Raw genomic sequence first — 57,671 nt, 5'->3', positions numbered from 1 at the left:
CTGGCGAGAGGATTGGGGGTCTTGGCGGCCCAGATCCGCGCATCTGCCAAGTGGGCCTTGGCATCATCGAAGTGCTGGTTCTCGATGTCGTAGCTGGTGCGTTGCAGGCGGCCATAAATCTGCAACTGGCTCTGCTTGAGAGTGGGGACGGCCAGCTGTTCGTCCAGTTGATCCATCAGGGCGCGGCTGGTGCTCTGGTTATCCGGTTTGAGGGCCTGACTGCGGATCTTGAGATAGAGGCCGTGGGCCTTGAGTTCCGGTTGTTGCTCTTTGTCTGCCAGCGCCATCGCCTTGTCGAGCGCTTGCTGGGTGGCCTGATATTGGCCCAGTTGCAGCAGACACTCCCCTTTGAGCAGGTGGGCGCCTATGGTCTGGGCCGCCGTGCTGTAGCTCAGGATGGGCTCGCGATAACCGAACTCCTGGCGATTGCTGATGATTTGCTGGGGATTATTGGCTGCGCGCGTCAGGAAGGCTGTGGTGATCTGGACGCATCTGGCAGGATCGGTCAGTACCATCGATTGCGCTTGTTGCAGATCGATAGAGAGTTGCTCCTTGTCGAGATCCAGATTCGGAGCTGACAGGGAGGACATCATCATGGCCAGAAAAAACAGTTGATTCATTGGATTAAGGACGGCGCAGAGGTGTTGGCATGTTATCCAAGCCCCCCCCTGCGAGTCCAGCGTTTACTGTGGTTTGCTGGTGGCCAGCAAGTGGGTTTCGTCTGGATTTTATTATCCAGCACCCTTATCCCAGCTGCGTAAAGCATCGATTGAAACCTTTTTGCCAGTCATGGAGGGCAGTGCGACTGCCCTCTCTGTCGCAACTCGACTTTATTGGCGGATCAGACGCAGGTTGGCGGGCACCGCTTCGAAATCGGAGCGGAACGGGTTGATGTCGAGGCCGCCACGGCGGGTATAGCGGGCATAGACGGTCAACTGCTCAGGCTGGCAATAGTGTTTGAGGTCGATAAAGATCCGCTCGATGCACTGCTCGTGGAACTCGTTGTGCTGGCGAAACGAGATGAGATAGCGCAGCAGCTTCTCCCGATCGAGTTTCGGCCCCTTGTAGCGGATCACCACGGAGCCCCAGTCCGGCTGGCTGGTGACCAGACAGTTGGATTTGAGCAGGTGGCTGTGCAGGGTCTCTTCTACCTGTTCGCTACCGGCCGCCCCTTGCAGCAGGGACGCATCAAACTCGTAATTGTCTACCTCGATATCCTGCTCGTCGATGCACTCGCCGGGCAGCAGGGCAATCTGGTGCGGCGCCTTGTCGAGGGGGAACAGGGTCACCTTGACGGTCTCACCGGCACAGGCACTCAGATCCTTGGTCAGCATGGCGGCGACTGCCTCGATAGAGTCGCAACGGGTCTGGTTGAAGGAGTTGAGGTAGAGCTTGAAGGATTTGGATTCGATCAGATTCGCACTGGTGGCCGGAATGGTCACTTCACCCACCGCCACCATCGGCTTGCCCTTACCGTTGAGCCAGGAGAGCTCATAGAGGGTCCAGACATCGCAACCGCTAAAGGGCAGGTCATCGCCCAGCTGGAGATCATCCCGGTTCAGGCTACGTGGAACCGGCTGCAGCAGGGAGGGGGTGTACTGGCTAATGTAATCGGATTGCTGGCCCAGGCTCAGGCCGGTCAGGGCGCTGGCCCCGGCGTATCTATCTTGTTTGCTCACAGGGTTGCTCACGTAATGTGCTCATGATGAGTGGAATGAAACAGGCCATTGCAGAGCCGGATGGTTGCAGCCGTTTGGCTTGGGCGTCGGCCTCTCTATATCCCGGGTTCTGTTTCCCGGGTCGCAAGGTCGGCTGGCAACCTTGTCTGTTACCGGGTTTGGTGGTGCAATAGCGGACTTTGCCAGCAATTGTGGGGATTTTCGATGTCGGATCAAGTTTTGTCTGCCTTGGAGCACTTTTTTGCCCGCTGGCAACGGGATGGCGAGGCCAGACGAGGCCTGCCCCTGTGCGAGTGGGAGGCGGACTGGCGTTCCCCCTGCCAGCTTGGTGAGCCCGCCGATGGTCGGGTGGCTTGGCGTCCTCACCATCGCTCCGAGCCCGCCGACTTTACAGCAATGGCCGATGCCCTCGAGCTGACGATTCATCCCAGCGCTATCGCCCTGTTCGGGCACTGGTTAAGCCGCCCCATCCCCTGCCTTTTCAAGGGGCTGCGCCTTGAACTGATCCTGCCGTGGAACGACGCGGATCTCGACCTGCTCAAGGAGAACCTCATCGGCCACCTGCTGATGCTGCGCAAGCTAAAACGAACCCCCTCCATCTTCATTGCCACCACCCGCAACGAGATGACGCTCATCTCCCTTGATAACGAGAGTGGTCAGGTGTGGCTGGAGTGGCTCGATTCCGGCCGCCGTCTGACGTTGGCGCCCTCCTTGCCGGCGTTTCTGGAACGGCTTGAGACGTTGCCGCAATAGCACCTGCTCGAGCCAAGGTTACCCATCGGAACGAAAAGAGCCTTGCCATGCGGCAAGGCTCTTTTTTATGGCATCGCGTACAGGGAACGCGCTTAATCCTTGAAATCCCAGGAGAGGTTGGAGACCAGACGGCAGCTGTCGCACTTGAAGTCGAAGATCTCGTGCAGCGGCTCTGTCAGCGCCCACTCACCGCCACAGCTGGGGCAGGGGCGCGCCTTCTCCTCGGCGGCGCTCAGCCCGCCCACCCGATAGAGGTAGTAGTAGGTGGGGATGCCGCTCAGCACTTCCAGCCGTTTGGCCAGATCGCTGCCGCGCCGGTAGAGGCGGCTGCCCACTTCGCCGATTTCGTGCAGCGCCGCATGTTCGGCGATGGAGCCGTTCATCTGCAGCTGATCGCACGCCTCCCAATCCTCCTGCCACTTGATGATCTGTTTCTGATCGCCGTTGGCGACTGCGGGCAGTTGGTAGAGCGGAATGGGGGCGAAGTGGTCGCCACAGCGCAGCGGCGAACAGGTATGCAAAAAGCTGGTGTAGAGCAGCATCCAGCTCGGCCGCTCGCCCTGCGTGCCGCAAGGATCTGTACTGTCGGAGAGCAGATCCGCCCCCTGCAGCTGGAGTTTGGGCGCCAGCAGTCCGGCCTGATTGAGCTGCTGTTCGGCCAGCTTGACCTGATCGCTCTGGTTGTCCGGATGCAAACTATCCTGCTCTGGGCAGACTACCCGACTGACGAAATAGCCGTCGTGCATGCTGGTGGGGAACTCCCGCCCGAGGATCTGGCCCTGATAACGCAGCATGTCGAGGTAGTTGACGATGGCCCGCTCGGCGTCGCCAAGGGAGGTATCGCGGTAACACTCAAAGCAGAGTTCGACGATATACATGGTTCAGCCTTGCCCCTGCTGGAGGAGCAGGTCGGTCAGGCGATCCACCTTCTGTTCGATGCGCGCGAGCTGTTCGGCGAGTTGCTGCAGGGTGAGCTCCGGTGCAGGCTGGGGGGCTGCCTCTTGCAGGAGCTCGCTCTCGGCTGTCGCAACTGGCTGCTGCTTCCACTGGCTCAGCACTTTCAGCAGCTCGGCCATCGGCACGGGCTGGGTGAGGCGGGCCTTGATCATGGCGGTGGTGGGCGTCAGGCCCTTGGCGGCCAGCTCGTTGGCAATTCGGATGATCTCGTGGGCGGACATAAGCATGCTCTGGGTGAGAAGGGGGGATCGATATCGGGGCGGGATCTTAACCAAAGCCGGCAGGGGAGGAAAGGGGCGGGCGGCTTAGCGGGGCTGGCGCAGCATCACATCGAGCTGGTCGATCGCCTCGCACCAGTCGGAGTCGTTCCACAGGGCATCGCGCAGAAAGCTGGCCTGGGCGGCGTTCCAGAAACCGGCCTCCGGCAACAGGGTTTCATTGTCGAGGTGATGGTCGTGCACAAAGCGGTGCAGGCTCAGCTCGTCGTTGGCCATCCCGAGCTGGGCAAACAGGGCTGGCAGATCGTGGACAAGGGGTTCCATCTCGTCTCTCCCTTTGTTTAATCCCTGAGATTATAGACAGGCACAGCCATCGGGCGCAGAGACGAGATTGGAGATCAGGCAGAGGGGATGCGATGGGGTGGCAGATCAACGCCCACGACGTGCAGCCCCTGCATCTTGAGGGTGCCTTGATAGTGGCTCTCGCCATCGCTGGAGAATTCAAACTGATAGTGGGTCAGCAGCCGCAGGGGATTATGCGCCAGCTCCCGCCGATGGCGAGCCAGTGACAGCAGTTGCAGATCATGGTGCTGGCAGTAGCGGCGCATGTATTGCCAGGCCACTTCTGCCTGTTGGCGTTGCAGCCAGAACAGGCCGGCTACGGCAATCAGCAACAAAATTCCGAGCATCTCTCCCATAGGCGGGCTTCCTTATCGTGATGTCGATAACCGGGAGTCCTGCTCGGCACTCCCGATCTCCTTTTCTATTTCCCGCCGTGTTACCTCGTGGCGTGAGGGGGAGGCGAGGGATCAGGCCGAGGCAAACAGACGGCCGATGGCCTTGCCCAGCGCATCGCTGCGCTCGGGGTCGCGCAGTCTGGCCAGCATATCATTGCGCAGGACCGGTAAAGTGACCAACTCGGCAAAAACCTGATTGAAGAACTGGGTCGGTTGTAGTGCCAGTTGTTCCAGATAGTGGCTGAGCAGATTGGCATCTTTCAGATCGGGCCAGAGCCGGCCGGCGATGGCGAGCAGCAGTGCCGGGCTCGGCTGGGTTTGCAGCAGGGTCAGCAGCTTGTTGGTGCGCAAAGTGCTGCCGGGGCAGGAGGCCATGGCGCGGCAGAGGTAGGCCAGGGTCTCAGGGTTGGGGGCGGCGCACTCCTGCTCCTTGCCGATCCGCTCAAGCAGGGCGCCTTGTACTGCAGGCGGCAGTGGGGCGTTTTCAAGGCTCTGGCAGAGGGCATAGAGCGGTTCCTGCGGCAGTTTGGGCAGCGCCTTGCAGATCAGCGCCAGATTGCGTTCATCATGCAGTCGCTCGGCCAGATCGGCAAAGCCCTGCAGCCCCAGCGTTTGCCAACCGGTGTCGTTGGGGGCGGCCAGATAGTGGCAGAGGGCATCGTAATAGGCGGAAGGGGCCTGCTCCAGCTGGCGCGCCAGCTTGGCGTGCAGACTGGCCATTTTTGCCTCCGCCGGGCGGAAGGTGTAGGGATTGTCGGCCAAGCGCTGGGCTTTCTCTTCATCCAGATCGCCGGTGAGCTTGTAGCCCAGGGTCTCCACCACCTGATCCATGAACAGCTTGGGGCCATTTGACATCAGCAGGCCGCGCTCATCGAGGGCAAACTTGAGGAACCAGAGGTAGTGGCGAGACTCGCTCGGCTGGAAGAAGTGCACACCGAGCCAGGCGTGCTGTTGCAGCGGCCAGGGATAGGGCTCTTGCTGCTGTTCGATGCGCACAAAAGTATCGCTTGCCAGTGGCCGCACCTGGCGGCCCATGTCAAACAGCTGGAACTGGGTGCCAGCCTGAGTCAGAAATTCGGTCAAGGTATTGATGGCAGTAGGCGTCGCAGACATGGTGAGATCCGGCTAATGGTGATGCGGGCCGATTATAAGGCCCTTGCCGAGGATAGCCAGTGGCAGCAGACGCGCGTTGCGGCAGATATCAACATGGCAGCCATGCGGGGGGAGGTGTATAGTATCGCCCTTTTTTAACGGCGGCAGGCCGCGCTGGCTGCCGTGTATGTCGATGACCCGGCTGAACCGCCGGTGCTGTGCGACCGAATTTATTTGCATCCTGGCTGACCCTGTCGGGTCAGCGGATCAATCTGTGGTTATGAGGAAGAGAGCGAGATGAATCAATATTTGCTGGTAGCTGGCCTGTTGGGGGAACTCACCGCCGAGTTGCAGCGCCTTGAGCGCTGGCAAGCTGACCATCCCGGTGACGAAGCCCTGGCAAGCACCCTGCCTTTTTGTGTCGATACCCTGAGCTTTGATCAGTGGCTGCAGTTCGTGCTGATCCCGCGCATGGAGCAGTTGGTGATGTTGCAGGCGCCGTTGCCGACCAGCGTCTCCCTCTATCCCATGGCCAGCGAAGTCTACAAAGAGGATCTGGCCGAGGCAGAAGCGTTGCTGCGCCTGATCGCCCGCTTCGATCTGCTGCTTTCCGGCAAAGTGATCGAACAATGATGCCTGCGCAAACTCGAGAAGAGAGTGACCTGAAGCTGACTCTGCTCTATCAGGATGAGTGGCTGGTGGCGGTCAACAAGCCGTCCGGTCTGCTGGTGCATCGCAGTTGGCTCGACAAGGGCGAGACCCGTTTTGCCATGCAGATGACCCGGGATCTCATCGGCGGTCGCCATGTCTATCCGGTGCATCGCCTCGACCGTCCCACCTCCGGCGTGCTGCTGTTTGCGCTCGATCCGGTGATTGCCCGCGCGCTGACCGAAGCCTTCACCCAACGTCAGGTACACAAGGAGTATCTGGCACTGGTGCGCGGCTGGGCACCCGAGCAGGGGGTGATCGACTATCCCCTCAAGGAGCAGCTGGACAAGATTGCCGATGCCATGAGCAACCCGGAGCGCCCGGCGCAGGATGCCGTCACCACCTTCCGTCGCCTGCATCAGGTCGAGCTGCCCCACGCGGTCTCCAAGAAGCACCCCACCAGTCGCTACAGTCTGGTCAGATTGTTCCCGAAGACCGGCCGCAAGCATCAGCTGCGCCGCCATATGGATCACCTGTTCCACCCCATTGTCGGGGATACCACCCACGGGGATGGTCGTCACAACCGTTTCTTTCGCGAGCACTTTGGCTGCGAACGGCTGCTGCTGGTGGCCCGCACCCTGAGCTTTACCCATCCGGTGCTCAAGGTGCCGATGCGGATCCAGGCGCCACTCGGTCAGGATGTGCTGCGCCTGTTTGCCGAGCTGGGCTGGCCCGCCAGCGAGAGCGACTACTAAGCGCCTGATCCTCAGCCCTGAACCGGTGGCATCTGACGCCAGCTTGCTGATAGAGTTGCTCAAAAGAGTGACTCAAGCAGGGAGAGGAGAATGGCGCAGATCGATATCGTGGTAGGAACTGTCTATGGCGCAGCCATGCTGGTGGCCGAGACCTTGGCAGATGAGCTGGAACGCAAGGGGCATCACTGTTCTCTGCACGAAGAAGCACGGCTGGTGGACATAGACCCCGGCCGTTTTTTATTGCTGGTCAGTGCCACTACAGGACAGGGGGATATTCCTCCCAATCTGCAGCCCTTTGCCAGCGAGCTGGCTGACAAGGCGCCCTGGCTCAAGGGGCTGCGGTATGCCCTGATTGCCATGGGTGACAGCAGCTATGACCATTTTTGTGGCGCGGGTCGTCGGCTGGACGGGTTGCTGCAAGAGCTGGGCGCCACGCGAGTGATGCCCCCGCTGGAGCTCGATGCCACCGTGCACGATGAACCCGAACAGGTGGCACTCAGCTGGCTGAAAAAGTGGGATATTCAGCCCTGAATATTCTCTGAAAAAGAGCCATATCAATCCCCTGATCGTTAACCAGCAGGGGATTGTTATTTGTGAACAGTCATTTCTCATATGTTCCCAGAAATTATCTCTGTTGTTGTTTTATTTTTTCTCTTTTGAGTCCTCTTTCGTGTGGAAATATGTACATAGTTCTTTCTAAATAGTTCAATCGCTGAAAGCGATTTCAATCATGTTTTTAAAGAATTGTGGAGCTAATGAGACATTTCTTGATGGCTTATATTTTTGTTGGTATCGCTTTCAAGTGGTTTCTTGTTGCTTTAAATTTGCCTTTTGGGGTTTTATTTCTGCTGGTTTGTTGTTTTTGAGGGGTTTTTATGTGCTTTTTGTTGTGGTTTGGCAATAGGCGTTCATTTTGTGAGTGTTGTCATATCACCCAGCTGGCATGCTCCATATAATCGCATCTGCTTGTCACTTGGATATATCTACTGGCTAAGCCTTGATTATTAGGACATCACTCATCCTCAGCGGGAAAAGGAAAATGACAATGAATGCAAAATGGCTTCCGATAGCTGCCGCAGTAAGTATGGCGCTCTCTTCCGGTGTTGTTGTTGCTGCTGACGCAGATAATGGTTGGGAAGTACATGGTTATGGTCGTCTGGGTGGTCAATGGAATGGCGATGGCGCCAGCAAAATGAACACCTTGGGGAAACAGGACTACCGTACTGTGACCTCTATGGATGAAAATGCCAACCAGGTCGAGTTGTCTGTAAAAAAGAAATTTGAAGGAAAAAATGGTGTAAAGGGTGAGTTTGTCACTCGTGCCGAATATGGTAACCAGAATGCAGGTGACACAGGCTATTTTGTTTCCTCAGAAGGCTCACTGCAGACAAAGCGTGATGATGCCCAATTTGAAATGAAAGAAGCCTATGTGGAGCTGGCTGGTTTTGATTTCCTTGATAAGGATACCAAGATTTGGGCAGGTCAACGTTATTTGAACCGTGAACAAGGGATCTTGACCAAAGAGTTCTGGAAACAATCTTCCGGTGTCGGTGCTGGTTTCCAGAATGGTGGTTTTGGTATGGCCGTGGTATCAGCTGATGATGCAGGCCAAGTTCGTAATAGCCATGACTTCGGCAAAACCGGTGAAAATCGCACCGCTACGTCACTGAATATTTATTATTATGGTCTGCAAGCTCTTGGTGGCACTTTCGACTTCGATTTGAAGGGGATGAAGCAATCTAATACCGATGCTGATGCCGCATCAAACAGAGATCCGGTGACCGGAAAATACACCATCAATGCTGATACCGGTGTTGGTGCCTCTATTGCCTATAACCGTGATTATTATGGTTTTAAAGGTTGGTCCAAAACGGCTATCGCTTATGGCGAAGGTATGGCCTCCAATCGTGGGGTTAACTTCGGTTCCTGGAACGGTGGCTTTGGTAAAGACTCCAAGGCGCTGTTTTTGACCTCTTACGGGGTGGCTGACGTGACTCCCCGCCTGCAAATCGGCACTGAGGTCACTTACTGGGCACCGCAACATGTCGGTTGGGATGGTGACTTAGACGTATCTCGTTTTGTTGCGGCAGTGCAACCATCTTATAAAATCAATGATAATTTGCGTGCTATCTTTACCGGCTCTTATTCTGTAGAGAAAAATGAGAAGGCCACCGGTGGTGCTGCCAATTGGTTTGGTTCTGACGTAGACAATAGCGATACTACTGCTAAGTATTACGCTCTGGAAGCCGCTGTAGCCTTTACCGTTGATGCTGACTACTGGGGTCGCCCGCAAATCAAGCCTTTCGTATCTTGGGTGAGCGCAGATGATGAACAATTTGCTGGTAACATTGGCATTGATAATAACAAGAAGAGCCAAGTGTTCTATGGTGTTGAAGCTGAAGTGTGGTTCTAAGCTGATTCTCAGCTAACAGTAAAAGAAGCGGCGCATGTTCATGCGTCGCTTCTTGATTTAAAGGAATAGCTATTATGAGACGTAACACGAAAGTGGCAGTGATCGTGGCTGGAGTTCTGCTGTTGGGTGGATGTGCCAGTCATAGCTCACAGTCAATTCCGGATTCTGGATTCGCTACCTTGATGGCGTCTCCCGCATGTTGCACGGATTTTGCTCAGATGCCCCTTGATGCATTGCCAGATGATGACAGCTCTCTGGAAGTAGTCTTGGATTCTTCTTCGCCTGTATTTGACTTCAATGATGGCAAGTCTTACTTCAAAGCCTTTCAGCTGCCCAAGCAGCGTAGCCAAATAGATATCACGCTTAAGTCTTATTTCACTGATAGCATTATGTTGCCAAGTGTGCTTTTTTTAGACAAAAATCTAAGAGTTATAAAAGAAGTCAATGCTGAGCAATTCCAGCTTGTTTATGGCAGCATCGGTCGTCGCATTTCCCTGGATAGCCATATTACCTTAGACCAAGCGTCATCTGGCCAGCAGGCTGAGTTTATGATTATCAAGGCGGACCCCAAAAGTCGTCAGGGTGAGACTAAGGTAATGTCTGCGGCAAGAAAATGGGCAAAGGAGACTGGCTTGGCCGAGCCGGTAGAAGCTGATCCTGTGTTCTCACACAGCATGTCTGGTAATTTAGCTCTGTCGGTGCGTTCATCTGGCCAGCTCTTGAGTTCAGGGCAGGTAATGTCATTAGGTGCAGTGCAAAACCAGTCCATCACTCCCTCACCTCAGCCTACCGTAGGCAATAGCAAAAGTGCCATCGTGTTACCAGCATCAACTTCAGCACCTGCCATGCTGAGTGAAACTGAAGCCTTCTATCAGAGCCAGATCGAAAAAGCAGTCAAGGCGGGGGATATCGACAAGGCGATGAAGCTGGTGAACGAGGCCGAGCGGGCCGGTTCAACCAAGGCAAAAAGCGTGTTTATTGATGCGGTCAAGCGGTCGCAAAAATAGAATAATACGCCCCTTTGCTGGTCAGATATATTTATTGAGGCCTCCCTTGTTGGAGGCCTTTTTAATCGGTAGACTGTAATAAATAAAAATCACGCCGTTACATTGAGTTACAATTGGTTGCCATTTGATGTAAATGGCATTATTAAAATACAAAGTGAAACTGCTATTTATATGTCTTTGTAATAGAGTGATAATGCGGATTGTTAACTTATATTAGATGCGTTTTTTAGCCGCTAAACAAGTTGTGATCTTCCCTCCAAATTCAATATTCCCCCGCCTTCGAAAGCAGCAATTTATGACCCGCTGGGTTATATTCTGATGGTCAAAATAAACAAGCCCGACTCGAAGATATCTGAATGAATCAGTCCTTATTTCATCCAGATAGATCGTTCAGGGACGACAATCCATTCAGGAGCGCACACAATGTTCAAAAATGCTTTCTCTAATCTGCAAAAGGTTGGTAAGGCGCTGATGCTGCCAGTATCAGTCTTGCCAGTCGCAGGTATTCTGCTGGGGGTGGGTGCTGCCCACTTCAGCTGGATGCCGGAAATTGTCTCCCAATTAATGGAGCAAGCCGGTGGTTCCGTATTTGGCCAGATGGCCCTGCTGTTCGCAGTGGGTGTTGCTCTGGGCTTTACCAATAACGACGGTGTATCCGGTCTGTCAGCCATCGTTGGCTACGGCATCATGGTCGCAACCCTGAAGGTCATGGCACCTGTGATGGGTGTTGAAACCATCGAAACCGGCGTGCTGGGTGGTATCCTGGCCGGTGGTATCGCTGCCTGGGCGTTCAACCGTTTCTACAAGATCCAGCTGCCAGAATACCTGGGCTTCTTCGCGGGCAAACGTGCCGTACCCATCATCACCGGTTTCCTCTCCATCGGTCTGGGTGTGATCCTGTCCGTGATTTGGCCGCCAGTGGGTGGTGCCATCGGTGCCTTCTCTGACTGGGCTGCCAACCAGAACCCGGTACTGGCCTTCGGTATCTACGGCGTGGTTGAGCGCTCCCTGATCCCGTTCGGTCTGCACCACATCTGGAACGTACCGTTCTTCTATCAGGCGGGTACCTGCGTCAACGGTGCCGGTGAAACTGTTCACGGTATCATGACCTGCTTCCTGACTGCTGATGACGCGTCCCGCGCTGCCGGTAACGGCTTCGGTCAGCTGGCTGGTGGCTATCTGTTCAAAATGTTCGGTCTGCCTGCTGCTGCGTTCGCCATCGCTCACGCTGCCAAGCCGGAAAACCGCGCCAAGATCGTTGGTATCATGGCCTCTGCAGCCCTGACCTCTTTCCTGACCGGTATCACCGAGCCGATTGAATTCTCCTTCCTGTTCATCGCTCCGGTTCTGTACGCAATCCACGCTGTACTGGCTGGTCTGGCTTATGTGCTGACCAACTCTCTGGGTATCGTACACGGTCACACCTTCTCCAACGGCTTCATCGACTTCGTGGTGCAATCACCGCGTGCCGACAACATGCTGCTGCTGGTAGGTCTGGGTCTGGTTTACGCGGCCATCTACTACGTCGTATTCAGCTTCGTTATCCGTGCCATGAACCTGAAAACCCCGGGTCGTGAAGACGAGACTGCTGAAGAGGCCGTTGGCCAAGGCAAAGACGAGATGTCTGCTGCTCTGGTTGCCGCCTTCGGTGGTAAAGAGAACATCGCTTCTCTGGATGCCTGCATCACCCGTCTGCGTGTTGGCGTGAAAGATGTTGCCAAAGTTGACCAGGCTGGTTTGAAGAAACTGGGTGCTGCCGGTGTGGTAGTGGCTGGTTCCGGCGTTCAAGCCATCTTCGGTACCAAGTCTGACAACCTGAAAACCGACATGGACATCTGGATGAAGAGCAACTAATTCTGTTGCCTGAATATCAGCGTGTTTGAAGAGGGAGGCGAAAGCCTCCCTCTTGCTATTTGTGGTTATGGATCGTGCGAGTCACAGCAGGTCGAGCTCGGCAGGAGTCTCTTTGCCCAAGGGGCGATATGTAACGGGATGCCCTCTGTCGGCGTTGTGCCTCGCTCGCCTTATCGCACACCATCACCAAATCAACCTTATAGCCAGATAAAGTCATCCAGTAATCAGCCAATAAAAAGAGCGCCACCATGGCGCTCTTTTTGTCGAGTCGGGGGGATTAGAGTTTCTCCAGATCCCGTTCGATTTCGCTGATCTTGTTTTGTACCACTTTTTCCAGATGGCGCAGGTCGCGCAGGATCTTTTGCTTGATGTCCGGGTCGGCTTGCTGATGGACGCCCTGGGTCAGGTTGTCCAGCTCATCCACCACATATTTGAGGTTGGCGTTGATCTCGGTGACATCCTTGTACTCATGGGTACCGGAATCGACCAGCATGGTCTTGCGCTGGCGGGGATACTTGAATTTGACACTCTTGGCGAAGAACTCGCCCTTCTGCTTCTTGAAGTAGATCTTGAGGATGTCGTGGTTGGCCTCCTGGCGCAGGGTATAGCTGTCGACGGAGGCGGGATCCTGGATCCCCAGGCTCTTCAGATTCTCGTACATCAGGCTTCCTCGGTTTGAAACGCTCCTGTCCCATCCATCTTAACCGATGCCTCATGGCTTGCCTGTGACAGGGGCGCCAAAATCAAAAGGGCGCCATCAGGCGCCCTTTTGGGTCACAGCAATGCTGATTACTCGTCGATGGAGCGCAGCAGGGCGTTGATGCCGACTTTGGCACGGGTTTTGGCATCGACCTTTTTGACGATCACCGCCGCGTAGAGGCTGTACTTGCCGCACTTGGAGGGCAGGGAGCCGGAGACGACCACTGAGCCAGCCGGTACGCGGCCGTAGTGGATTTCGCCGGTTTCACGGTCATAGATGCGGGTGGACTGGCCGATAAAGACGCCCATGGAGATGACGGAACCTTCCTCGACGATCACCCCTTCAACCACTTCGGAGCGGGCACCGATAAAGCAGTTGTCTTCGATGATGGTCGGGTTGGCCTGCAGCGGCTCCAGTACGCCGCCGATGCCGACGCCGCCGGAGAGGTGGACGTTCTTACCGATCTGGGCGCAAGAGCCGACAGTAGCCCAGGTATCGACCATGGTACCTTCATCAACGAAGGCGCCGATGTTGACATAGGAGGGCATCAGCACGGTATTGGGGGCGATAAAAGAGCCTTTGCGGGCGGTCGCCGGCGGCACCACGCGCACACCCGCTTCCTTGAACTGCTCGGCAGTGTAGTTGGAGAATTTGAGGGGAACCTTGTCGTAGTACTGGGCATCGTCGCCCTTGATGATGCCGTTGTCGTTGATGCGGAAGTAGAGCAGTACCGCTTTCTTCAACCACTGATGGACAACCCACTCACCGGCGATCTTCTCGGCAACCCGTGCCTTGCCAGAGTCCAGCAGGTCGATGGCTTGCAGGATGGCGGACTTGGTGGCGCTATCCACGGAGCCCGGAGTAATGGTGTCGCGGCGCTCGAAGGCCGCTTCAATGATCTGTTGCAACTCGGTCATGACAGGTTTCCTTTAAAAAATTCTGTTTGTTGTATCACACTTTTCCGACTGTTTTTAAGGGGTTGACCGGAATTCTTCCGGCCAGCGACCATTTCTTCATCCGGTGTGCGCCAACCAGTTGTTTGGTATGGCAAAAAACGCCCGACAATCAGCCTCTTTCGAATCACTCTTCGCTTAATCCAGTACCGACTGCTGGGGATTGAGCTGGTGTACCAGTCGCTCTTCCAGCTGCAGTTGCTGCTCCGCCGTCAGTGGCTCGCCATCGAGGCTGGTCAGGCTGAAAAAGTCCTCGACCCTCTCACCGAAAGTGGCAATTTTGGCGGCGTGCAGCGACAGTCCGCACTGCTGGAAAACGGCACCGATCCGCGCCAGCAGGCCGGGGGTATCGAGGGCAGTCAGCTCCATCAGGGTGTGACGGCTCTCCCCTTTATGAGGCAGGAAGACTACCCGGGTCGGTACGCTGAACTGGCGGTGGCGCCGTGACAACGGCTTGTTGCGCAGCACCAGCTTGCCCGGCTCCTGCAGCGCCTTCTCCAGCGCCTTCTTGATGGTGGCGGTACGGTTGGGGCTGATGGGTTCGCCGCTTGGCTCCAGTACCACGAAGGTATCGAGCACATAGTTGCTGCGCGAGTTCATGATCTGGGCGTCGTGGATGTTGAGGTTCTTCTGATCCAGTGCCGAGGCCACGGTGGCAAACAGATTCGGGGTATCGCGGCAGTAGATAAACACCTCGCTGCCGCCGCGGGTCGGGTGTTTGCCGATGATCACCAGCGGAGCCGGATTGTCGCCATGCTCGATGATGTGGCGGCAGTGCCAGGCGATCTGTTCCGGGCTGTGGCGCAGGAAGTAGTCGGCCTTGAAATCGGCCCAGAGCTGGTTGATCGCCTCTTCCGATACATCCCGTTGCGCCAGCAGTTGCTTGGCCTGACGCTGGTTTTCGCGAATGCGCAGCCGCATGTCGGGCGGGTTCTCCAGCCCCTGGCGCAGCGCCTTCTGGGTGGCGAAGTAGAGCTCCCGCAGCAGGGTGCCCTTCCAGTCGTTCCACAGGGTATCGTTGGTGGCGCAGATATCGGCCACTGTGAGGCAGTAGAGCAAGTCGAGATGCTGCTCGTCGCGCACCTTCTGGGCAAAGTCGGTGACCACGTCGGGATCGTAGATATCGCGGCGCTGGGCGGTGACCGACATCAACAGGTGGTGGCGCACCAGCCAGGCAACCAGCCGACTCTCGTAGCGATCGAGTCCGTGCAGCTGGCAGAACTCTAGCGCATCGACGGCGCCGAGTTCCGAGTGATCGCCGCGCCGCCCCTTGGCGATATCGTGAAACAGGGCGGCGATGCTGAGCAGCTCCGGTTTGCGCAGCCGGGTGAAGACCTCGTGGCAGAGCGGGTGGCTCTGGCGACTGGCCGGATTGGGAAACTGATGAATGTTCTTGAGCAGCCGATGGGTGTGCTCATCTACCGTGTAGGCGTGGAACATATCGAACTGCATCTGGCCGACGATCAGGTTCCATTGCGGCAGATAGGCCGCCAGAATGCCGTACTTGTGCATCAGGGTGAGCGGCAGGCCGATGCCGTTGGGGTGGCGCAGCAGCGCCATAAAGAGGCGACGGCAGTCGGGTAAGTCTTGCAACCAGCAGTTGAGTTTGCGGCGCGCCTCGCGCAGTTGGCGCAAGGTGGCCGAGTGGATACCCGCAATCTCGGGGTGTTGGGCCATCTGATAGAAGAGGCGCAGGATGGCGGCCGGTTCACGGCTAAACAACTCCGCATCCACCGCATCGATGAGGCGGCCACGGAGCTGGAACTCGTCGGAGAGGCGGCGCACATCCATGGCGGTGTTGCCGAGGATGGCTTCGTCAAACAGCTGCAGCAGCATCTCGTTGAGCTCGGAGACCCGCCGTACCGTCTGATAGAAGCGTTTCATCATCTGTTCGACCGGAGTGTTACCTTCCCCCTCGAACCCCAACATCTGGGCCACGGTGCGCTGGCGATCGAACAGCAGGCGGTTATCTCCCTTGTTTATGGCCATGTGCAGGGCGAAGCGCACCTTCCAGAGAAAATTCTGGCAGTCGAGCAGCTCGCGGTACTCGGCCCGATTGAGGAAGCCGTGGCTGGTCATCTCGAACAAGGTAGTGGCGCCGAAGTGGCGGCGGGCGACCCAGGCGAGGGTTTGAATATCCCGCAGGCCGCCCGGATTGCTCTTGAGATCCGGCTCCAGCTTGTAGGCGGTGCCGAGAAACTGCTGGTGCCGCTCCGCCTGCTCCTGGCGCTTGGCGCGAAAGAAGGCTTCGCTCGGCCAGAAGTGCTGGGGGCCGGTGGCCTCTTTTAGTTGCCGAAAGCCCTCCTGGCGACCTGTGATGTAGCGGGCCTCAATGAGGTTGGTGGCGACCGTGATATCGGCACGCCCCTGCTCGAGACACTCCGCCACGTTGCGCACCGCCTGACCCACCTCAAGCTTGAGGTCCCACAGCAAGGTGATGAACTCGCCGATGCGCAGTCCCAACACCTCGTCCAGCTCGTCGCCGTCATAGAGGATCAGCAGGTCGATATCGGAGTGTGGGTGCAGCTCGCCGCGGCCATAACCGCCTACCGCGATCAGGGTCAGATCGCTCTTGTCAAAGCCGAACTTCTGCCACAGGCGGCAGAGCAACTGATCCATATACTCGGAGCGGGTGGCGACCAGCTCGATGATGTTGTCGCCGGCATCAAAACGGGCGTGCAGCCAGCCGAGAAAGCGGCTCAGGTACTCTTTGCAGTTGTCGCGAGTGAGCTGGTCATCGGGTAACAAATGGGGGGAAAGCAGGCTGGCGTCCATGGCATCTCACACGCAAGTGGCAGGCAAACGGCTGAAACAGAAGTAAAAACCCCGGCGCTTTGGAAGTTCAGGGCCGGGGTTCGATGTTAGCTGTGTTTGATGAAGCGGTCGATAGTGTCATCGGGGCGCAGGGTGAGCACCTCGCAGCCATCATCGGTCACCAGCAGGGTGTGTTCCCACTGGGCGGAGTCGCCGCCATCCTTGGTGGTCACGGTCCAGCCATCCTTCGGATTGACCTTGCAGTGATACTTCTTGCTGTTGACCATGGGCTCGATGGTGAAGCACATGCCCGCTTTCAGCTCCAGCTTGCCGCTGTTGCGGTAGTGGAGGATCTGCGGCTCTTCGTGGAACTCGGCACCGATGCCGTGACCGCAGTAGTCACGCACCACGGAGAAACCGGCCTTCTCGACGATGGGCTGAATAACAGCGCCAATCTCGGTGATGCAGGCACCCGGACGCACCTTCTTGATGGCGGCGTAGAGGCTCTCTTGCGCAACCTTGCAGAGCTGGCGGCGCAGCGGGGTGGTCTCGCCCACGATGAACATGGCCGAGGTGTCACCGTGGTAACCATCCTTGATAACGGTGATATCCAGGTTGATGATGTCGCCATCGCGCAGCTTCTTGTGATTCGGGATACCGTGGCAGATCACATCGTTCACCGAGGTGCAGATGGATTTGGGGAAGCCGTGGTAGTTGAGCGGAGCTGGAACAGCCTGTTGTACGTCGACAATATAGTCGTGGCAGAGGGTGTTCAGTTCGTCAGTGGTGACGCCAGCTTTGACATGGGGCGCAATCATGACCAGCACATCGGCGGCCAATTGGCCGGCAACGCGCATCTTTTCAATCTCTTCCGGTGTCTTGATTTTAATGGACATGGGATCTCTCTTGCGGCCTGCCGCTGGGCCTGCGAGGGCAGACAGGACAGGTAATGAAAAATAGATGCGTTTGCAATCAGGGCAAAATTTTATCCGCAACCCCCGCGTACTTCCAGTGTGATTGTCATCACAACGTCAAATCGGCGTCGCAGCATCCTCTGGCGGGATCCATATTTACACCTGTTTAGGGTGTTGGCCGGTGGTGTCCTGAACAAAGTTATGGTATAAAGCGCGCCGGAATGGGGAACTTGCGTCCCGATTTCATCACCCTTACTTAAACAACACACACACATCGACACATATGCCGGGGTGCCTTAACGGGTCGGTTATATGGGATGTGTGGAGGCCTAACCCCAATACAGAGGTATAAAATGGCTAAAGTTTCTATGCGCGACATGCTGCAAGCCGGCGTTCACTTCGGTCACCAGACTCGTTACTGGAACCCGAAAATGAAATCCTACATCTTCGGTGCCCGCAGCAAAGTTCACATCATCAACCTGGAAAAAACCGTTCCGATGTTTGACGATGCCATGAACTTCATCAGCTCCGTAGCTGCCAAGAAAGGCAAGGTACTGTTCGTTGGTACCAAGCGTGCCGCGTCTGAAGCCGTAAAAGAAGCCGCTGAGCGTTGCGACCAGTTCTATGTAAACCACCGCTGGCTGGGCGGTATGCTGACCAACTGGAAAACCGTTCGTCAGTCTATCAAGCGCCTGAAAGATCTGGAAACCCAGAGCCAGGACGGTACCTTCGACAAGCTGACCAAGAAAGAGGCGCTGATGCGTACTCGCGAAATGGAAAAGCTGGAGAAGAGCCTGGGTGGTATCAAGAACATGGGCGGCCTGCCTGACGTTCTGTTCGTTGTCGATGCCGACCACGAGCATATCGCTATCAAAGAAGCCAATAACCTGGGTATCCCGGTAGTTTCCATCGTTGATACCAACTCCAACCCGGACGGCGTTGACTATGTCATCCCGGGTAACGACGACGCTATCCGTGCCGTACAGCTGTACCTGAATGCTGCTGCTGACACCGTACTGGAAGCTCGCGCTCAGGACATCGTTGTTCAAGCCGAACAAGATGGCTTCGTTGAAGCTGAGTAATTGATAAGGACTGTAAAGCCCTTATTAACCAAGCTGATGTAATTGGTTAGCAGGGGCCCTTGTGGCCCCTGTTTCTTGTCAATTCAAGACCGAGGATACTGGACATGGCTAACGTTACTGCCGCCCTGGTAAAAGAACTGCGCGAGCGCACTGCCGCTGGCATGATGGATTGCAAAAAAGCACTGGAAGAAGCTGCTGGTGATATCGAGCTGGCAATTGAGAACATGCGCAAATCCGGTCAGGCCAAAGCCGCCAAGAAAGCTGGCCGTATCGCCGCTGAAGGCGTTATCTTTGCTCGCACCGAAGGCAACGTTGCCGTCATGATCGAGCTGAACAGCGAAACCGACTTCGTCGCCAAAGATGCCAGCTTCATGGCAATGGGCCAGAAGATCGCTGACATCGCTGCGACCCAGAAAATTGCTGACGTTGACGCGCTGAAAGCCGCTGACTTCGGTAACGGCGAATCCGTCGAGCTGACCATCACCAACCTGATCGCCAAGATCGGTGAGAACATGAACCTGCGTCGCGTGATGCTGGTTGAAGGTGACAACCTGGGTACCTACGTTCACGGTTCCCGCATTGGTGTTATCACCAAGCTGACCGGTGGTTCTGCCGAGCTGGCCAAAGATCTGGCCATGCACGTTGCTGCCAACAGCCCGCAATTCGTCAAGCCTGAAGACGTGTCTGCTGAAGTCGTTGCCAAAGAGCGCGAAATCCAGATCGACATCGCCATCAACTCCGGCAAGCCGAAAGAGATCGCCGAGAAGATGGTTGAAGGCCGCATGAAGAAGTTCACCGGTGAGGTTTCCCTGACTGGTCAACCGTTCGTGAAAGATCCTTCCATGACCGTTGCCGAGCTGCTGAAGAAAGAAGGCGCTGACGTTGTTTCCTTCACCCGTTTCGAAGTGGGCGAAGGCATCGAGAAGCAAGAGACCGATTTCGCTGCTGAAGTTGCAGCCCAAATCGCGGCCGCTCAAAAGGCCTAATCGAACCGGTTTTTCCGTTTCCCCAGACCGCGACTTATGTCGCGGTCTTTATATGACCAGGAATCAGTGACATGAGTACCAATCCCAAACCTGCATACAGACGTGTTCTTCTGAAGTTGAGTGGTGAAGCCCTGCAAGGATCCGAGGGTTTCGGCATTGATCCGGCGGTGCTGGAGCGGATGGCCCAAGAGATCAAAGAACTGGTTGAGTTGGGTGTTCAGGTCGGTCTGGTCATCGGTGGCGGCAACCTGTTCCGTGGTGCCGGTCTTGCCAAAGCGGGCATGAACCGCGTGGTGGGCGACCACATGGGTATGCTGGCAACCGTGATGAACGGTCTGGCCATGCGTGATGCCCTGCATCGTGCTTATGTGAATGCCCGTCTGATGTCTGCCATCTCCCTGCAAGGCGTCTGCGACTCCTACAGCTGGGCCGAGGCAATCAGCCAGCTGCGTGCTGGCAAAGTCGTTATCTTCTCTGCCGGTACCGGCAACCCCTTCTTCACTACCGATTCTGCGGCTTGCCTGCGCGGGATCGAGATCGAAGCTGACGTGGTACTCAAAGCCACCAAGGTTGATGGTGTATACAACGAAGATCCGGTCAAGAATCCGGATGCCGTGCTGTATCATGAACTGAGTTATGATGAAGTTCTTGAAAAAGAGCTCAAGGTGATGGATCTTGCTGCCTTTACCCTGGCACGTGACCATGATCTGCCGATCCGCGTGTTCAACATGAACAAACCGGGTGCCCTGCGCCGGGTTGTCATGGGTGAACCGGAAGGCACTCTGATCCACCACGTTGGTAAATAAGATAAAAGTGAGCCACCTGGCGCTCTTATCCTATCCATCACGTCAGTAAATAAGATAGACACGGGCCGTGTAGCGGCTCGTTCGCCAAAAGGAAAACCACTGTGATCAACGAGATTAAAAACGACGCCAAGGACCGTATGGGCAAGAGCGTAGAAGCGCTCAAGACTCAAATGTCCAAGATCCGTACCGGCCGCGCTCATCCGAGCCTGCTCGACGGCATCCAGGTTGAGTATTACGGTGCTGCCACTCCGCTGAAACAGTTGGCCAACGTCGTGGCAGAAGATGCTCGCACCCTCTCCATCTCCATTTTTGACCGCTCCATGATCCAGGCGGTAGAGAAGGCGATCCTGACCTCCGATCTGGGCCTTAACCCGTCCAGCAATGGCCAGACCCTGCGCGTACCGCTGCCGCCGCTGACCGAAGAGCGCCGTCGTGACCTGACCAAGATCGTCCGTGCCGAAGCGGAAAACGCCCGTGTTGCCGTGCGCAACATCCGTCGTGACGCCAACGCCGATCTGAAAGCGCTGCTGAAGGACAAAGAGATCTCCGAAGACGACGACCGTCGCGCCCAGGAAGAGATCCAGAAACTGACCGACTCCTACATCAAGCTGGTCGATGAGGCCCTTGCCGTAAAGGAGAAGGAGCTAATGGAAATCTAACCGTCTGAAAGGTATATTACGAGCGCCGTGTAGTGCCCCTGCACGGCGCTTTTGTCTTTGTGGGAGAATTACATGTCGCTTTTGGCTGCGTTGGGTGATTGTGCCAACTCGTCTTTACCCCGTCACGTCGCCATCATCATGGATGGTAACGGTCGCTGGGCCCAGAACCGAGGCAAGATGCGGGTTTATGGCCACAAGGCGGGCGTCAAGTCAGTGCGCGAGGCCGTTACCTTTGCTGCGCGTGCCAAGATCGAGGCATTGACCCTGTTTGCATTCTCCAGCGAGAACTGGCGCCGCCCGGAAGGGGAGGTCAGTGCCTTGATGGAACTGTTCATCACAGTGCTGGGTCGTGAGGTGCAGAAACTGCACAACAACGGGATCCGGCTCAAGGTGATTGGCGATACAGCTCGCTTTAGTGAGCGGTTGCAGGCCAAAATCGCCAAGGCGGAAGCCTTGACCGCCAATAACAAGGGGTTGACCCTGAACATTGCGGCCAACTATGGCGGCCAGTGGGATATCGCCCAGGCGGCCCGCAAGCTGGCTAAAGCAGTGGCGGCCGGTGAACTGGCCGCTGACGACATTGATGAATCCATGTTGACCCGCGAGGTTTGCATGGCCGATCTGCCACCCGTGGACCTGTTGATCCGCACCGGTGGCGATCATCGCATCAGCAACTTTGTGTTATGGCAGCTCGCCTATGCCGAGCTCTATTTTACCCCGGTATTGTGGCCCGATTTCAACGAGGCCGAGTTCAGTGAGGCGGTCGCCTCTTTCGTTGCCCGCGAGCGTCGCTTCGGTTGCACGGGTGAACAGATACGGGAATTGATCGCCGAGCAGCAGACCGGCTAAACCCCGCTCCCAAGAGAGAGGTTTCTTTTGCTAAAACAACGAATTATTACTGCTTTGATGTTGATCCCCCTGGTGTTGGGGGCGCTCTTCTTTCTGCCATTGAAATTTTTTGCCCTGTTGGCTGCGCTGGTGTTTTTGTTGGCCAGTCGCGAATGGAGCGGGTTTGTCTCTGCTGCTCCGCAGCAATGGTTACCCATCGTATTTTGTCTGTTACTCGGTGCCAGCCTCTTTTGGCTGCCGGTGGAGCAACTCTGGACGCCCCACCTGCACCCCCTCGTGATGGGCGTGCTCTGGACAGCGGTAAGCTGGTGGCTGCTGGGTCTGCTGCTGGTGCTGCGCTATCCCCAAAGCGCCAAGCTGTGGAAAGAGTCTATCTGGCTCAAGTCGCTGTTTGGTCTGGTGACCCTGGTTCCCTTCTTCTGGTCGCTGGTCGCCATCCGTGGTTACAACTTTTACCATGACCCCATGATGGGCGCCTGGATCCTGTTGTTCGTGATGGGACTGGTCTGGGCGGCAGATTCTGGCGCGTATTTTTTCGGCAAGGCGTTCGGTAAGCACAAGCTGGCACCGGCTGTGAGTCCGGGCAAAACCATCGAAGGAATGTGTGGCGGCCTCTTTACCGCCAGCCTGCTGGCCATCGGTGTTACCTGGTCGATGGGATTTGTTCCTGCCAAGATGATCACCGTGCTGTTTTGCTCTCTGCTGGCGGTGCTTGCCTCCGTACTCGGCGATCTGACCGAGAGCATGTTCAAGCGTGAAGCAGGCATCAAGGACTCCGGCACCCTGTTGCCGGGTCATGGCGGCATTCTCGACCGGATCGACAGCCTGACCGCCGCCCTGCCGGTGTTTCTGCTCAGTTATCTGCTACTCAGTCAGGAGTTTTGATGCACAAGTCACTGGTTATTCTGGGGGCCTCCGGCTCCATTGGTCAGAGTACCTTGAAAGTGCTGCGCCATAACCCGGGCAGTTGGCAAGTGTTGGCGTTGACCGCGGCCCGCAACGTGGATGCCATGTTGCGGGACTGCCTCGAATTCTCTCCCCGTTTTGCCGTGATGGTCGATGAGGATGCCGCCCGTGAACTGGCTGCCCGTCTGAAAGCGCACGGCAGTGCGACCCGGGTCATGTCTGGTGCAGCAGCCCTTTGCGAGGTTGCCGCTCACCCCGATGCCCATAGCGTGATGGCCGCCATCGTCGGTGCGGCCGGACTGGCCCCGACCATGGCCGCGGTACGTGCCGGCAAGCGTATTTTGCTGGCCAACAAGGAGGCGCTGGTGATGTCCGGTGCTTTCTTCATGGAGGCCGTGCGCGAGCATGGTGCCGAGCTGCTGCCCATCGACAGCGAACACAATGCCATCTTCCAGTGTCTGCCGACTGCAGTGCAGCGCCATCCCGGTTTTTGCGATCTGGCGGCGGCGGGGATCAGCAAGATTTTGCTGACCGGTTCTGGCGGTCCGTTCCGTTACACCGAGATCAGCGAGCTGGCCAAGGTGACGCCGGCGCAGGCCATCGCTCATCCCAACTGGTCGATGGGGGCCAAGATTTCGGTCGACTCCGCCACCATGATCAACAAGGGGCTGGAGTACATCGAGGCGCGCTGGCTGTTCAATGCGGCGCCCGAGCAGATCCAGGTGGTGATCCACCCGCAGTCGGTGATCCACTCCATGGTGCAGTACAAGGATGGCTCCGTGCTGGCTCAGCTTGGCAATCCGGATATGTGTACCCCCATCGCCCATGCGCTGGCTTATCCCAATCGCATCTCCTCCAGTGTGGAACCTTTGGATTTCTTCAGTGTCGGAGAGTTCAGCTTTATCCGGCCTGATTACGATCGCTACCCCTGTCTGGCGCTGGCCATCAATGCCTGCCAGAAGGGACAAGCGGCGACTACTGCGCTTAATGCAGCCAACGAGGAGGCGGTTGCCGCCTTCCTGGCCGGGCGCATCGGTTTTATGGATATTGCCCGGATCAACGAGGCAGTGATGCTGGCGCTGGAGAGCAGCGCCGTCGGCTCGCTCGATGATCTGTTTGCCCTGGACGGTGCGGCAAGAGCCCGTGCTCACACTTTGATTGAGGAGCTTGGCTGATGGGCGGTGTGTTGTGGAATATCGGTGCCTTTGTTGTTGCGCTGGGCCTGCTGGTCGCAGTGCACGAGTTTGGTCACTTCTGGGTGGCCCGTCGTTGTGGCGTCAAGGTTGAGCGCTTCTCCATCGGTTTTGGCAAGGCGATCTGGCGCAGGATGGGTAAAGATGGCACCGAATATGTGCTGGCGCTGATCCCGCTCGGTGGTTACGTCAAGATGCTGGATGGTCGGGTCGACGAACTCAAACCCGGTGACGAGCAGTATGCCTTTAACCACAAGAGTGTCTGGGCGCGGATGGCGATTGTTGCCGCAGGTCCTATGGCCAACTTCGTCTTTGCCCTGTTTGCCCTCTGGCTGATGTTTATTATCGGGGTGCCGAGCGTCAAGCCGGTGATCGGTGAAGTGCGTCCGGCATCTATCGTTGCCGAGGCGGGTGTGCTGCCGGGGATGGAGATTGTCGGGGTCGGCGATGAGCAGACCGGCGACTGGGAGAGCGTCACCTACGCCCTTATCAGCCATCTGGGTGACGATGCTGTGACTCTCAAGGTGCAGGCACCCAATACCAGCTATGCCACCGATAAAACCTTGTCGCTGACCGGCTGGACCTTCGATCCGGATAAAGAGTCGCCCATCGGCAGCTTGGGAATTGTCCCCTTGAGTGGCAAAGTGCTGCCAGTCGTGGCTGCCGTGGTGGCCAAGAGTGCCAGTGAAAAGGCGGGGCTGCAGGTTGGTGACCGTATCAAACAGGTCGGCGATCAGCCTATTACCGCGTGGGCCCAGTTTGTCGAGCTGGTGCAGCAGGCTCCGGGCGAACCCCTTCAAGTGGTGGTTGAGCGCAACAACAGTGATCTCAACGTGACCCTGACCCCGGATAGCCGCAAGATGCAGGGCAAGCTGGTGGGATTCGTCGGTCTCTCACCGCAACTGGTTCCATTACCGGATGAATATCGAATTCTGTTACAGTATGGGCCTTTGCAGGCGCTGTGGCATGGCGCGGACAAAACCTGGAGCCTGATCACGCTCACCTTTGACATGATTGGCAAGTTGATCGGTGGCATCGTGTCGCTGGACAACCTGAGCGGCCCCATCTCCATTGCCAAGGGCGCCGGCAGCAGTGCCGACTATGGTCTGGTCTATTTCTTGAGTTTTCTGGCGCTCATCAGCGTCAACCTGGGGATTATCAATCTGTTCCCCCTGCCGGTGCTCGATGGTGGCCATCTGGTCTATTTCCTGATCGAAGCGGTCACCGGCAAGCCGGTATCAGAGAAAATACAGGAAGTGGGTTTCAGGATCGGCGCCGCCATTCTGATGTTATTGATGGGCATTGCGCTGTTTAACGATTTCGCTCGCCTCTGAGGCCAGAGCATCAACAAGGACACATAAGAACAAAATGGCTGTTAAAAAAGCATTGGTGTTGAGTTGCCTGCTGGGTGCCAGTTTCCTGGCCCAGGCGGCCCCTGCCTCTTTTGTGGTGCAAGATATCCAGGTCGAAGGTCTGCAACGGGTGACCCTGGGTGCCGCACTGTTGAACCTGCCGATCCGGGTCGGTGATACCGTCGACTCCGTGGCACTGGCCAGCGCCATCAAAAAGCTCTATGCCTCGGGTAACTTCGAGGATGTGAAGGTTTACCGTGACGGCCAAGTGCTGCAAGTGATGGTCAAGGAGCGTCCGACCATCTCCAGCATCGAGTTTGCCGGCAACAAGGATATCAAAGAGGAGCAACTGACCCAGAGTCTGGAGTCCTCCGGTATCCGTGTGGGCGATCCGCTGGATCGCACTGTGCTCACCTCCCTCGAGAAGGGACTGGAAGATTTCTACTATGGCGTGGGTAAATACTCCGCCAAGGTCAAGGCCATCGTCACCCCGTTGCCGCGCAACCGGGTCGATCTCAAGTTCACCTTCGTGGAAGGGGAGGCGGCCAAGATCCAGCAGATCAACATCGTCGGCAACAGCGTATTCCCTGAAGAGAAGCTGATTGCCCAGCTCTCCCTGCGCGACGAAGTGCCCTGGTGGAACTTTACCGCCGACCAGCGCTATCAGAAGCAGAAACTGGCCGGTGATATCGAGACCCTTCGCTCCTACTACATGGACCGCGGCTATATCCGCTTCCAGCAGGAGTCTACCCAGGTCTCCATGACCCCCGACAAGAAGGGCGTCTACGTTACCCTCAACATCAAGGAAGGGGATCAGTACAAGGTTTCCGGTGTCCAGCTCAAGGGTGACCTGATCGATCGCGGTGGCGAGATGAAGGGATTGATCCCGATCGCCATCGGCAGCACCTACTCCGCCAGCCAGGTGACTCATACCGAAGAGGTGCTCTCCAAGTTCCTCGGCCGCTACGGCTACGCCTATCCGAAAGTGGTCACCTTCCCGCAGATCAATGACAAAACCAAGGAAGTGGAGCTGATCGTCAACGTTGAGCCGGGCCCCCGTGTCTATGTGCGCAATATCAACTTCAGCGGTAATGCCACCACCGAAGATCAGGTGCTGCGTCGCGAGATGCGCCAGATGGAAGGCACCTGGCTCTCTTCCGACAATATCGAGCAGTCCAAGAGCCGTCTCAACCGCCTTGGCTACTTCGAGAGCGTCGAAGTGGACACCAAGCGGGTGCCTGGCAACGATGACCTGGTCGATCTCGACTTCAAGGTCAAGGAGCAGCCAGCAGGCTCCATCAACGCAGGTATTGGTTACGGCACCGAGTCAGGTCTGAGCCTGCAGGCAGGGATCTCCCAGGACAACTTTATGGGTACCGGTAAAAAGGTCTCCATCAACGCCAGCACCAACGACTACTCCAAGAACGTTGACCTGAGCTACAACGACCCCTACTTCACCGTGGATGGTGTCAGCCTGGGTGGTCGTGTCTACTACAACCAGTTCCGCGCCGATGATGCCGATATCGTTGATTACGAGAACGAAACCATCGGTTTCCGTCTCTCCAGCGGCTTCCCGGTCAATGAGTTCAACCGTCTCGACTTCAGTACCGGTATTGAAAGCTCCAAGTTGAGTCGGCCGACCTTTAGTAACGACAAATTCCAAGAGTGCATCAGGGACAATCCACCAACGTCCAGTAATACTTATTGCTACGACCAGTGGAATGATAATCGTCAGTCAGTACAGATGGATCAGTTCTGGGATCTCTATGCCAAGGGTGAGGATAGTGTTGATTTCGTGACTGTTGATCTCACCGCTGGTTGGACCCGTTCCACTCTGAACAAGGGGATGTTCCCGACCGCTGGTGACCGTCAGCGTGTCAACGGCAAAATCACTATTCCTGGCATGGATCTGCAGTATTACAAACTCTCTGCCGAAGATGCCCACTACTTCCCGCTCGATGCGGATCATAGCTGGGTGATGATCGGCAAGGGGCGCGTCTCCTACGGTAACGGCTATGGCGATAGCAGCATGCTGCCGTTCTTCGAAAACTACTATGCCGGTGGTTTCGATACGGTACGTGGCTTCAAGAGCAATACCATTGGTCCCAAGGCTATTTACGCGACCTATAAGCCGCCGGTCTGTGTTGGAACCTCTTGTCAAGCACCAGAACCTACTGGCAATTACGAAGGCTCGGATACTTCAGTCGGTGGTAATGCCTTGGCGGTTGCCTCCTTCGAGCTGGTCTTCCCGACCCCGTTCGTTTCCGAGACCTACCGTCCGCAGATCCGTACCACCGCATTTATTGATGCAGGTACAGTCTGGAGCACTGATTTTGCTAACAGTGCTTATACCTGCGATCCCAGCGGTAATGCCAACTGTAGCTATGTGAGTCAAGACTACTCCAGCCCGGGCAATATCCGGGTCTCTGCTGGTGTCTCCCTGCAGTGGCTCTCGCCGATGGGCCCGCTGGTGTTTGCCTTGGCCAAGCCGATCAAGAAATATGAAGGGGATCGCACCGAGTTCTTCTCCTTCAATATCGGTCGTACTTTCTAAGCAGAGTTTCACCCCCACCCATGCGGTGGGGGTCTTCAATGATGGGACGCGCGGTATGCGTGCCTCACCAGGTAACAAGACGGTCCTAACGCCGCTTGCATAATCGGGTAAATCAGGTAGCCCTCGCCATGAGGGAACAAGGAGTAAGTGTGAATAAAGCGTTGAAAGTAGCTGGTTTGAGCTTTGCACTGATGGCTGCCGGCATGGGTTCTGCCTTCGCTGAGACCAAGATCGCCGTGGTGGATATGGGCGAAGTCTTCCAAAAGCTGCCCCAGCGTGAAGCCGTTGCAGCCAAGCTGAAAAGCGAATTCGAGCCGCGCATGCGTGAGCTGCAGAAGCTGGAACAGGAAGGCCAGAAGCTGGTCGAGAAGTTCCGCAAGGATGAAGCCTTCATGAGCGCCGAGCAGAAGAAGCAAAATCAGGAGAAGCTGGCCAAGCTGCAGATGGAGTTCAACCAGAAGCGTCAAGCCTTTGAGCAGGACAACGGTCGCCGTCAGTCCGAAGAGCGCAACAAGATCCTGACCAAGGTGCAGGCTGCCATCGATTCCATCGCCAAGAGCAATGGTTACGATCTGGTGCTGGAGCGCAATGCCGCCCCGTATGCCGCCAGCAAGCTGGACATCTCCGGCCAGGTTATTTCTCAGGTAAGCAAGAGCAACTAATTGATGGCATTCACTCTCGCACAGCTGGCCCAGCAACTGGGGGCCCAGGTCCATGGCGACGGAACCCTGGAAATCCGCAAGGTAGCGACACTGGAAAAGGCCGGGGAGGGGGATATCACCTTCCTGTCCAACAAAAAGTACCGGCACTATCTGGAGCAGAGCAAGGCGACCGCCGTGCTCATTACAGAAGCGGATCTGCCATTTTGTCCCACCAATGCCCTGGTGCTCAAAGACCCCTATGTGGGCTTTGCCCGGGTAGCCCAACTGCTGGACACCACCCCGCAGCCGGCCACGGATATTCATCCGAGCGCCGTTATCGCGGCTGACGTGCAACTGGGCGAGAGAGTGGCTATCGGCGCCAATGCAGTGATCGAATCCGGCGTCGTGCTGGGTGACGATGTACGCATTGGCCCGGGCTGTTTTGTTGGCAAAAATACCCGGCTGGGAGCGCGCTCCCGGCTGTGGGCCAACGTCACCCTCTATCACAATGTGACCATGGGCACCGACTGTCTGGTTCAATCCGGCACAGTGATCGGCGCCGATGGTTTCGGTTATGCCAATGAGCGTGGTGAGTGGATCAAGATCCCCCAGCTCGGCGGTGTGACCATTGGCAACCGGGTCGAGATCGGTGCCTGTACCACCATTGACCGCGGTGCGCTGGAAGATACCCGCATCGCTGACAACGTCATCATCGACAACCAGTGCCAGATCGCCCACAACGTGGAGATCGGTTACGGCACCGCCGTGGCGGGCTCCACCGTGATGGCAGGTAGTCTCAAGGTCGGCAAATACTGTATCATTGGCGGCGCTTCCGTCTTTAACGGGCATATGGAGATCTGCGACCAGGCCACCGTTACCGGTATGGCCATGGTGATGCGACCCATTACCGAGCCCGGTGTCTACTCTTCCGGCATCCCTCTGCAAACCAATAAAGAGTGGCGCAAGACCGCCGCCCGGGTGATGCGTATCGAAGAGATGCACAAGCGGTTAAGCAAGCTTGAGAAGAAGCTGGATCAAGAATAATCACGATTGGTATAGGGTACTGTTTTGACTACTGAAAAGAAGAGCCTGGGTATCCAGGAAATCATGGATCTGCTGCCCCACCGTTATCCGTTTCTGATGGTGGATCGTGTAGACGACTACGAGATCAGCGATGAGCGCAAAACCCTGCGCGCCATCAAGAACGTCTCGTTCAACGAGCCGATCTTCCAGGGGCACTTCCCGGCCAAGCCGGTGTTCCCTGGCGTACTGATCCTGGAAGCGATGGCACAGGCCACCGGTATCCTGGCCTTTACCATGGTGGGCAAGCCGTCTCCCAACGAACTCTATTATTTTGCCTCAATCGACAACGCTCGCTTCAAGCGTCCGGTCGGCCCCGGTGACCAACTGGTGCTGGACGTGGAGTTCCTGAAAGAGCGTCGCGGTATTGCCAAGTTCACCGGTGTCGCCACCGTCGACGGTGAAGTGGTCTGTACCGCCGAGCTGATGTGCGCCAAACGCGAGGTTTAACACACGTGATCGACCAGACTGCCATCATTCACGATACTGCCATCGTCCATGAGTCTGCCGTGATCGGTAAAGGGGTTGAAATCGGCCCCTTTTCTGTCATCGGCGCCGAGGTGGAAATCGGTGACAACACCTGGGTAGGTTCCCATGTGGTGATCAAGGGCCCGACCAAGATTGGTCGCGGCAACAAGATCTTCCAGCACACCTCCATCGGTGAGGATTGCCAGGACAAGAAGTACGCCGGTGAGCGCACCTTCCTCGAGATTGGCGACAACAACGTCATTCGCGAGAACTGCACCTTCCACCGTGGCACCATTCAGGATCAGAGCCTGACCAAGGTGGGCAGCGGCAACCTGTTCATGGTCAACGTTCATGTTGCCCACGATTGCATCATCGGTGACAACTGCATCTTCGCCAACAACGCGACCCTGGCGGGCCACGTGGTGATCGGTGACTTCGTGATCTTTGGTGGTCTCTCCGCCATTCACCAGTTCGGTCGCGTCGGTTCCCACGCCTTTGTCGGTGGCTGCGCCGCCCTGAACAAAGACGTGCCGCCTTACGTGATGGCCGCCGGCAACTACGCCAAGCCGTTCGGGGTCAACTCCGAAGGTCTGCGTCGCCGCGGTTTCAGCGCCGAGGCCATCTCTGCCGTCAAGCGTGCCTACAAAGAGATCTTCCGCTCCGGCAAGACCATCGAAGAGGTGCTGCCGGTGCTGATCGAGATGGCGCAAGCCGAACCGGCCGTCCAGCTCTATGTGGACTTCCTCAAAGATAACGAGCGCGGGATCATCCGTGCCTGATCCGGTTCGTATCGGTATCGTCGCCGGAGAAGTCTCCGGCGACATCCTGGCTGCCGGTCTGGTGCGCGAGCTGCAAGCCCGCTACCCGGATGCGCAGTTCGAAGGGATCGCCGGGCCGCGGATGCAGGCCCTCGGTGTCAAGGCCTTGTTCGAGATGGAAGAGCTCTCCGTCATGGGGATCACCGAGGTGCTGGGCCGTCTGCCGCGCATCCTCAAGGTTCGTCGCGAACTGCTGCGCCACTTTATTGCCAATCCGCCCGATATCTTCATCGGCGTGGATGCACCGGATTTCAATATCGGAGTGGAGCTGAAACTGCGCCGCGCCGGTATCAAGACGGTTCACTATGTCAGCCCCTCTGTGTGGGCCTGGCGCCAGAACCGCATTCACAAGATCAAGGCCGCTACCGACATGGTGCTCGCCTTCCTGCCGTTCGAGAAAGCCTTCTACGACCGCTTCGACGCCCCTTGCCGTTTTGTCGGTCACACCATGGCGGACGATATTCCGCTGGTGCCGGATCAGGCCGCCGTGCGTCGCAATCTCGGTATCGATGCCAATCGCCGCTGGCTGGCGGTGCTGCCGGGCAGCCGCACCGCAGAAGTGGGCTTTATGTCTCCCCTGTTTCTCGAAGCGTGCAAACACCTGACGGTGCGCTATCCGGAGCTCGGCTTCATCGTACCGCTGGTCAACCAGAAACGGCGCGAGCAGTTTATGGCCATCAAGGCCGAGGTAGCGCCGGGTCTCGACATGGTGCTGCTGGAAGGGCAGGGCCGCGAGGCGATGATCGCCGCCGACGTGGTGATGCTGGCCTCTGGCACCGCGGCGCTCGAAGCCATGCTGGTGAAAAAGCCGATGGTGGTGGGCTACAAGCTCAAGCCCTTCAGCTATTGGCTGGCCCAGCGACTGGTAAAGACCGAATTTGTCTCTCTGCCCAACCTGCTTGCCGGTCGCATGCTGGTGCCGGAACTCATCCAGCACGAGTGCACCGCGGAGAATCTGGTGGAAGAGGTGAGCAAGTACTTCGAGCAAGACAACAGTGCGCTGGTCAACACCTTCACCGACCTGCACCAGCTGATCCGCTGCAATGCCGACTCGCAGGCCGCCGATGCGGTGGCGGATCTGCTCGGCAGATAACGCTATTTCGGACCGTCGATTGCGCCGCGCAGCCCGTTAATCCGTTTTCCGAGCGGTGATGCCGCGCCAGTCGACCCCTGTCAGGCCCCACGGGGCCTGTTTTGATTCAAGGCTACAAGATGATGATCGATATTCCTGACGACAAGCTGGTTGCCGGTGTGGACGAAGTGGGCCGTGGCCCCCTGGTGGGTGACGTGGTCACCGCTGCGGTCATTCTCGATCCCGCTAATCCGATCGCGGGGCTCAACGACTCCAAGAAGCTCTCCGAGAAGAAGCGCCTCGCCCTGTTTGACGAGATCAAAGAGAAGGCGCTCGCCTGGGCCATCGGTCGCGCCAGCCCGGAGGAGATCGACGAGCTCAACATCCTGCATGCCACCATGCTGGCGATGCAGCGAGCCGTGGCGGAGTTGAAGGTCACCCCTGAGCTGGTCTTTATCGATGGCAACCGTTGCCCTGCATTGCCGATGGAAGCGCGCGCCGTGGTCAAGGGCGATAGTCTGGTGGCCGCCATCAGTGCCGCTTCGATCCTCGCCAAGGTGACCCGCGACGGCGAGATGACCGAGCTGGACAGCCGTCATCCCGAATATGGTTTTGCCCGCCACAAGGGTTATCCGACCGCTGAGCACCTCGCCATTCTGGCCGAGCGTGGCCCGTTGCCCGAATATCGCAAGAGCTTCAAGCCGGTGCGCCGCGCACTGGGGATCGAGTAGACCATGCCATTTAGTTTGAGCAGCGAGAGGAGATGACGATGGCTGACCCCCGTTTTATCCACCTGCGAGTCCACTCCGACTTCTCCATGGTCGATGGCCTGCAGAAGATCAATCCCATAGTCGGGGCGGCGGCGGCCAACAACATGCCGGCGCTGGCGCTGACCGATCAGATGAACATGTGCGGTCTGGTGCGCTTCTATGGCGCAGCCCACGGCAAGGGGATCAAACCCATCGTCGGTGCCGACTTCTGGGTGCAGAGCGATGAGCTCGGCGACGAGCAGTTCCGTCTCACCCTGCTAGCCATGGATAACGACGGCTACCAGAACATCACCCTGCTTATTTCCCGCGGTTACCAGCGCGGCCACGTGCAAGGGCGGCCGGTTATCGACAAGAGCTGGCTCGCCGAGCATGCCAAGGGGGTGATCGTCCTCTCCGGCGGCCGCGAGGGGGATGTGGGCAAGTTCCTGCTCAAGGGCAACCGCCAGATGACCGAGCAGTGCGTCGCCTTCTATCAGACTCACTTCCCGGATGCCTATTACCTCGAGCTGCTGCGCACCGGTCGCTCCGACGAGGAGGTCTATCTGCACATGGCGGTGGCCATTGCCACCGAGTTCGAGCTGCCGGTAGTGGCCACCAACGAGGTGGTGTTCCTCAACGCCGATGACTTCGACGCCCACGAGATCCGGGTCGCCATCCACGATGGCTATACCCTGATGGACAAACGCCGTCCCCGTCGCTACAGCCCCCAGCAGTACCTGCGTAGTCAGGAGGAGATGGCGGAGCTGTTTGCCGACATTCCCGAAGCGCTGGAAAACACGGTGGAGATCGCCAAACGCTGCAACGTGACGGTGCGTCTCGGCGAGTACTTCCTGCCCAACTTCCCGACCGGTGACATGACTACCGAAGATTTTCTGGTGGCCAAGTCGAAAGAGGGTCTGGAGGAGCGTCTCGAGTTCCTGTTCCCGGATCCGCAAGTGCGCGCCGAGCGACGTCCCGAGTATGACGAGCGTCTCGATGTCGAGCTGAAAGTGATCAACCAGATGGGCTTCCCGGGTTACTTCCTCATCGTGATGGAGTTTATCCAGTGGTCCAAGGACAACGGCATCCCCGTTGGTCCGGGCCGGGGGTCGGGGGCAGGTTCTCTGGTGGCCTACGCCCTCAAGATTACTGACCTCGACCCGCTGGAATTTGACCTGCTGTTCGAACGTTTCCTTAACCCCGAGCGGGTATCCATGCCCGACTTCGACGTCGACTTCTGCATGGACAGGCGCGACGAGGTGATTGAACACGTCTCCGACATGTATGGTCGGGATGCGGTCTCCCAGATCATCACCTTCGGCAGCATGGCGGCCAAGGCGGTGGTGCGGGACGTGGGCCGGGTGCTGGGCCACGCCTACGGCTTTGTGGATCGCATCTCCAAGCTCATTCCGCCGGATCCGGGCATGACGCTCGCCAAGGCATTCGAGGCCGAGCCCAAGCTGCCCGAGCTCTACGAGCAGGATGAGGAGATCAAGGACCTCATCGACATGGCCCGCCGCTTGGAAGGGGTAGTGCGCAACGCCGGTAAACACGCCGGTGGCGTGGTGATCGCACCCACCAAGATCACCGACTTTGCGCCGCTCTACTGCGATGACGAAGGCCATCACCCGGTCACCCAGTTCGACAAGAACGACGTGGAATACGCCGGCCTGGTGAAGTTCGACTTCCTGGGTCTGCGCACCCTCACCATCATCGACTGGGCGCTCGGCATGATAAACCCGCGTCTTGCCAAAGAGGGCAAGCCGCCGGTCGATATCGCCGCCATCCCCATCGATGACAAGAAGTCGTTTGACCTGCTGCAGCGCTACGAGACCACCGCGGTATTCCAGCTGGAATCCCGCGGCATGAAGGATCTCATCAAGCGGCTGCGCCCCGACTGCTTCGAAGACATGATCGCACTGGTGGCCCTGTTCCGACCGGGCCCGCTCCAGTCAGGCATGGTGGATAACTTCATCGACCGCAAGCACGGTAATGAAGCGATCTCCTATCCGGACGAGAAGTGGCAGCACGAGAGCCTGAAACCGATTCTGGAACCGACCTACGGCATCATCCTCTATCAGGAGCAGGTGATGCAGATCGCCCAGACCCTGGCTGGCTACACGCTCGGTGGCGCAGACATGCTGCGCCGGGCGATGGGTAAGAAAAAGCCCGAGGAGATGGCCAAGCAGCGAGCCGGTTTCGAGGAGGGCGCCGTCAAAAATGGCGTCGACGGCGAACTGGCGATGAAGATCTTCGATCTGGTGGAGAAGTTTGCGGGCTACGGCTTCAACAAATCCCACTCCGCCGCCTATGCGTTGGTCTCCTACCAGACCCTCTGGCTCAAGACCCACTTCCCGGCCGAGTTCATGGCGGCGGTTATGACCGCCGATATGGACAACACCGACAAGATCGTGACTCTGGTGGACGAGTGTCAGCGGATGGGGCTCACCGTGATCCCGCCGGATGTGAACACTGGCCGCTATCGCTTCTCGGTCAACGAAGATGGCCATATCGTCTACGGGATCGGGGCGGTGAAAGGGGTGGGTGAAGGCCCCATCGATGCGATCTTGAGCGCACGGGATCAGGACGGCCCATTCCGCGATCTGTTCGACTTCTGCAACCGGGTCGACATCAAGAAGCTCAACAAGCGGGTGATGGAGAAGCTGATCCTCTCCGGCGCCATGGATCGGCTCGGCCCCCACCGCGCCGCCCTGATGGCGACCCTGGAGGAGGCGATGCGGGCCGCCGAGCAGCACGCCAAGGCGCAGGCAGTGGGGCAGGTCGACATGTTCGGCGTGCTCACCGAAGAGATTGACGACGTCAAAAAGGCGTTTGCCAACGTGCCGCACTGGCCTGACAAGGTCTGGCTGGAAGGGGAGCGCGAGACCCTCGGGCTCTATCTCACCGGCCACCCCATCAACCAGTACAGCAGCGAATTGCGTCGTTATACCTCGGGTCGCCTGTGCGATCTGCATCCCACCTCCCGCGATACCGTGACCACGGCGGCGGGGCTGGTGATCGCGGCTCGCAGCATGGTGACCAAGCGTGGCAACAAGATGGGGATCTTCACCCTGGACGACCGTTCTGGTCGCCTTGATGTGACCCTGTTCAGTGAAGCGCTGGAAAAATATGAAGAATTGATGCAAAAAGACCGCATTTTGGTGGTTTCTGGACAGGTCAGCTTTGATGACTTCTCCGGTGGCCTTAAAATGTCGGCTCGAGAATTACTGGATATCAACGATGCGAGGGAGCGTTTTGCCAGAGCAATCCGCATCTCCCTCGATGAACAGCGGATTGATGATCGCTTTTTCCCGCGTTTGTGCGAGATTTTGGAGCCCGCCCGTGCCGGAGTCTGTCCGGTTCAGGTAAACTATCGTCGCCCCGGCTCCCGGGTGCGATTGACGCTCGGTACCGAGTGGCGGGTGACGCCCACCGATCAACTGATAGATGACTTGCGAGTCCTGCTTGGACGAGAGCGGGTTGAATTGGTTTTTGATTAGAGGTTCTAAGGCCCTATGAGTCTTTTTCTGGATTTTGAACAGCCGATTGCCGAGTTGCAGGCGCAGATTGATGAACTCAAACATGTGAGTGAAGGCAATCACGCCGTGGATCTGAAAGACGAGATCCGCCGGCTGGAGAAGAAAAACGAAGAGCTGACCAAAAAGATCTTCGGTGATCTGGGTGCCTGGCAGGTATCCCAGATGGCGCGTCATCCCCAGCGCCCCTACACCTTTGACTATATCGAGCATATCTTCACCGATTTTGACGAGTTGGCTGGCGATCGCGCTTATGCCGATGACAAGGCTATCGTCGGCGGCATCGCCCGTCTCGACGGTGAGCCGGTGATGGTGATTGGTCACCAGAAGGGTCGCGAGACCAAAGAGAAGATCAAGCGCAACTTCGGTATGCCGCGTCCGGAAGGGTACCGCAAGGCCCTGCGTCTGATGGAGATGGCCGAGCGCTTCAAGATGCCGATCATCACCTTTATCGACACCCCGGGTGCTTACCCCGGCGTCGGTGCCGAAGAGCGTGGCCAGTCCGAAGCGATTGCCCGCAATCTGAAGGTGATGGCCGGTCTGACTGTGCCGGTCGTCTGCACCGTGATCGGTGAGGGTGGCTCCGGTGGTGCGCTGGCAATCGGCGTTGGTGACCGCGTCAACATGCTGCAGTACTCTACCTACTCCGTCATCTCGCCGGAAGGGTGTGCCTCCATCCTGTGGAAGAGTGCTGACAAAGCTTCTGTGGCTGCCGAAGCGATGGGGATCACTGCCCAGCGTCTGAAAGAGCTCAAGCTGATCGACCACGTGATCGACGAGCCCCTCGGCGGTGCCCACCGCGATGTGGAGAAGATGGCCAAAAACCTCAAGGCTCGCATCAAGCAGGATTTGGACGCTCTGCGTCCGCTCGATACCGAGCAACTGCTGGAGCAACGCTACCAGCGTCTGCTGGGCTACGGTTACTGCTAAGCGCAGCCGTCACCCCCGAGTATTCAGGCCCCCGTCATCGACGGGGGTTTTTTATTGCTGATTACTTGTCTTGCGGTGATTGCCCCAATGCGCCCTGAAACGGCGCAGGTCTGCATTCGTGGGTGTGGGGCAGGGTTGGTATGCCACGCTGTTGGTGATGACTGTCATTAGCCTGCAGCATCCTTTGGCATCGCTAGCAGTGGCATGACAAGCCGCTTGCTCATCCGATTGCGGCAGAAAAAAGCGCCCCGACTGTGCGGAGCGCTTTTACAGGTGTCTGGCAGTATTACAGTTCGATCTCGTCTGTAAGACCTTCATAGGCGATATCGATGGATTGCAGCTCCTTCTGCAGGCGATGTTTGTCTTTCAACGCCTCGATTTCACGCCATTTACGTTTTTTTCCCGTTGTCCCGCGGCTACGCGAACCGAGTTCAACCACCTCGTCATAATCGAAGTTGAACATTTCCATGGCTCCCTCCTTGGTTTTTATCGTTTTCACCACCCGTATAACATAACGAATCTGAAATTAAAACGTTTTCGTGACGACTCTATGACAGCGCTAAAAAAGCCCATGAAAAAAAACCGGGCCCCTTGGTAGGGACCCGGTTTTTATCAGAAAAAAGAACCGATTACAGGCGGCTTGCCAGCATGGTTTCCAGCTTGCCCTGGTCGATGGCGAACATGCGGATGCCTTCGCCCAGCTTCTCGTGAGCCATGGCATCCTGGTTCAGTTCCCAGCGGAATTCAGCTTCGGTCATCGGAGTCGGTTTGGCCTTGCGCTCACCGGTGTAGTCCAGTTTGCGTACCACGGCGCCTTCGGTCTTGCTCAGCTCTTCCAGCAGGGCCGGGCCAATGGTCAGGCGGTCGCAACCGGCCAGTTCCAGGATCTCGCCGGTGTTGCGGAAGCTGGCGCCCATCACGACAGTCGGGTAGTCGTGCTGCTTGTAGTAGTTGTAGATGGAGGTGACGGAGACCACACCCGGATCTTCGCTGGCGGTGTAATCACGGCCATTTTTAGCCTTGTACCAGTCGAGGATACGACCCACGAACGGGGAGATCAGGAAGGCACCGGCTTCGGCACAGGCACGGGCCTGGGCGAAGGAGAACAGCAGGGTCAGGTTGCACTGGATACCCTCTTTCTCCAGTACTTCAGCGGCACGGATCCCTTCCCAGGTGGAGGCCAGCTTGATCAGAATGCGGTCGTTGCTGATGCCGGCTTCGTTGTAAAGACGGATCAGCTTGCGGGCCTTGGCGATGCTGGCTTCGGTATCGAAGGAGAGACGGGCATCCACTTCGGTAGAGATGCGGCCCGGAACGATCTTCAGCACTTCCAGACCGATGTTGACGGCCAGCTTGTCGCCCGCGTCGATGATTTGCTGTGCCTTGTCCTGGCTCTGGGCTTTGGCCCAGTTGATGGCGTCTTCGATCAGCGGAGCGTACTCGGGGATCTCGGAGGCCTTCAGAACCAGAGAGGGGTTGGTGGTGGCATCGATGGGCTGATAGCGTTTGATGGCTTCGATATCACCGGTGTCGGCAACAACAGTGGTCAGGGCTTTCAGCTGGGTTAATTTATCGGCCATAGCGAATATCATCTCTTAATGAGGGAGTAATCCCTGGGTTGCGGGCTTGAGACGGTGGTTCTGAAATAAAATTACAGGATCTTGGTGCCTCAGGCTCAGAAAAGCGCGATGGGGGCGGCCCATCGTCATTGCCTGCCTAATTAATACTGATGTGCTGCATCCTGCAATAGGGGCGCTTGGTTGTTAAACATTCAGGCTGTTGAGTTATCCCGCTTTATGGCGTGAAACTATATGATTAGTAAGGTTTTTTACATTTCATCCTGACCTCGCGCCGGTTTGCTTTCAGCTGAACTTTTTTAGCCAATATCTATATTTGTGTCGTCGATCACATAAATTATCTCGATACGTACTTGAAATTTAATTACAGCGAAAACGTTTGGCGAAATGTCGCCATTTGAAAGCCATTTCATGCAAGCGTTTGCGTTTTCGCATAGCTCATCAGGGATATATCAAAATGGTTCTCTTATGGGGCTTAATGGTGGCCTGTCTGATTGAATTATTGAGTTTGTTGAAAGTTTGCGATTTAAATGGAGCTTTATGGGCTTTTACCGTTCGTTTTTTGTGTCTCGCGTGACCGGGATCACTATTCCGGGCTCTCCCGCTGTGCTAGATTCCGCCCCTTTAGCGAAACGCTAATTAAACGACAGACAGAAAACGGTCAGCGCAGACTGGCCATGGATGTGAATAACAACGAGAGAATTATGGACACCTTGATTGCGATGCTAAACGACCTGATGTGGGGAGCCGTGCTCATCTACCTGCTCATCGGGGTCGGTATCTTTTTCACCTTCCGCCTGGGTTTTATCCAGATCCGTCACTTTGGCCACATGTTTTCCGTGCTGAAAAACAGCCGTAAATCGGACAACGCGGGCATCTCCTCCTTCCAGGCCCTCTGTACCAGCCTTGCCGCCCGTGTCGGCACCGGCAACCTGGCCGGTGTGGCTGTCGCCATCTATCTGGGTGGCCCCGGCGCCATCTTCTGGATGTGGTTGATTGCTTTTATCGGCATGGCGACTGCCTTCGTCGAAAGCACCCTTGCCCAGCTCTACAAGGTCAAGGATGAGGATGGCAACTACCGTGGTGGCCCGGCCTACTACATGGAGAAAGGCCTTGGCATGCGCTGGATGGGGGTGGTGTTTTCGCTCTGCCTGATCCTGGCATTTGGTCTGGTGTTCAACGCGGTGCAGGCCAACTCCATCAGTCTGGCGATGAAGGTGGCGTTTGGCATTCCTGACTGGGTCAGCGGTCTGGCGCTGGTGGCGCTCTCCGGCCTGATTATCTTCGGTGGCATTCGTGGCATCGCCCGTTTTGCCGAGCTGGTGGTGCCCTTTATGGCACTGGCCTACATCCTGCTGGCGCTGGTGATCGTGGCAATGAACATCACCGAGTTGCCCCATGTCTTCATGCTGATCATCAAGTCCGCCTTCGGGATTGAGCAGGCAGGCTCGGGTGCGCTGGGTTATGCCATCTCCCAGGCGATGATCAACGGTATCAAGCGCGGTCTCTTCTCCAACGAAGCGGGCATGGGCTCTGCGCCCAACGCTGCGGCGACTGCCACTCCCTATCCGCCGCACCCGGCCTCCCAGGGTTATGTGCAGATGCTGGGGGTCTTTATGGACACCATCGTTATCTGCAGCTGTACCGCCGCCATCATCCTGATGTCCGGTCAGTTTGAGCCGGGCTCCGGCGTGACAGGTGTCGAGCTGACCCAGCGGGCGCTCTCCTCCCAGATTGGCAGCGGTGGCAACATCTTCATTGCTGCGGCCATCTTCTTCTTCGCCTTCACCTCTATCGTGGCGAACTACTCCTATGCCGAGACCAATCTGGTGTTCCTCGAGCACAACCACAAGGGCGGCCTGATGCTGTTCCGGGTGTTCGTTCTGGGGATGGTGATGTTCGGCGCCGTGGGTGAGTTGCCGATTGTGTGGGCGATGGCGGATGTCTCCATGGGGCTGATGGCCATCGTCAACCTGGTGGCTATCCTGCTGCTCTCCAGCGTTGCCATCAAGCTGGCCAAGGATTACAACGACCAGCTCCGGCTGGGCAAGGTGCCCACCTTCGATGCCAACAAATACCCCGAGATCCGCTCCCAGCTGGAAGAGGGGATCTGGGACAATCCGACCAAAAAGTAACAAGCGGTGAGTCAAACCTCTTGATTAAAACCTGAAGGGGGAGCCGGTGGCTCCCCCTTCTTTTATGGCGCACTCGTTGGCTGTTGATCCCAGCGCCGAACGAGTTGCCTGATACGCCGTCGCAACTGGCGCCCGCAGCGCCCTTGTTGCCGGTCGCTGAGGGGGGCATAACGCCAGAGTCGATAGAGCCACGCACTCTTTAGCAGGGGGTGGGCAAGGTCGGGACGCAGCCGTGCCAGCCGTTCGCACCATGCCCCCATGCTCTCGGCGGGCTGGGGTGGGTAGCCACTGCGTTTGCCCCGTTTGAGCAGGGGCTGCCAGATACGCCGCTCTGGCGGCAGGCGGGCGGGCAACAGCAGGGGCAGGCTCACTAGCAGGGCGACCAGCATCAGGCTGGCGAGGATCAACCAGGGAGTGTGCCCCGCCAGTGCGGGCCAGCGCAGGCCGATTTGTTGCCAGAGCTGACCCGCATCGTAACCAATCACCCAGCGACTCCACTGGTAGTCGATATTGTTGCCCCACCAGCGCAGTTGATTGAGCAGGGCCCAGTTGCGATAACGCTGCAAAGCGAGGGGGTCGGCAGCGGTAAACTCGTCGCTCAGCGCCTCCCTCACGCCGCCTTCAATACGCTCCGGTGCCACTGCCGCAGTGGGGTCGATTCGCCGCCATGATCCCTCTTCATCGAGATACTCCACCCAGGCGTGAGCATCGAACTGGTGTACCGCCAGATAGTTGCCTGTGGGATTCCACTCGCCGCCGAGATAACCGGTGACCAGCCGTGCCGGAATACCGGCGGCGCGCAGTACGAAAGCGGTCGCCATGGCGTAGTGGCCGCAAAAGCCGCGCCGAGTATCGAACAGGAACTCATCCACCCCGTCACTGCCAAGTCGTGGCGGGGTCAGAGTGTAGTAATAGGATTGGCTGCGAAACTGCGCTAGCAGGGCGGCGACCAGCGCTGCGCGTTCTGGATAGCGCACAGCCAGCACTTGGCCATGGGCGCGCGCTCTCGGGTTGCCTCCGGCTGGCAGTTGCTGGTTGCGCTGGGCGGCTTGGTGGTCATCCTCTTGCTGCGCTTCGCCGCGGCCAATGCGATAGCGGATCGCCACCTCGCCGCTCCCCTGTCGATAGAGGGTGTCTAGAGGGGTTAGCAGCACCGGACCCGCCAGCAGGCGCGGTTCACTCAGAGCAAAGGCCCAGCGGTGGCGCTGGGGCTGGGCGATCACCTCGTAGCTCCCGGCGGGCAACGGACTATCTGCCAGTTGAGTGTTGGCCTGTGAAGAGGATGCCAGAAGGGTGAGCCCGGTTTGCACCGGCACTGTCTGCTGCCATGCTTTGACCTCGGGGCTCAGCAACCAGCGCTGGCCATCGAAAACTTCTTGGCGCATCACCGGAAAGTAGCGCTCGCGGGCAGGGGGTGGGCCATCGGCAAAAGTGACCCGAAACGCCAGTTCCGAGGAGTTGACCAGTTCGCTGATATCGCCGGGGGCCAGCTCTTCCGAGAGGCCCGACAGGGCAAGGCTGGTGGTGGGCATCTGCCAGAGGGGCGGCAACCTCGGCAGCAGCAAAAACAGGGTGATGAGCAGTGGAAGCGCCAGCAGCAGGGTACCACCCGCACTGCGCCAAGGCCGTTTCTGTTCGGGGGCGACGGCGGCCACCAGCGTGGTTACTGCCAGCCAGAGTGCTACTGTCATTCCGGCCGTCCAGCCGATGCTCTGTCGCTGCACCAACGCCAGCGCGATAAGAAAGAAGGCGAGCAGCAGTACCAGCTCGATATCCCGCTCGCGCCGTACCTCGATCATCTTGAGGCTATAGCCGAGCCAGAGCAGATTGATCAGGGCGGGCAGGGTGCCCAAGCCACGCCACTGTAGTCCCAGCAACAGCACAGTGGTGATGGCCAGCAGCGCCAACCAGCGGGTAGAAAGGGGCGGCCAGCCGCGCCACAGCATCATGGCCCGGATGCCGAGGGTTGCGGCGCCCACAGCCACTACCCAGATCTGCAGTTGGGGCCAGAGCGCCGCGACCAGCAGCAGCTGTTGCAGGGCGATGAGTGGCAGCAGGCGGCGGTTATCGAGCAGCATCCTGCGTGCTCTTATGTGGTGTGGCATCGAACTGGGCCAGTGCCAGCAGGCAGCGCTGCACAAAGGCGGCACCGCTATCGGGCCCCAGCGTCTGGTTTGTCAGCGTCAGGGTAAAGGGGATGCCCCGCTTGCCGTAATCGGCGCACCACCAGGCCAGCACCGCCAGCCGCTGCTCCAGATCCCCGCCTGCGACCCGCTGCAAGGTGAGGTGAGTGTCATCCTGCTGCGGTTCATGGAACTGTTTGGTCAGCAGGCCGCGCCCTTGGGCAAGTTGCTTCCAGGCGACTCGGCTCAGTGGCTCACCGGCCTGATGTGTCCGCAGGGTATCAAAGTCACCGAGGGGAGCTGGCGCGGGCTGGCCCTGATGCCCTTCGCTTTGGGTCGCATGTTCCCCTCTTAGTGCCCCGAACGCGGGTTTGGGGGAAAGCCAGCCCTCCAGCTGCAAGTCCAGCAGGGACCAGCAGCGAAACAGACCGAGGGGGTAGCGGCTCTCGACCCGCAATCGACCAAGGGGCACTGGCCCACGGCGCGAGCCCGATACTGGCAGGATAACTGAGCTGGCCACAGCGTCGGCCTGTGCCAGCCAGAGGGTGCCTTCGTTGAGGCTAAAGTGAAGTGCCTGTACCGGGCGCGGGCTCTGCACCAAGATACGGATAGGCAGCTGGCTACCCGCTTCCCCCAGCACCAGCGGGCCACCCAGCAGCTCCAGCCCCAGCAGGTTGCGGTGGGTGAGCCACATGGCTGCCATAAACAGGCTGCCGAGGCAGTAGGCCAGCAGCAGTACCAGATTGTTCTGGTAGTTGGTGCCTAGCAGATAGATGGCGAGCAGCACCAGCAGATAGAGCAGCCCCATGCGGGTGGGGAGGATAAAGAGGCTGCGGGTACCCAACGTGATCTGGCGGGCCGGGGGAATGCGGCGGTCGAGCCAGCGTCGCTGCCAGCGGGCTCGCCACTGCTGCCAACGGTTTAGCAATTTGCTCATCAGGGATTGTCCGGATCGACCCTGGCCAGCAGCCGCTGGCTCAGGGGACAGGCTTCGCCGTGCTGTACGCCAAAGCTGCCCCGCAGCCGATGCTCGGCCACATAGGGGAAGACTGCCTGCACATCCTCCACCGTGACAAAGCGCCGTCCCGCAACCAGCGCCCAGGCCCGGCTCACCGCCAGCAAGGTCTGGGCTGCCCGGGGGGAGAGGGGCTGTGGCAGATCCCCAGCAAAGCGGCTCTGGTGCACCAGCGCCAGCAGGTAGTCGAGGGTGGCATCGGAAACATGGATGGCATCCCCTTCGCTTTGCAAGGTGGCGAGCCCGGCAGCATCCAGCATGGCGGGCAATGGGCCAGTCGGTTGGTGGCCCCGCAGTAGCTGGCGCTCCGCCTCTCGCGGCGGAAAACCCAAAGAGAGTCGCACGGCGAAGCGGTCGAGCTGGGACTCCGGCAGCGGATAGGTGCCAGCCTGATCCGCCGGATTCTGGGTGGCGATGACGAAAAATGGATCGGGGAGTGGGTGCGTGTGGCCCTCAATGCTCACCTTGCCCTCGGCCATCGCCTCCAGCAGGGCGCTCTGCACCTTGGGGCTGGCACGGTTGATCTCGTCTGCCAGTAGAACCTGGGTGAAGATGGGGCCGGGGTGAAAGCGAAATGTTTGTTGCTGGGGGTCAAAGATCTGCAACCCCAGCAGGTCGGCGGGGAGCAGATCGGCGGTGAACTGCATCCGCCTGCATGCCAGCCCCAGTACCTGTGCCAGCGCGTGGGCCAGGGTGGTCTTGCCCATACCGGGCAGATCCTCGATCAGCAGATGACCACGCGCCAGCAGGGTCACCAGCGCGATTTTCAGTTGCAGCGGCTTGCCCAGAATGACTTGCTCCAGTGCCGCCAGCAGCCCGGCAATCTGCTCTTCTCTCTTCATTCCCTTCATACACATTCCCTGTATTGCGTCGCACCTACAGCTTATACGCCCGCAAGGGCGAAGGCGGATAACAGACGGGTGGAAAAGTGCAGCGCAGGGATGGCTATGAGCGGGAGGTGACGCGGTTTATTAGTGAGTCTGCTCGATTCAATATGGCCGTCCAGGCACGCAGCTCAATACAATATTTCCTGATTGGAATGTACCGATCGCCATCTCTTCACTAGGTGAGAGCGGTTGGCGCCCATATAGTTGCCCCCATTGCGACGCACTGTGTTGCTACCTTTGTCACCACCTTGGCCCCGCCACTGTTCGCCTGTCGCTGTGATCTGGCAGGTATCAGCACGCCAATCTGTTATGGAGCATCCATGCCTGTATTCCTGTTGTGCACTTTTCTGATGGTCATCCTCTATCCGGTCGGGATCGATCTCTATCTGGTGGCGGTGCCCAAGATTGCCGATACCCTGCAGGCGAGCGAGGCGCAGATCCACACCGCCTTCTCCATCTATCTGTTTGGCATGGCGGCGACCGTGCTACTGGGGGGGATGATTGCCGATCGCTTCGGGCGGCGCTGGGTGGTGCTGGGGGGCGCGCTGATTTTTGTCCTCGCCTCGCTGGTGGCAGGCAGCGCAGAGGGGATAAGTCAGTTCTATTTCGGCCGTTTCTGGCAGGGAGTCGGGGCGGGGGCGCTCTATATCATGACCTTTACCGTGCTGCGGGACGTGCTGAGTCAGGAGCGGCTGGCGATGGCGCTCTCGATGATCAACGGGGTTATCTGCGTGATCCCGGTGCTGGCGCCGGTGCTCGGTTACCTTATCCTGTCCCATTTTGATTGGCGCGGGATCTTCGTGGCGATGGCGCTGGTGGCGGCCGTTAGCGGTCTGGTGAACTTGCTTCTGCTCAAGGAGACCCGCCCAGCACGGCAACCGGACAGTGGCGCTGCGCTGCCCTTTGCCCTGCTGCGCTCGCCGCGCTTTATGCTGCTCTCCCTGCTGACCAGTGCCAGTGTGACCGCCATTCTGGTCTATGTCAGCGTCTCGCCGCTGATCCTGATGAAGGAGTTTGGCTTCACTACCGAGCAGTACTCCATCGTGATGATGGTGATGGCCGGCGTGAGTATGTCCACCTCCTTCCTGACGCCCCTGCTGTTGCGCTGGTTGGGCAAACAGAAAGTGCTGGCGGTGTCTCATCTCTCCTATCTGCTGGCGGCGTGCTCACTGATCGGCAGCTGGCAGGCGGGGGGCGATATCCATCTGTTGCTGCCGGGGTTTGCGCTGGTCTGTGTCGGGTTCTCCTGTGGCTTCGGGGTGGCGATGGGGGAGGCGCTCGACGGTTGTCAGCACAATGTGGCCTTTGCCAGCGCCGTGCTCTGCATCATGCAGATCAGCCTCTCCGGCCTCTATATCTGGCTGCTGGGCCAACTTGGCTTTACTCCGTCCGAGATGCTGATCTATGCCCTGATGCTGGCTCTGCTCAGTTACCTGGCTGTCAAAGGGCTGTTACCATGGCTCGCGCTTCGTGAAGCTCGGTCGCAGGGCTGATGGAAGATGAGAGGGGATATGCGCAATCTGGCTGAACTCGATTTGAACCTGCTGGTGGTGTTCAAGTACCTGATGCAGGAGCGCAGTGTGGCAGGGGCGGCCAAAAAGCTCTGTGTCACTCCGTCGGCGGTGAGCAAGTCTCTGGCCAAATTGCGGGAGTGGTTTGACGATCCCCTGTTTGTGCGGGTGCGGCAGGGGTTGCAGCCCACCAACCTCTCCCTGACCCTGGAGGAGGAGCTGAAGGTCTGGTTCCAGCTCACCGACAGCATCACCTCGCTCAATAGCGAGGCGATCCCCGACGGTGCCCGTTTCACGCTGGTGATGGAGTCCCCCTTCTACATCAGCTTCCTGAGCGATCTGCCCATGACCATCTACCAGAAGTACCCCAACTCGGTGGTCAGGATGCTGGGGTGGGATCACCACTCTCTCAACGACATCGTCAACGGTGATGCGGATCTCGGCTTCTGTGCCCGCGAGACCCATGGTCGCTCCCAGGCCAAGGTCAACCGGTTGCCCTATTACATCGATCACGAGGTGCTGTTCACCGATCGCCCGGTGGTTTTTCTGCGCAAGGATCACCCCTTGCTCCAGCAGAAGTGGTCGCTGGAGAACTTTCTGGCCTGCCCCCAGATCAGCATGGTGTGGGAAGCGAACGATACTTGGGCCCTCGACAGTCTGCTGGAGGACGAGGGGCTGAAGCGGGAGGTGCCCATCATGGTCTCAAGCTTCGAGCAGGCGCTGCATATTGCCTCCCAGTCGAGCCACGAACTGATTGCGGTGGCTCCTTCCTACTGCGGTGGTTATGCCAGTCGGCATCACGGCAATCTGATCGCCATGCCGCTGCCGCTCCCCGAGAAGCTCTACGCCCAGCTGGAGATCGCCTTCATCTTGCTGTGGCACAAGCGGCATAATCAGGATGCCAAGGTGATGTGGCTGCGCAACGAGATCCGGCGACTCTACAACGATGAATCGCCACGCTAATGTGGTCGTGACGGTGCCCATCGATCTGCCGGAGCCATCTGCTCCGGCTTTTTGTTGTCGTATCGCCCGGATGAGTGGGCTTTTGCACGACTTAAGTGCCGAGTTCGGGTTCAAGCTGTGTGCCATTCAACTCTCTTTATGCACAGATTGGCCTTGGTTGCACGTCTCGAGTGAAGCTCTTTTCACGAAAAAAATTCATGTGGGTTCATTAGAAAACTTCACTGATGGTCACTTTTAAAGTGTGATCGACCATTAAGTTCCTGTATTTGCAGTGATATAGCATGACTCCCCTTGGAATGGCGGGGTTAGATAGCGCCTGCGTAGGTGACTGCCAGTAGAGCGCAGCGTGAGCCAGCCCCACAGGTCGTCTGTGGCCGTGCCATGCCCCGGCTATCTGGCCACCAGCCATGAGTGACGGAGCAGAGGGGAATAAGTATCAAGGTTGATAAACTGGCTTGAGTAAAGGGATGCTGCAAAGGTAGAACCCGGAGCCAGTAACTGTACCGGGAGACGCCACTCACCATCCCCCGATAACACCTAATTGAAACCGGCTAGATGAAAAAACACCTTTCATCGAACGGGGCCCGTGCACCCGAAAATAGCCAGATTGGCAGGCTGACTGTGCTCCCCGTTATGGCAATGACGGAAGAGAAAATAGTGCGGCAGCTACCACCAGATTAATAAAAATAAATCTCAGCAAAGGCAGGTTGATATGCGTCCAGCAACAGCACCCACAGGGTTGTTACAACAGCCCAAACCCTTCTTTATGATATTTTTCGTCGAACTCTGGGAGCGCTTCGGTTATTACGGCGTGCAGGGGATATTGGCGGTTTTCTTTGTGCAGCAACTGGGATTTTCCCAAGAGCAATCCTTTATTACCTTCGGTGCCTTCTCGGCGCTGGTATATGGCCTGATCTCGGTCGGTGGCTATGTCGGTGACCATGTTCTCGGCACCAAGCGCACCATGGTGCTCGGGGCTATCGTATTAGTGGTCGGTTATTTTATGACCGGTCTGTCGATCTACAATCCCGACCTGATTTTCTATGCGCTAGGCACCATCGCGGTCGGTAACTGCCTGTTCAAGGCCAATCCGGCCAGCCTGCTGTCAAAATGCTACCAGCCAAAAGATCCGCGGCTGGATGGGGCGTTTACCCTGTTCTATATGTCGATCAATATTGGCTCCCTTATCTCCCTCTCGCTCGCGCCGGTGATTGCCGATCATTACGGCTATACCGTGACCTATAACCTGTGCGGGGTGGGGCTGATTATTGCGCTGCTCACCTTCTTTGCCTGCCGCAATATGGTCAAGGATATTGGCTCCGCGCCGGATCACCTGCCACTGAATTACAGTAAGCTGCTGCTGGTTATATTGGGTTCGGTAGCCATGGTCTTCTTCTGCGCCTGGCTGATGCACCACGTGGTGATCGCCAACATGGTGCTGATGACGGTGACCATCGCCGTGGTGATCTTCTTTTTTCGCGAGGCATTCAGGCTTGACACAGTGGGCCGCAACAAGATGTATGTGGCCTTCGTGCTGATGCTGGAGGCGGTGCTCTTCTATGTGCTTTACGCCCAGATGCCGACGTCTCTGAACTTCTTTGCCATCAACAACATGCACCATGAGATGCTGGGCATGAGCGTTAACCCGGTCAGCTTCCAGGCGCTCAACCCCTTCTGGGTGGTGGTGGGTAGCCCGGTACTCGCGATGATCTATACCCGAATGGGCAGCAAGGGGCGGGATCTCACCATGCCGCTCAAGTTCACCCTCGGGATGTTCTTCTGCTCGCTGGGCTTTCTGACGGCGGCAGCATCCGGCTGGTGGTTTGCCGATGAGCAGGGGCTTACCTCCCCCTGGTTTATGGTGCTTATCTACCTGTTCCAGAGTCTGGGCGAGCTGATGATCAGTGCGCTGGGGCTGGCGATGGTCGCCGCGCTGGTGCCACAACGCCTGATGGGCTTCATTCTCGGAATGTGGTTCCTGACTCAGGCGATGGCGTCCCTGCTGGGTGGCTATGTGGCGACTTTTACCGCCGTGCCGCAAGGGATGACGGATCCGCTGCAAACTTTGCCCATTTACACCGGCGTATTTGGCAAGATCGGGATGGCGACCCTGCTGATTGCGGTGGTGATGGGGCTGATGGTGCCCTGGCTCAACCGGATGATGAATGCGAACCCGACCGAGGCCCAAGGGCTGGTGGCGGGACAATCACAGGCGTAATGAGGGGATAGTGCGAGACAAGGCAAGGGCGGCGACCCTTGCCTTGCTGTTGATGGTTTAGTTGTACTGCTCTTCCATCCAGGCTTCGACGATCAGCTGCGCCGATACCCCGTCCACGCTGCCTTTTTCCAGCGCGCGATAGCCGCCTCGCTCAAACAGGCGGGCGCGGGCATCTGTGGTGGTGAGTCGCTCATCCTTGAACTCCACCGGCTTGCCGAAACGGCCATGTAGCCGGTTGCCGAATTTGCGGGCCCGTACCGTGATCTCCTGATCGGTACCATCCATGTTCAGCGGCAGGCCGACCACCAGCAGGTCCGGTTGCCACTCCTTGAGCAGCTTCTCAATCTCGTCCCAGTTGGGGATGCCGTCGTTGGCCTTGAGGGCGCGCAGAGGCTGGGCTGTGCCAGTCAGCTCCTGACCGATGGCGACGCCAATGCTCTTGGTGCCATAGTCAAAGCCCATGATGCTGCGTGATGACATAACTGATAAATCCTCGAAATAGAGAGCGGAGCGGGCCAGCCGATCAGCTGTGGCCGATATCGCTGGAGAGGTGAACCGGGTTCACCCCTATGCTGGCGGCAGCTTGCTGCCAACGTTTGTGAATGGGGGTCTTGAACACCAGAGCCGGATTGGGGGGGATCACCAGCCAGGCGCCATCCACCAGCTCCTGCTCCAGCTGCCCGGCGCTCCAGCCGGCATAGCCAAGGGCCACCAGCCAATGGGCAGGAGCCTCGCTCGTACCCAGGGTTTCCAGAATATCCTTGGAAGTGGTCACCATCATCTCATCCCCCACCTGCAGGGTGGAGTTGAAACCGGGGCGGAAGCTGTGCAGCACGAAGCCGCGATCGGCGTGAACCGGCCCCCCTTGCAGTACAGGCTGCTTGAGCTCCGGGTTGTTGGGCGGGTTGAGCTGGAGCTGGGTCAGCATGGTTTCCAGCGACATCTCCACCGGAATGTTGACGACCAGTCCCATGGCGCCCTCTTCGTTGTGCTCGCACAGATAGACCAGCGAGCGCTCGAAGTAGGGATCCGTCAGGCTTGGCATGGCAAGCAGGAAGTGATTTTGCAGTGTTTGCATAGAGGCCAAATAGTGCAAAGGTATTTGAAGTCAATTATGGCAGTTGATCCCCATGGGAAAAACCGCTTTTTGGGCAGGGCGAGATCCTGCCCCTTTCCGGATTGCCTTTAAACAGAGAGGGTGGCGCCGGGCCACCCTCTCTGTTTCCGGGCTTGTCAGGGGCGGGTTACCCCTGAACAGGCCGGTTAGCCTGCCAGGCGATTATTTGCCCAGCCGACGCTCGATGGCATCCATCAGCATGCCGGTGATGTGTACATCGAAGGCCGCTTCAATCTCGCGAATGCAGGTCGGGCTGGTGACGTTAATCTCGGTCAGGCGATCGCCGATGATGTCGAGGCCGACGAAGATGAGGCCTTTCTCTTTCAACGTCGGGCCCACCGCGCGGGCAATAGCCCAGTCAGCTTCGCTCAGGGGACGTGCTTCACCACGGCCACCGGCCGCCAGATTGCCACGGGTCTCGCCCTGCGCCGGAATACGGGCGAGGCAGTAAGGCACCGGTTCACCGTCCACCACCAGCACCCGCTTGTCGCCATCCTTGATGGCAGGCAAAAAGGTCTGGGCCATGCAGTATTGGCTGCCGTGGGCGGTCAGGGTTTCGATGATGACCCCGACGTTGGCGTCATCTTCCTTCATGCGGAAGATGGAGGCGCCGCCCATGCCATCCAAGGGCTTCAAGATCACGTCTTTGTGCTGGGCGTGGAAGGCACGCAGCTTGTCGGCGCGGCGGGTCACCAGCGTGGTCGGGGTGTGCTCGGCAAACCAGGCGGTGTAGAGCTTCTCGTTGGCGTCGCGCAGGCTCTGCGGCTTGTTGACGATAAGGCAACCCTCATCCTCGGCCCGCTCCAGCATGTAGGTGGCGTAGATAAATTCGGTGTCGAACGGCGGATCCTTGCGCATCAGGATCACATCGAGGTTGGAGAGGGGCTGATCCACCACCTCGCCCAGTTTGTACCAGTCGGCATAGTCATATTTGACGGTGAGCGGGCGCATGGTGCCAAAGGCACGACCGGCTTCCATGTAGAGATCCTTCATCTCCAGATAGAAGAGCTCATAGCCGCGCTTTTGCGCCTCTTCGAGCATGGCAAAGCTGGAATCTTTCTTGATGTTGATGGCCGAGATGGGGTCCATCACGATGCCGAGTTTAATGGTCATCCGCTGTTCCTTTTTAATGGCTCGATAGGGTTATAGGGTCGATTAGCGCAGCGTAATCGGCCGCTTGTGGCTGCGTCGATGCAGCCATGAGGCTGATTGATGCGGCCGATAGTATCAAGCGAGATCGCCAAAGCGGCATTGCAGCGCAGTAATCGCAGTCAGTGCGGCGGTTTCGGTACGCAGCACCCGCGGCCCCAGCAGCATCTCTTTGAAATCTTCCTGCACGGTACGGGCGATCTCGTCGCTCGACAATCCCCCTTCCGGGCCAATCAGCAGGCGCACGCCGTGCTCGGGAACGGGCAGGGTGTTGATGCTGTACTCGGCGCGCGGGTGCAGGTTGAGCTTGAGCTCTCTGGTCTCTTCCGCCAGCCAGGCGTCCAGCTCCATCGGCATGCGCACCTCTGGCACCACGTTGCGGCCGCACTGTTCGCAGGCGCTGATCACCACCTTTTGCCACTGTTCGCGCTTCTTCTCCAGCCGGTCTGCCGGCAGCTTGACGCCGCAGCGCTCGGAGAAGAGCGGGGTGATGCAGGTGACGCCCAGCTCCACCGATTTCTGGATGGTGAAGTCCATCTTGTCGCCGCGGCTGATCACCTGACCCAAGTGGATGGCCAGCGGTGACTCCACTGATTGGACGTCGCAGCTGTCGATGGTCACTTCCACCGACTTTTTGCCGACGCTGGCGATGGTGGCGGGATATTGATTGCCATCGCCGTTGAACAGCTCGAGCTGCTGGCCCGGCTGCATGCGCAGTACCCGGCCGATATGGTTGGCGCCGTCTTCCGATAGGGCGATGGTCTGGCCAACTTGCAGGGTGGCCGGTTCATAGATACGTGGAATGCGCATGGCTGCTTGTCAGTCTCTTGCTTGGAAACCCTTTATATCCTGCGGCGAGCAAGGCTCACGCGGCAGAAGGAAAGAGTTTCATGATTAGGAGGGGCGATCCCCTCCCAGGTCAAATGGGGTTATTGGCACTGCTTTTCAATAAAGGGATTGGTATTGCCCTGCAGCTTGCCGATGCGGCGGTTGCGCTCGCACTCCCAGCCCTCTGCCGGGTACTGGCGATCCCAAGCTTCAAACAGTTTACGCTGTTGCGCTGCCAGACGCAGCCCATACTGCTGGCTCATGTAGAGGTAGGCGCGGGCAATCTGGCCCCGTACCGGCCCCTTGGGCGGCTGCACTCGACGATCCTTGAAATCCACCAGCATCTGGCACTGACCATACTGATACGGATTGCCGTTCCAGTCGGAGAAGCGGTAGTTGGCCCGATCGCCGTTCACCTCGCCAATGGCGGGGAAGAGGTTGTGCATGTCCCCCTCCATCTTGTTGAACTCGGGGCTCGATTTTTCGCAGTTCTTGCGACCGCCATCCTGCCAGCATTGCAGCTGGTGGCCGAACTCCCAGGCCGGGACCACGTGCTCCCACTCGATGCGGGCGGCGCGCTTGGCCTGCTTGCGCGGCTCATAGCCGCAACTGGCGAGATCCGGGCTCATTTTCTTGCCCTGATAGTCGATGTCGCAGCCGCAGTAGAAGGTGGTGACCGCAGGCTGGCTGCGATAGAGCTTCACCAGATCCTGCTTGGCTTCGCGAAAGGTCTGGGCGTGCAGGGGGGCGCTGAGCAGCGGCAAACCGGCCAGCAGGGTCAGGGCGAGGGAGGAGATGAAACGCATGGGATTCCTTGCAAACGGAGTGATTGACGAACGATGGCGGCACCCTACCACAGGGGCGCGACACACGCTGGCTTACTGCTCTGGCTCCGGCCGTTCCCGCTCCAGCGGTTGCTTGCAGCGGCGGCAGTGGTAGCGGGCCTCGCCGCGCACCACCTTGTTGTGGCGGCGTATCGACAGTTGATGCTGCTGGCAGTGACAGCGATAGGGCACAGTGCGCTGGGCCAGTACCGCCAGATCGAAGCTGTGGGTGGTTCTGGGCTCAAGGCCGAACACCTCCCGCATCACCGACTGCCACTGGCGGCCGTGAGGCAAGACCCGGTTTTTGCCGCGCCCGTCCCCCCACAGGGCATAGACCAGCAGATGGGCCACCTCGTGGGGCACCACCTCGGCCAGAAACGCCTGCTGGTTGGCCTGATAGAGGGCGGGATTGAAGCGCAGCTCCCAGGTTTGCAGCCGCGCCGATCCCGCCGCCCGGCCCCGCATATTGCAGTAGATCCGCGGGCGGGGGAAGGTGCGGCCAAGGCGCGCCTCGGCCTGCACAAAACAGGCTTCTACGCGTTGTTGCAGCAGGGCGACAAGCTGGGCAGGAGTGGCAGACATCAACATCTCGTCAAATGGCGGATAAGCAAAAGGGGAGCCAGGCTCCCCTTTTATCACAACAGCGAGCCTTACAGGCCAGCGGCAGAACGCAGCAGTTCGGCCTTGTCGGTCTGCTCCCACGGGAACTCGTCGCGACCGAAGTGACCGTAGGCGGCAGTAGCCTGGTAGATCGGACGCTTCAGATCCAGCATTTCGATCAGGCCATACGGGCGCAGTTCGAAGTGCTCGCGCACCAGCTTGACCAGCAGTTCTTCGGCGACCTTGGCAGTACCGAAGGTTTCGACGCTGATGGAGGTCGGCTCGGCCACGCCGATGGCGTAGGAGATCTGGATTTCACAGCGATCGGCCAGACCGGCGGCCACGATGTTTTTGGCAACGTAGCGGGCGGCGTAGGCAGCGGAGCGGTCAACCTTGGACGGATCCTTACCGGAGAAGGCGCCACCACCGTGACGGGCCATGCCGCCGTAGGTGTCGACGATGATCTTGCGACCGGTCAGACCGCAGTCACCCATAGGGCCGCCGATAACGAAACGGCCGGTCGGGTTGATGAAGTATTTGGTGTCCTTGTTGACCCACTCGGCCGGCAGCACCGGCTTGATGATCTCTTCGCGTACCGCTTCAACCAGATCCTTGTGGCTGATGGATTCGGCGTGCTGGGTAGACAGAACAACTGCATCGACACCGATGATCTTGCCTGCGTCGTCGTAGGCGAAGGTCAGCTGGCTCTTGGCATCCGGACGCAGCCACGGCAGGGTGCCGTTCTTGCGCACTTCAGCCTGACGCTTCACCAGCAGGTGAGAGTAGGTGATGGGGGCCGGCATCAGCACGTCGGTTTCGTTGGTGGCGTAGCCGAACATCAGGCCCTGGTCGCCCGCGCCCTGCTCCAGCGGATCGCTGCGGTCAACGCCCTGGTTGATATCCGGGGACTGCTTGCCGATGGCGTTCAGCACGGCGCAGGAGTCAGCATCGAAGCCCATGTCGGAGTGGGTGTAGCCGATTTCACGTACGGTATCACGCACGATCTCTTCGATATCAACCCAGGCAGAGGTGGTTACTTCGCCGGCCACCATGACCATACCGGTCTTGACCAGGGTCTCACAGGCAACGCGTGCCTTGGTATCTTGCTTGAGGATGGCGTCCAGTACCGCATCGGAGATCTGGTCCGCAATCTTGTCGGGATGGCCTTCGGAGACCGACTCGGAAGTAAACAGCTTTGCCATGATAAGAGTCTCAGCTTGTCTGGGTTATCGCTACGGCAATAACCGGATGAATGGGATGGTGTAGAGGTATCTACATCTGGACGTCTATTTTAATTAGCGCCCCCCCCGATTGCCAGCACTATTTTGTCGCGCAGTGTCTAATGGGTCACAAGCGGTGCTCTCCTATCCCGAAAGGGATGGAAATCAAACGTTTTTCTCTGGTTGCTTTGGTCAATAGAGGGCAAGAAAAGCGATTGTCCTCCCAAAGCCACTTTATTCATCCAGATAATATTTGCACGCCGCGCGCCCTGCTGGGACAATAACGCGCCTTAATCTTGGCCATCAAATGAAGCAATCGCAGGAGATTCAGATGCCTTCTCGTAAAGAGCTTGCCAATGCCATTCGTGCATTGAGTATGGATGCCGTTCAAAAAGCCAACTCCGGTCACCCGGGCGCCCCCATGGGAATGGCGGATATCGCCGAAGTGCTGTGGCGTAGCCACCTCAGACATAACCCGAACAACCCCAAGTGGGCCGACCGCGACCGTTTCATTCTCTCCAACGGCCACGGCTCCATGCTGCTGTACTCCCTGCTGCACCTCTCCGGTTATGACCTCTCCATCGACGATCTGAAAAACTTCCGCCAACTGCACTCTCGCACCCCGGGTCACCCGGAGTACGGCTATGCACCGGGCGTTGAAACCACCACTGGCCCGCTGGGTCAGGGCATCACCAACGCCGTTGGTATGGCGATCGCCGAAAAAGCCATGGCTGAGCAGTTCAACCAGCCGGGCCACGACATCGTTGACCACTACACCTACGCCTTTATGGGCGACGGCTGCCTGATGGAAGGTATCTCCCACGAGGCTTGCTCTCTGGCCGGTACCCTGCAACTGGGCAAACTGATCGCGTTCTGGGATGACAACGGTATCTCCATCGACGGTCACGTTGAAGGCTGGTTCACCGACGACACCGTCAAGCGTTTCGAAGCCTACGGCTGGCACGTAATCCCGGCTGTTGACGGTCACAGCCCGGAAGCTATTAATGCCGCCATCGAAGCCGCCAAGGCCGAGACCGGCAAGCCGACCCTGATCTGCTGCCGCACCATCATCGGTTACGGCTCCCCGAACAAATCCGGTTCTCACGACTGCCACGGCTCGCCGCTCGGCAACGACGAGATCGCCGCTGCACGTGCCTTCCTGAAGTGGGACCACGCGCCGTTCGTTATCCCGGCCGATATCGCTGCCGAATGGAACGCTCAGGAGAAGGGCGCTGCGCTGGAAGCCGACTGGGCTGCCAAGTTCGCCGCCTATGAAGCCGCTCACCCGACGCTGGCTGCCGAATTCAAGCGCCGCACCGCTGGCGAACTGCCGGCCAACTGGGCTGCTGAATCCGCCAAGATCATCGAAACCCTGCAAGCCAACCCGGCCAAGATCGCAACCCGTAAAGCGTCCCAGAACTCTCTGGAAGCCTTCGGCAAGCTGCTGCCGGAGTTCATGGGCGGCTCTGCCGACCTGGCTCCGTCCAACCTGACCATGTGGTCCGGCTCCAAGTCCCTGACCAACGACGATGCCTCCGGCAACTACATCCACTACGGTGTACGCGAGTTCGGCATGTCCGCCATCATGAACGGTATCGCTCTGCACGGTGGTTTCATCCCCTACGGCGCTACCTTCCTGATGTTTATGGAGTACGCTCGCAACGCCCTGCGCATGGCCGCCCTGATGAAGCAGCGCGCCATCTTCGTTTACACCCACGACTCCATCGGTCTGGGTGAAGATGGCCCGACTCACCAGCCGGTTGAGCAGATCGCCTCCCTGCGCCTGACTCCGAACATGAGCACCTGGCGTCCGTGTGACCAGGTTGAATCTGCCATCGCCTGGAAACACGCCATCGAGCGTACCGACGGCCCGACCTCTCTGATCTTCTCTCGTCAGAACCTGGCCCAAATGGACCGTACTGCCCAGCAGCTGGCTGATACCGCCAAGGGTGGCTACGTGCTGAAGGATTGCGCCGGTACTCCGGAGCTGATCCTGATCGCCACCGGTTCCGAAGTGGAACTGGCCGTTGCCGCCTATGAGCAGCTGACTGCCAAGGGCCGTGCCGTGCGCGTGGTCTCTCTGCCGTCTACCGACGTGTTCGACGCCCAGTCTGCCGAGTACAAAGAGTCCGTCCTGCCGTCTTCTGTCACCAAGCGTGTGGCCATCGAAGCCGGCATCGCTGACTACTGGTACAAGTACGTCGGTTTCGGCGGCAAGATCATCGGTATGACCACCTTCGGTGAGTCCGCACCGGCCGAGCTGTTGTTCAAGGAATTCGGCTTTACCGTGGAAAACGTGGTTGCGACCGCAGAGTCCCTGTAATAGCTGATTGTTTGGTACTGAACTGAAAAGCGCCTCCCTCGGGAGGCGCTTTTTTTACATAAATAT

The 57,671-nt window shown here is 58.1% G+C and carries 52 protein-coding genes (1 of these 52 running past the window's edge); 29 read left to right on the top strand and 23 right to left on the bottom strand.

Annotated features, from left to right (window positions below):
- Both AB5Y85_RS04640 and queF read right to left on the bottom strand, forming a co-directional pair.
- Positions 1-620, bottom strand: the start of a protein-coding gene (locus AB5Y85_RS04640) for a hypothetical protein (protein ID WP_199416159.1). It extends 1,663 nt beyond the left edge of the window; 620 of the gene's 2,283 nt are visible here — the first part of the coding sequence; the start codon lies at positions 618-620; the stop codon falls past the left edge of the window.
- Positions 621-830: 210 nt separating this feature from the next.
- Positions 831-1,679 (bottom strand): NADPH-dependent 7-cyano-7-deazaguanine reductase QueF, encoded by an 849-nt coding sequence (queF, locus tag AB5Y85_RS04635; protein WP_257687086.1) that lies wholly within the window; start codon positions 1,677-1,679, stop codon positions 831-833.
- A gap of 204 nt (positions 1,680-1,883) precedes the next feature.
- Here queF and AB5Y85_RS04630 point away from each other — a divergent pair, with 204 nt between their 5' ends.
- Entirely contained in the window at positions 1,884-2,432 is a 549-nt protein-coding gene (locus tag AB5Y85_RS04630; protein ID WP_257687085.1) for a SecY-interacting protein Syd, read from the top strand.
- 92 nt (positions 2,433-2,524) lie between these two features.
- Here AB5Y85_RS04630 and AB5Y85_RS04625 read toward each other — a convergent pair whose 3' ends face one another.
- The 5 genes from AB5Y85_RS04625 to AB5Y85_RS04605 form a co-directional block, all read right to left on the bottom strand.
- Positions 2,525-3,310 carry a Zn-ribbon-containing protein gene (locus AB5Y85_RS04625; protein WP_257687084.1) on the bottom strand — a complete coding sequence of 262 codons (786 nt, stop codon included), beginning with the start codon at positions 3,308-3,310 and terminating at the stop codon, positions 2,525-2,527.
- A gap of 3 nt (positions 3,311-3,313) precedes the next feature.
- A complete protein-coding gene (locus tag AB5Y85_RS04620) occupies positions 3,314-3,610 on the bottom strand; it encodes a hypothetical protein (RefSeq protein WP_021229224.1) in 297 nt (98 codons plus the stop codon).
- Positions 3,611-3,694: 84 nt separating this feature from the next.
- Positions 3,695-3,931, bottom strand: coding sequence for a DUF2789 family protein (locus tag AB5Y85_RS04615; protein WP_005338602.1), 237 nt, complete (start codon positions 3,929-3,931; stop codon positions 3,695-3,697).
- 74 nt (positions 3,932-4,005) lie between these two features.
- Positions 4,006-4,305: a DUF3301 domain-containing protein gene (locus AB5Y85_RS04610; RefSeq protein WP_005338600.1), complete on the bottom strand. Its 300-nt coding sequence runs from the start codon at positions 4,303-4,305 to the stop codon at positions 4,006-4,008.
- 111 nt (positions 4,306-4,416) lie between these two features.
- A complete protein-coding gene (locus AB5Y85_RS04605; RefSeq protein ID WP_257687083.1) occupies positions 4,417-5,457 on the bottom strand; it encodes a DUF3549 family protein in 1,041 nt (346 codons plus the stop codon).
- A 276-nt stretch (positions 5,458-5,733) separates the two neighbouring features.
- Here AB5Y85_RS04605 and AB5Y85_RS04600 point away from each other — a divergent pair, with 276 nt between their 5' ends.
- The 6 genes from AB5Y85_RS04600 to ptsG all read left to right on the top strand — a co-directional run bounded on the left by AB5Y85_RS04600 (position 5,734) and on the right by ptsG (position 12,113).
- Positions 5,734-6,069, top strand: a complete 336-nt coding sequence (locus AB5Y85_RS04600; protein ID WP_005338596.1) for a YqcC family protein — start codon at positions 5,734-5,736, stop codon at positions 6,067-6,069.
- Entirely contained in the window at positions 6,066-6,839 is a 774-nt protein-coding gene (gene truC / locus AB5Y85_RS04595) for a tRNA pseudouridine(65) synthase TruC (RefSeq protein WP_257687082.1), read from the top strand. Before AB5Y85_RS04600 ends, truC begins: the two co-directional genes overlap by 4 nt.
- 90 nt (positions 6,840-6,929) lie before the next feature.
- Positions 6,930-7,370, top strand: coding sequence for a flavodoxin (locus AB5Y85_RS04590; protein WP_257687081.1), 441 nt, complete (start codon positions 6,930-6,932; stop codon positions 7,368-7,370).
- 514 nt (positions 7,371-7,884) lie between these two features.
- Positions 7,885-9,252 (top strand): carbohydrate porin, encoded by a 1,368-nt coding sequence (locus AB5Y85_RS04585; RefSeq protein ID WP_257687080.1) that lies wholly within the window; start codon positions 7,885-7,887, stop codon positions 9,250-9,252.
- A gap of 74 nt (positions 9,253-9,326) precedes the next feature.
- Positions 9,327-10,259 carry a MalM family protein gene (locus AB5Y85_RS04580; protein ID WP_257687079.1) on the top strand — a complete coding sequence of 311 codons (933 nt, stop codon included), beginning with the start codon at positions 9,327-9,329 and terminating at the stop codon, positions 10,257-10,259.
- Positions 10,260-10,682: 423 nt separating this feature from the next.
- Complete coding sequence (gene ptsG / locus AB5Y85_RS04575) at positions 10,683-12,113, top strand: PTS glucose transporter subunit IIBC (RefSeq protein ID WP_005338586.1); 1,431 nt, start codon at positions 10,683-10,685, stop codon at positions 12,111-12,113.
- Between the two features lie 277 nt (positions 12,114-12,390).
- On the opposite strand, the gene AB5Y85_RS04570 is transcribed toward ptsG, so the two are convergent.
- The 4 genes from AB5Y85_RS04570 to map all read right to left on the bottom strand — a co-directional run bounded on the left by AB5Y85_RS04570 (position 12,391) and on the right by map (position 17,416).
- Positions 12,391-12,774 (bottom strand): DUF3461 family protein, encoded by a 384-nt coding sequence (locus AB5Y85_RS04570; protein WP_005338583.1) that lies wholly within the window; start codon positions 12,772-12,774, stop codon positions 12,391-12,393.
- A 128-nt stretch (positions 12,775-12,902) separates the two neighbouring features.
- Positions 12,903-13,730 (bottom strand): 2,3,4,5-tetrahydropyridine-2,6-dicarboxylate N-succinyltransferase, encoded by an 828-nt coding sequence (gene dapD / locus AB5Y85_RS04565; protein WP_005338581.1) that lies wholly within the window; start codon positions 13,728-13,730, stop codon positions 12,903-12,905.
- Between the two features lie 174 nt (positions 13,731-13,904).
- The gene (glnD, locus tag AB5Y85_RS04560) at positions 13,905-16,541 is read right to left on the bottom strand and encodes a bifunctional uridylyltransferase/uridylyl-removing protein GlnD (protein WP_236295708.1); all 2,637 of its coding nucleotides are present in this window, start codon (positions 16,539-16,541) and stop codon (positions 13,905-13,907) included.
- Between the two features lie 86 nt (positions 16,542-16,627).
- Positions 16,628-17,416 (bottom strand): type I methionyl aminopeptidase, encoded by a 789-nt coding sequence (gene map / locus AB5Y85_RS04555; protein WP_021229216.1) that lies wholly within the window; start codon positions 17,414-17,416, stop codon positions 16,628-16,630.
- A gap of 371 nt (positions 17,417-17,787) precedes the next feature.
- Between map and rpsB the strand changes: the two genes are divergently transcribed.
- From rpsB to accA, 17 genes are all read left to right on the top strand, one after another.
- Positions 17,788-18,516, top strand: a complete 729-nt coding sequence (gene rpsB / locus AB5Y85_RS04550) for a 30S ribosomal protein S2 (protein WP_005303470.1) — start codon at positions 17,788-17,790, stop codon at positions 18,514-18,516.
- Positions 18,517-18,620: 104 nt separating this feature from the next.
- Positions 18,621-19,502 (top strand): translation elongation factor Ts, encoded by an 882-nt coding sequence (gene tsf, locus AB5Y85_RS04545; protein WP_005338578.1) that lies wholly within the window; start codon positions 18,621-18,623, stop codon positions 19,500-19,502.
- Positions 19,503-19,573: 71 nt separating this feature from the next.
- Positions 19,574-20,308: a UMP kinase gene (pyrH, locus tag AB5Y85_RS04540; protein ID WP_005338577.1), complete on the top strand. Its 735-nt coding sequence runs from the start codon at positions 19,574-19,576 to the stop codon at positions 20,306-20,308.
- Positions 20,309-20,409: 101 nt separating this feature from the next.
- A complete protein-coding gene (gene frr / locus AB5Y85_RS04535; protein WP_005338576.1) occupies positions 20,410-20,967 on the top strand; it encodes a ribosome recycling factor in 558 nt (185 codons plus the stop codon).
- 72 nt (positions 20,968-21,039) lie between these two features.
- Positions 21,040-21,816, top strand: coding sequence for a polyprenyl diphosphate synthase (uppS, locus tag AB5Y85_RS04530; RefSeq protein WP_005338574.1), 777 nt, complete (start codon positions 21,040-21,042; stop codon positions 21,814-21,816).
- A gap of 27 nt (positions 21,817-21,843) precedes the next feature.
- Entirely contained in the window at positions 21,844-22,701 is an 858-nt protein-coding gene (locus AB5Y85_RS04525; RefSeq protein ID WP_026034918.1) for a phosphatidate cytidylyltransferase, read from the top strand.
- A complete protein-coding gene (ispC, locus tag AB5Y85_RS04520; protein WP_139443188.1) occupies positions 22,701-23,897 on the top strand; it encodes a 1-deoxy-D-xylulose-5-phosphate reductoisomerase in 1,197 nt (398 codons plus the stop codon). The genes AB5Y85_RS04525 and ispC overlap by 1 nt, the downstream gene beginning before the upstream one ends.
- Positions 23,897-25,249, top strand: a complete 1,353-nt coding sequence (rseP, locus tag AB5Y85_RS04515; protein WP_257687078.1) for a sigma E protease regulator RseP — start codon at positions 23,897-23,899, stop codon at positions 25,247-25,249. Before ispC ends, rseP begins: the two co-directional genes overlap by 1 nt.
- Positions 25,250-25,283: 34 nt before the next feature.
- Positions 25,284-27,821: an outer membrane protein assembly factor BamA gene (bamA, locus tag AB5Y85_RS04510; RefSeq protein ID WP_257123525.1), complete on the top strand. Its 2,538-nt coding sequence runs from the start codon at positions 25,284-25,286 to the stop codon at positions 27,819-27,821.
- 149 nt (positions 27,822-27,970) lie between these two features.
- Entirely contained in the window at positions 27,971-28,483 is a 513-nt protein-coding gene (locus AB5Y85_RS04505) for an OmpH family outer membrane protein (RefSeq protein ID WP_257123524.1), read from the top strand.
- A 3-nt stretch (positions 28,484-28,486) separates the two neighbouring features.
- Positions 28,487-29,506 (top strand): UDP-3-O-(3-hydroxymyristoyl)glucosamine N-acyltransferase, encoded by a 1,020-nt coding sequence (gene lpxD, locus AB5Y85_RS04500; RefSeq protein WP_005338561.1) that lies wholly within the window; start codon positions 28,487-28,489, stop codon positions 29,504-29,506.
- 24 nt (positions 29,507-29,530) lie between these two features.
- Positions 29,531-29,992: a 3-hydroxyacyl-ACP dehydratase FabZ gene (gene fabZ / locus AB5Y85_RS04495; RefSeq protein ID WP_005338559.1), complete on the top strand. Its 462-nt coding sequence runs from the start codon at positions 29,531-29,533 to the stop codon at positions 29,990-29,992.
- Between the two features lie 5 nt (positions 29,993-29,997).
- Complete coding sequence (gene lpxA / locus AB5Y85_RS04490; RefSeq protein WP_005338557.1) at positions 29,998-30,789, top strand: acyl-ACP--UDP-N-acetylglucosamine O-acyltransferase; 792 nt, start codon at positions 29,998-30,000, stop codon at positions 30,787-30,789.
- Positions 30,782-31,921: a lipid-A-disaccharide synthase gene (gene lpxB, locus AB5Y85_RS04485; protein WP_257687077.1), complete on the top strand. Its 1,140-nt coding sequence runs from the start codon at positions 30,782-30,784 to the stop codon at positions 31,919-31,921. The genes lpxA and lpxB overlap by 8 nt, the downstream gene beginning before the upstream one ends.
- A gap of 119 nt (positions 31,922-32,040) precedes the next feature.
- A complete protein-coding gene (gene rnhB, locus AB5Y85_RS04480; protein ID WP_139443193.1) occupies positions 32,041-32,631 on the top strand; it encodes a ribonuclease HII in 591 nt (196 codons plus the stop codon).
- A gap of 38 nt (positions 32,632-32,669) precedes the next feature.
- Positions 32,670-36,149 carry a DNA polymerase III subunit alpha gene (dnaE, locus tag AB5Y85_RS04475; protein WP_257687076.1) on the top strand — a complete coding sequence of 1,160 codons (3,480 nt, stop codon included), beginning with the start codon at positions 32,670-32,672 and terminating at the stop codon, positions 36,147-36,149.
- 15 nt (positions 36,150-36,164) lie between these two features.
- A complete protein-coding gene (gene accA / locus AB5Y85_RS04470) occupies positions 36,165-37,115 on the top strand; it encodes an acetyl-CoA carboxylase carboxyl transferase subunit alpha (RefSeq protein WP_005338549.1) in 951 nt (316 codons plus the stop codon).
- A 286-nt stretch (positions 37,116-37,401) separates the two neighbouring features.
- Here the strand turns inward: accA and AB5Y85_RS04465 are convergent, their stop codons facing one another.
- Positions 37,402-37,584 carry a DUF3545 family protein gene (locus AB5Y85_RS04465; protein WP_005338547.1) on the bottom strand — a complete coding sequence of 61 codons (183 nt, stop codon included), beginning with the start codon at positions 37,582-37,584 and terminating at the stop codon, positions 37,402-37,404.
- Between the two features lie 160 nt (positions 37,585-37,744).
- Entirely contained in the window at positions 37,745-38,695 is a 951-nt protein-coding gene (gene tal / locus AB5Y85_RS04460; RefSeq protein WP_005338545.1) for a transaldolase, read from the bottom strand.
- Positions 38,696-39,396: 701 nt separating this feature from the next.
- Here tal and AB5Y85_RS04455 point away from each other — a divergent pair.
- Positions 39,397-40,827, top strand: coding sequence for a sodium:alanine symporter family protein (locus tag AB5Y85_RS04455; RefSeq protein ID WP_013724018.1), 1,431 nt, complete (start codon positions 39,397-39,399; stop codon positions 40,825-40,827).
- 62 nt (positions 40,828-40,889) lie between these two features.
- On the opposite strand, the gene AB5Y85_RS04450 is transcribed toward AB5Y85_RS04455, so the two are convergent.
- Genes AB5Y85_RS04450 through AB5Y85_RS04440 form a run of 3 tightly spaced genes read right to left on the bottom strand, consistent with a single transcriptional unit; the run spans position 40,890 to position 44,807 of the window.
- Entirely contained in the window at positions 40,890-42,905 is a 2,016-nt protein-coding gene (locus tag AB5Y85_RS04450) for a DUF3488 and transglutaminase-like domain-containing protein (protein WP_257687075.1), read from the bottom strand.
- Complete coding sequence (locus AB5Y85_RS04445) at positions 42,892-43,887, bottom strand: DUF58 domain-containing protein (protein WP_257687074.1); 996 nt, start codon at positions 43,885-43,887, stop codon at positions 42,892-42,894. Before AB5Y85_RS04445 ends, AB5Y85_RS04450 begins: the two co-directional genes overlap by 14 nt.
- Positions 43,887-44,807, bottom strand: coding sequence for a MoxR family ATPase (locus AB5Y85_RS04440; protein ID WP_257687112.1), 921 nt, complete (start codon positions 44,805-44,807; stop codon positions 43,887-43,889). The genes AB5Y85_RS04445 and AB5Y85_RS04440 overlap by 1 nt, the downstream gene beginning before the upstream one ends.
- 365 nt (positions 44,808-45,172) lie before the next feature.
- On the opposite strand from AB5Y85_RS04440, the gene AB5Y85_RS04435 reads away from it, so the two are divergent.
- From AB5Y85_RS04435 to dtpB, 3 genes are all read left to right on the top strand, one after another.
- A complete protein-coding gene (locus AB5Y85_RS04435) occupies positions 45,173-46,345 on the top strand; it encodes an MFS transporter (protein WP_257687073.1) in 1,173 nt (390 codons plus the stop codon).
- Between the two features lie 18 nt (positions 46,346-46,363).
- The gene (yidZ, locus tag AB5Y85_RS04430; protein WP_257687072.1) at positions 46,364-47,326 is read left to right on the top strand and encodes an HTH-type transcriptional regulator YidZ; all 963 of its coding nucleotides are present in this window, start codon (positions 46,364-46,366) and stop codon (positions 47,324-47,326) included.
- Between the two features lie 712 nt (positions 47,327-48,038).
- Positions 48,039-49,544 carry a dipeptide/tripeptide permease DtpB gene (dtpB, locus tag AB5Y85_RS04425; protein ID WP_257687071.1) on the top strand — a complete coding sequence of 502 codons (1,506 nt, stop codon included), beginning with the start codon at positions 48,039-48,041 and terminating at the stop codon, positions 49,542-49,544.
- Positions 49,545-49,601: 57 nt separating this feature from the next.
- Here the strand turns inward: dtpB and ruvX are convergent, their stop codons facing one another.
- From ruvX to metK, 7 genes are all read right to left on the bottom strand, one after another.
- Positions 49,602-50,024 (bottom strand): Holliday junction resolvase RuvX, encoded by a 423-nt coding sequence (gene ruvX, locus AB5Y85_RS04420; RefSeq protein WP_005343821.1) that lies wholly within the window; start codon positions 50,022-50,024, stop codon positions 49,602-49,604.
- 43 nt (positions 50,025-50,067) lie between these two features.
- On the bottom strand, positions 50,068-50,622 hold the full coding sequence (locus AB5Y85_RS04415; RefSeq protein WP_005349793.1) for a YqgE/AlgH family protein: 555 nt from the start codon (positions 50,620-50,622) through the stop codon (positions 50,068-50,070).
- Between the two features lie 201 nt (positions 50,623-50,823).
- The gene (gene gshB, locus AB5Y85_RS04410; protein ID WP_257687070.1) at positions 50,824-51,774 is read right to left on the bottom strand and encodes a glutathione synthase; all 951 of its coding nucleotides are present in this window, start codon (positions 51,772-51,774) and stop codon (positions 50,824-50,826) included.
- A gap of 114 nt (positions 51,775-51,888) precedes the next feature.
- Entirely contained in the window at positions 51,889-52,620 is a 732-nt protein-coding gene (gene rsmE, locus AB5Y85_RS04405) for a 16S rRNA (uracil(1498)-N(3))-methyltransferase (protein WP_257687069.1), read from the bottom strand.
- A 119-nt stretch (positions 52,621-52,739) separates the two neighbouring features.
- Entirely contained in the window at positions 52,740-53,444 is a 705-nt protein-coding gene (locus AB5Y85_RS04400) for an endonuclease (protein WP_257687068.1), read from the bottom strand.
- A gap of 72 nt (positions 53,445-53,516) precedes the next feature.
- Positions 53,517-54,044 carry a SprT family zinc-dependent metalloprotease gene (locus tag AB5Y85_RS04395; RefSeq protein WP_236341474.1) on the bottom strand — a complete coding sequence of 176 codons (528 nt, stop codon included), beginning with the start codon at positions 54,042-54,044 and terminating at the stop codon, positions 53,517-53,519.
- Between the two features lie 68 nt (positions 54,045-54,112).
- Complete coding sequence (gene metK, locus AB5Y85_RS04390; RefSeq protein WP_005338519.1) at positions 54,113-55,264, bottom strand: methionine adenosyltransferase; 1,152 nt, start codon at positions 55,262-55,264, stop codon at positions 54,113-54,115.
- Between the two features lie 349 nt (positions 55,265-55,613).
- Between metK and tkt the strand changes: the two genes are divergently transcribed.
- A complete protein-coding gene (gene tkt / locus AB5Y85_RS04385) occupies positions 55,614-57,605 on the top strand; it encodes a transketolase (protein WP_005338517.1) in 1,992 nt (663 codons plus the stop codon).
- Positions 57,606-57,671: the final 66 nt, after the last annotated feature.

Origin of the sequence: Aeromonas sp. R3-1 (genome assembly GCF_040908345.1) — a bacterium.
In the GTDB taxonomy this organism is placed as follows: domain Bacteria; phylum Pseudomonadota; class Gammaproteobacteria; order Enterobacterales; family Aeromonadaceae; genus Aeromonas; species Aeromonas veronii.
Note: the sequence above shows the minus strand (reverse complement) of the source record. Positions and strands in the feature narration are given on the sequence as shown.

Coding starts and splice junctions, on each gene's coding strand:
- AB5Y85_RS04630 (WP_257687085.1), top strand. CDS start 1,884: ATGTCGGATCAAGTTTTGTCTGCCTTGGAGCACTTTTTTGCCCGCTGG.
- AB5Y85_RS04625 (WP_257687084.1), bottom strand. CDS start 3,310: ATGTATATCGTCGAACTCTGCTTTGAGTGTTACCGCGATACCTCCCTT.
- AB5Y85_RS04620 (WP_021229224.1), bottom strand. CDS start 3,610: ATGTCCGCCCACGAGATCATCCGAATTGCCAACGAGCTGGCCGCCAAG.
- AB5Y85_RS04615 (WP_005338602.1), bottom strand. CDS start 3,931: ATGGAACCCCTTGTCCACGATCTGCCAGCCCTGTTTGCCCAGCTCGGG.
- AB5Y85_RS04610 (WP_005338600.1), bottom strand. CDS start 4,305: ATGGGAGAGATGCTCGGAATTTTGTTGCTGATTGCCGTAGCCGGCCTG.
- AB5Y85_RS04605 (WP_257687083.1), bottom strand. CDS start 5,457: ATGTCTGCGACGCCTACTGCCATCAATACCTTGACCGAATTTCTGACT.
- AB5Y85_RS04600 (WP_005338596.1), top strand. CDS start 5,734: ATGAATCAATATTTGCTGGTAGCTGGCCTGTTGGGGGAACTCACCGCC.
- truC (WP_257687082.1), top strand. CDS start 6,066: ATGATGCCTGCGCAAACTCGAGAAGAGAGTGACCTGAAGCTGACTCTG.
- AB5Y85_RS04590 (WP_257687081.1), top strand. CDS start 6,930: ATGGCGCAGATCGATATCGTGGTAGGAACTGTCTATGGCGCAGCCATG.
- AB5Y85_RS04585 (WP_257687080.1), top strand. CDS start 7,885: ATGAATGCAAAATGGCTTCCGATAGCTGCCGCAGTAAGTATGGCGCTC.
- AB5Y85_RS04580 (WP_257687079.1), top strand. CDS start 9,327: ATGAGACGTAACACGAAAGTGGCAGTGATCGTGGCTGGAGTTCTGCTG.
- ptsG (WP_005338586.1), top strand. CDS start 10,683: ATGTTCAAAAATGCTTTCTCTAATCTGCAAAAGGTTGGTAAGGCGCTG.
- AB5Y85_RS04570 (WP_005338583.1), bottom strand. CDS start 12,774: ATGTACGAGAATCTGAAGAGCCTGGGGATCCAGGATCCCGCCTCCGTC.
- dapD (WP_005338581.1), bottom strand. CDS start 13,730: ATGACCGAGTTGCAACAGATCATTGAAGCGGCCTTCGAGCGCCGCGAC.
- glnD (WP_236295708.1), bottom strand. CDS start 16,541: ATGGACGCCAGCCTGCTTTCCCCCCATTTGTTACCCGATGACCAGCTC.
- map (WP_021229216.1), bottom strand. CDS start 17,416: ATGTCCATTAAAATCAAGACACCGGAAGAGATTGAAAAGATGCGCGTT.
- rpsB (WP_005303470.1), top strand. CDS start 17,788: ATGGCTAAAGTTTCTATGCGCGACATGCTGCAAGCCGGCGTTCACTTC.
- tsf (WP_005338578.1), top strand. CDS start 18,621: ATGGCTAACGTTACTGCCGCCCTGGTAAAAGAACTGCGCGAGCGCACT.
- pyrH (WP_005338577.1), top strand. CDS start 19,574: ATGAGTACCAATCCCAAACCTGCATACAGACGTGTTCTTCTGAAGTTG.
- uppS (WP_005338574.1), top strand. CDS start 21,040: ATGTCGCTTTTGGCTGCGTTGGGTGATTGTGCCAACTCGTCTTTACCC.
- ispC (WP_139443188.1), top strand. CDS start 22,701: ATGCACAAGTCACTGGTTATTCTGGGGGCCTCCGGCTCCATTGGTCAG.
- rseP (WP_257687078.1), top strand. CDS start 23,897: ATGGGCGGTGTGTTGTGGAATATCGGTGCCTTTGTTGTTGCGCTGGGC.
- bamA (WP_257123525.1), top strand. CDS start 25,284: ATGGCTGTTAAAAAAGCATTGGTGTTGAGTTGCCTGCTGGGTGCCAGT.
- lpxD (WP_005338561.1), top strand. CDS start 28,487: ATGGCATTCACTCTCGCACAGCTGGCCCAGCAACTGGGGGCCCAGGTC.
- rnhB (WP_139443193.1), top strand. CDS start 32,041: ATGATGATCGATATTCCTGACGACAAGCTGGTTGCCGGTGTGGACGAA.
- dnaE (WP_257687076.1), top strand. CDS start 32,670: ATGGCTGACCCCCGTTTTATCCACCTGCGAGTCCACTCCGACTTCTCC.
- accA (WP_005338549.1), top strand. CDS start 36,165: ATGAGTCTTTTTCTGGATTTTGAACAGCCGATTGCCGAGTTGCAGGCG.
- AB5Y85_RS04465 (WP_005338547.1), bottom strand. CDS start 37,584: ATGGAAATGTTCAACTTCGATTATGACGAGGTGGTTGAACTCGGTTCG.
- tal (WP_005338545.1), bottom strand. CDS start 38,695: ATGGCCGATAAATTAACCCAGCTGAAAGCCCTGACCACTGTTGTTGCC.
- AB5Y85_RS04455 (WP_013724018.1), top strand. CDS start 39,397: ATGGACACCTTGATTGCGATGCTAAACGACCTGATGTGGGGAGCCGTG.
- AB5Y85_RS04450 (WP_257687075.1), bottom strand. CDS start 42,905: ATGCTGCTCGATAACCGCCGCCTGCTGCCACTCATCGCCCTGCAACAG.
- AB5Y85_RS04445 (WP_257687074.1), bottom strand. CDS start 43,887: ATGAGCAAATTGCTAAACCGTTGGCAGCAGTGGCGAGCCCGCTGGCAG.
- AB5Y85_RS04440 (WP_257687112.1), bottom strand. CDS start 44,807: ATGAAGAGAGAAGAGCAGATTGCCGGGCTGCTGGCGGCACTGGAGCAA.
- AB5Y85_RS04435 (WP_257687073.1), top strand. CDS start 45,173: ATGCCTGTATTCCTGTTGTGCACTTTTCTGATGGTCATCCTCTATCCG.
- yidZ (WP_257687072.1), top strand. CDS start 46,364: ATGCGCAATCTGGCTGAACTCGATTTGAACCTGCTGGTGGTGTTCAAG.
- dtpB (WP_257687071.1), top strand. CDS start 48,039: ATGCGTCCAGCAACAGCACCCACAGGGTTGTTACAACAGCCCAAACCC.
- ruvX (WP_005343821.1), bottom strand. CDS start 50,024: ATGTCATCACGCAGCATCATGGGCTTTGACTATGGCACCAAGAGCATT.
- AB5Y85_RS04415 (WP_005349793.1), bottom strand. CDS start 50,622: ATGCAAACACTGCAAAATCACTTCCTGCTTGCCATGCCAAGCCTGACG.
- gshB (WP_257687070.1), bottom strand. CDS start 51,774: ATGACCATTAAACTCGGCATCGTGATGGACCCCATCTCGGCCATCAAC.
- rsmE (WP_257687069.1), bottom strand. CDS start 52,620: ATGCGCATTCCACGTATCTATGAACCGGCCACCCTGCAAGTTGGCCAG.
- AB5Y85_RS04400 (WP_257687068.1), bottom strand. CDS start 53,444: ATGCGTTTCATCTCCTCCCTCGCCCTGACCCTGCTGGCCGGTTTGCCG.
- AB5Y85_RS04395 (WP_236341474.1), bottom strand. CDS start 54,044: ATGTCTGCCACTCCTGCCCAGCTTGTCGCCCTGCTGCAACAACGCGTA.
- metK (WP_005338519.1), bottom strand. CDS start 55,264: ATGGCAAAGCTGTTTACTTCCGAGTCGGTCTCCGAAGGCCATCCCGAC.
- tkt (WP_005338517.1), top strand. CDS start 55,614: ATGCCTTCTCGTAAAGAGCTTGCCAATGCCATTCGTGCATTGAGTATG.